We start from the raw sequence: 57671 nt of genomic DNA on the forward strand, positions 1-57671 counted from the left end.
ATTTACCTTCGACTTGGCGAATAGCTACTTCTTGCTCACCCCAGCATCGGTCTACCTGAATGGCGACTGGTTGATTTCCAGGGATAATCAATACACTCGTAGCATTGATGGCGGGGGGAGTTTCTAGTTCTGGGCTATCGTAGCGTGGACAGTTAAACTGTAGGTAATTACCGAGACGAATCAACGGCAGTGTAGCACCTTGCCAGTTAATGACTTCACTACCAGAAGTAGAGATAATGTGTTCCGGTTGGAGTAAAAATAGTTCTGCGACGACATCCGTGGGGAAGGCTAATAGCATCTTGTTGCTTTCGACTAACAAGACTCGCGCCATAGATAAAGTAAACGGTACGGATAGGGTAAAGGTCGTTCCCACACCTGGTTTAGTATCAACTTTAATGTCGCCACGCACTAGTTTCAGATTATTACGCACGACATCCATCCCCACACCACGGCCAGATAAGGCGGTGACTTGCTCGGAGGTGCTGAACCCTGGTTCAAAGATGAGTGATAATAGTTCCTCATCGGTGGCTTGAGTGAGTAAGGCTTCATCTATACCCATAGTCATTGCACGGGAGCGAATTTTGTCTATGGGAATACCCCGCCCATCATCACGCATAGTAATGAGGGTGCGATTATTTTGGTGAGTGGCGATGATTTCAATTAAACCTTGTTCTGGTTTACCGAGGGAGCGACGGGTGGCTGGTTCTTCTATACCATGATCGAAGGCATTTCGCAACAGGTGCATGAGTGGATCATTTAATGCTTCTAAAATGCTGCGTTCGATGAGGGTATCGCCACCTTTAACTTGTAACTGGACATTTTGCCGTATTCGACATTTAAATCGCGGATAGCTCTGGGAAAACGCTCGACTAAATCCGAAATAGGACGCATTCGGATATGGTTGAGTTTAGTTTGGAGTTGTTTGGATGTTTTATTGAGTTTGCGTGCAATTTGGTCGGTGTCGTCTACACTCAGTTGTATGTCGGTGGAGACTTCTTGGACTTGGACAATGGTTTCCATCACCGATTGCGATCGCAAGTGTAACTCAGAATGGGGATGTTCTCCATTTTGGGTTGAGGACTGGCTCACCGAGATAAAATTCCTGGCAGACATTTGTTGATAAGCTGTCCGCAATTCTTGGTTTTCTCGCTCTAATGTCCGCACACGCTGATTTAAATTCCGCACTAATTTGCGTAGTCTTTCCAATTGTGAATTAACGCCATTGCGCTGCACAATTAATTCGCCAAATAAATCATTAATTTGCTCTAATTGTTTGGTGGGAATTCTCACAGAATTCTCTTGTTGATATTCCCTATCTTTATTCACAATTGCAGGCTCATTTTTCGCCTCTATACTAGAAGTTTCTAGTGCAGTTTCTTCGGCAAATAAAGTATTAATGCTAGCAAAATCAACGGCGGCTAATTCATGGTTGATATTGTCATTTTGGTAAACTAAATCGGCTGTGACTAACTCTGTGGCTGGAACATCAAAATCAGATAATTCCGCAGGCTCAGGAGAGATGACAGGCTGAATTTCCGGTGGTTGAGAGAGAGTTGCTAAATCATCGATAGCCAGTGTAGTTGGTAAATTATCCCGTTGATTAGTTAATACCAAAGCTTGCGATCGCCGCCATGATTTTAATGCTAAATGGGCAACTTGGGGAATGCGATCGCCTGTCGCATTTTCTATATGCAATCTAATCGATTCACATAGTTGAGTGAAAGCCGTCAGTTGCAACATTTCCCCTAAACCGCCCAATTCCGCCGCCAGAGTAGCAACTTCTGTTTGTAAATCTAGCTCGTCGGGTGCTGCTAACAAAGATTCTAAACGCTCTAAACATTCATTTACTTCTGTTTCAAACAGCAGGGGAACAATATCTTGTCCTTCATCCGTAGATAAAATAGTCGCTGCATCTTCTGGGGTGGGATCGCCGAGACGACTATGTAATTCATCAAAAACCGGATAGCAAAAAGTTGCTAACCATTGTTCTTCAATAGCGTTTCCTTCTCCTAGTAAAGTCACAATTTGCCGTAACCAATCCACAGCAGCGAGCAGAGAATTTTGCAATTGCGTATCAATTACTAAAGATTTTTTACTAGTTTTTAAAACCTTAAAAGAATCTTCCAAACGATGGGCTAAATCACTCAACACCTTAAAACCCATCATACCTGCCCCCCCTTTAATCGAGTGAGCAGCCCTCAAAGCCCCATTAATTTTCTCAGCATCAATGCGGTGACTAGTGTCAATTTCTAATAACACCCCTTCCAGGGTATTAATATAATCTGTGGCTTCTTCCAGAAATTGCATCTGGATTTCTAATTCTTTATTTTTGGACATAGTAGTTAGTTAATAGTCATTAGTCATTAGTCAACAGTCAACAGTCATTAGAATAAAATCTACCTTGTCTACCAGTCCCCAGTCCCCAGTCCCCAGTCCCCTAACTCACCTTAAACGTCCCCACAGTTTCCTGTAACTGATGGGAAATTGTTACGGTTTGTTGCAGAGATTGGGCGACTAGGTGGGAGGAGTCGCTGGTGCGTTTTGACAACTTGGCGATGTCTTGCATGAGTTTGTTGACGGTTTGTGAGGTTTCTACTTGGGAAACTGTGGCGGAGGAAATTGACTGAATTAGTGAGTCGATTTGCTGTGATACTTCTAAAATCTGACTGAGGCTTTGCTTGGCTTCTTCAACAATTTGTGTACCTGCCACTACTTGGGTAGTACCAATTTCAATGGATTGTACTACTTCGCTGGTTTCTCTTTGGATGTTTTCTACTATATATTCAATTTCTTGGGTAGCTGATGCACTTCTGGCGGCTAGTTCGCCGATTTCTTCAGCAACTACGGCAAAACCTTGTCCTTCTTCTCCGGCGCGTGCGGCTTCAATGCTGGCGTTAATGGCTAGGAGGTTGGTTTGGGTGGCAATTTGGTTAATGATGGAGACTACGCGGGAAATTTGTTGTGAGGCTTCCCCTAAACGTCTGACTTTTCGGGAGGTTTCACCGACGGTTTCCCGTAAAGATAGAATGTTCTGTACGGTTAAATCCATTGCTTGTCCGCTTTTCATGGCGGTGTTGGCTGCATGGGTGGCGACAACGGCGGCTTGTTGCGCGCTATTGGCTACAGCTTGCATGGAATGAGTCATGTTATCTACTGCATCTAGGGTGCGGTTGATTTCCGCCGCTTGGATGAGAGATGCTTCGGCGAGTTGGCGAATTGCGCCTTCATTAGAACCAATGGCTGTATTTAATTGATTTGCAGCTTGCTTAACTTGGGTGACGATATCGCGGAGACTTTCGACAATGGAGTTGAAAAAGTCGGCAACAGTACCGATTTCTCCGGTTGTTACGTCGGCGCGGACTGTTAAATCACCTCTAGCTGCGCCTTCGACGTTACTGAGGAGTTCTAACAGTTGCATTTGTAGTGCTGCTTGTCCTTCGCTGCTCAAGTCGTGGGTGATAATAGTTCTTGGTTTGGCTAAAATCTGTAAATGTTCTCCGACTTGGTTGATATTAGCCGCTAAAACTCCTAATTCATCGGTGGCTTTGACTTCTACGCGGGTGTCAAATTCCCCGCCACTGAGCTTAGTTAAGGCGGCGTTCGCTGTATTAAGATGTTCTAAACTACGCTTGGCTAACCAAGCTGCGATCGCACCTACTAAAGCATCGGTAATTACTGCACCAATTACTATAATCCACAGTAATTGTCTTTGGGGTTGCCACAAAACTGTGGCATCTGTAGTTAATAAAACCTGCCAATTCAGGTTAGGTAAACCTTCTAGTAATGGTGATGGTACAAAACTATAAAGTTTACCGTTGTTAATCAGACTATCAGCTTTTTGACGAGTTAAAAGTGTTGCTAATTCAGGCTTGGCGGTTTTTGCTGGGTTGCCTAATAATTTTTGGTCTGTACTCAGAAAGACTTTGCCTGATGAGTCTAGTAAACTGTAAGTGTAACCATCGGCGACATAATTTTTCATCGCCGTTTCGAGAGATTTGATAGGTAATCGCGCTCTCACCACAGCGATAGTTTCATCGGTGACTGCATCTTTTACTGGTGCAGCTAGGTAAATATTTTTTGTGTCCGGTTGACTAATAACAGGTGTATTTTTTTGGATTGTTGTTTGAAAATAAGTCTGATATTTTTCTGTATCTAATGGTTCACCAGTAGATTGAACAATGACTCTACCTTCTGTATCAAATACAGCGATGCTGTCATAGTTAGGATTCACCTGAATGATTTGATTGAGGAGTGCTTGTTTTTGGGCATCCGTGGTAATGTTTCTTACCTGAACATTCGTTAAGAAGGGTAAATTAGCTAGAGTTTGAATATCTTGATAACGTTCTAGAATGTATCTATTAACTGTGTTAGCTACAGATGCGGCTTCGTCTTGTTGCGTCTTGGTGACTTGCTGCGTGATAGATTTATTTAACACATTATAGGCGATCGCACCGATGGTAACTATAGGTATTGTGCCGATAGCGATCGCTAAAATTACAGCTTTGGTTTTTAAACTCAGATGCTGCACATAATTCACTAAATTATTAACAACATTCCGACTATTTTTTTGATTCTGAGACACACTAGGTAGTTTAACTATACTAGTTGTATTTTGGGGATTCACAATAAATGATTGTTCATTTTCCGAATCTCCACTCTCAGCCATGTTAGTTTTATGAAACATAACGTAATTTTCCTAAATAAGTAAAGAGAACACAAAACAATTTCTCTAGTTGCAGTCACTAATTACTATATAGAACTGATGATTTTATAATCGCTTTTGCATCTAACACTAAAAACACTTCTTCTGGCTGGGCAATACAACCTTGCAAATATGGTACTAAACTAGATGCCACCTGTCCTATAGGAGAACGAATTTCATCAGGCATGAATTTAGCTATACCTTTGATTTCCTGTACCACTAACCCTAAAATCAGTGATTCCACTTTAATCACAATAATATTGTATTGTCGCCATCTATTATCTAAAGATTCTAAATTCAGCATTCTTGGTAAATCAATCGTCCATATAATGCGGCTACGCCAATTCATTAAACCTAAAATACAGGTAGGCATATTAGGCATAGGAGTAATCGCATCCACAGGTAAAACCACTGCCTCTTGTGTGAAATTCATGGATAAAATAGCAGCAGATTGTTGATTTAGCTGAAACTTGAGATAAGTATCTCCGACTTTATTTTGATGATTATTTATGGTCAAAATAGATTTATGGTTATTATTCATTTATTTAATTCACAACTGATTTAATAGTATGCAGCAGATGTTCACGAGTATATGGTTTAGTTATATAGGCATTAGCACCTTGTCTCATCGCCCATAAACGATCAATTGGTTGGTTTTTAGAACTACAAATAATTATAGGCACTTTTGCTGTGACAGGATTTTTCTTTAAAGAGCGACATAATTCAAAACCACTCATTTCGGGCATAACTACATCACTAACAATGACATCTGGCTGATATAATAAAGCCTTTTCCATAGCTTCTTTTGCACTACCAGATTTAATCACGTTATAACCACTCTCTTGAAGATAATGGCTCATCAGTTCTAATTCACTAGGCGAATCTTCCACAATTAAAATTGTCCCAACTAAAGTTAAGTTCACAGTTAAGTCTCCTGTTTAGTCAATAGTCAATAGTCATTACTCATTACTCATTACTCATTACTCATTACTCATTACTCATTACTCATTACTCATTACTCATTACTCATTACTCATTACTCATTACTTCTCTCCCTCGTCTCCCCTAAAAACCTACCCCAAATGCTTAAATACCATCTTCAATAAATCTGATTGATTAAAAGGTTTGGTTAAATAACCTGAAGCTCTCACCATTTTGGCTTTTGCTCTGTCAATAAATCCTGTTCTTCCTGTCACCATAATAATTGGCGTATTTTTGAACGCTGAATGTCTCCGCAGTAAAGAACATAATTCATAACCATCTAAATTAGGCATCTCTACATCTAAAAGAATTAAGTCTGGCTTACTACGGAGAATTTGCATTAAAGCCTTAACAGGATCATTAATAGTAACAACTGCAAAAACGTTTTCATCTAAAAAACTTTTGATAGAATTCAAGACTGTTTGACTATCATCTATACAAGCAATAGTATATAAACTTCTTCTCACTAATCGAGGAGTTTGTACTGATTCTACAGGGTTGGGTTTAATTACTGGTGGCTCATTCTCTGGCTGTGGTTGAGCGTTTGATTGATTATTAGCAGTAGAAATTGGACTACCCGCACTATTCGGTGTAGATGGAATACGTTGACGGGTGCGTAACTGCTTTTGACAATGTTCAACTAATAACCGTAAATCTAAATAACAAAATTTTGGTAATTCTTCCCAAGCCTGTTCAGGATAAAATTCATAGCTTCCCTCTTTTAATACTAGAAATGATTCCAGCACTTCTTTTGCTAATTCTTCTATCAAGATAGCTGATTGTTTAGCGGTAATATAATTTTGATTTACTAACCAACAAATCGCTTGGTAATCAGCATAGTCCAAAGACTGACTTTCATCTTGGGGTTCAAACATCAAGCGCATCTGCACTCGCGTTGCACTGTTGAGATTAGGAACTCTTTGGCTCAACCTCCGCAGATGACTATCTAGACGCTCAAATAGTTTATCTGAGTATGAAGCATAAGTGAGTTTACCTTGCTCTAGATTAATTGTCCAAAAAGCCGTTTCAGAAAATATACGTAGACATCCAGTAGCATGGCGACTGGTTAGCTGTGCTAATAAAGATATAGGATGTAGCTTCTGGATTAATCTGTAGTTACTTATAGGAGTTGTGTTCATTTTGCCTTGATCTTAGCTAAATGTGTTTAGCAGTTTTACCACAATTCCTAGCAAGGATCAGTTAATAGTTGTTTGTAATTTTAAATACAAATTTTTGAACCCAAGATTTGTGGCTAAACTCGATGAAAACCATGTGTCAGCTATTGTGAATGCAGCCAATTGTACAGAAATTAATAGTCAATGAGTAGAATTCAGTCAAAAAAAGGTAAAGCTTCCCAATAGCCATATACCTTATGAGTAACTTTTAATTCATAACCACTGAAATAATAATGCAAAATTAACAGAATTTAACTTACTGTATATCAGTATTAATACTTAAAATTTTTCTAATTACTTCATTTCAGGCTAATTCGGAAAATTGCTTCCGTAAAAACACTGTATTTTACCAGAATCATTACCCAGGATTATAGTTGTTTCCAATATCTGGCTAAATTCTTCTTAAACATGAGTTTCCAACGGAGGTACACCCGCAGGAAGGGCGAAAGCAACAAAGTGAAGCTAGGAATATAGGAAGTTTTAACCTAGAGTTACGAGGCAATTCTTAGACGAAAATCCGAAATAATACTTACGTTAAAATAAAGTTATCGATTCTTTAATTACTGCGATCGCCCTGCAACGTTCTCTAATATCAGTCAGTCGCAACGAAAATGTTTTTACCGAAACAGGGGTTGTAATCTTTAATCCTTGGTCTATTTGATAGATTGCTGTGATTCAGATACCCGACTTTTTGAGAAAGTCGGGTATCTATAGGAATCCGCTTTGAAACTACTTCCCGAACACTGTCCCTAAAGAACGGGCGATGTTTTGCGGCTGCATAGCATCCATCGCAGCTGTTGGTTCATAGCCGCAGTGAACCATACAATCAGCACATTTAGGATTACCACTAGCACGGCCATATTTACTCCAGTCGGTTGATTCGAGTAATTCCTTGAAGGTGTTGTAATATCCTTCATTTAATAAATAACAAGGCTTTTGCCAACCTAAAACGCTGTAACTAGGACTACCCCAAGGTGTGCATTCATAGTCTTTTTCACCGATGAGAAAATCTAGGAATAGGGGGTTGTGGTTGAAATTCCAGTTTTTCTGACCAGATTGATAAGGGGCGAGAATTTCTCTAAATAAGGCGCGGGTTTGTTCGCGTTGGAGGAAATGGTCTTGATCTGGGGCCCATTCGTAGCTGTAACCAGGGGAAATCATCATCCCATCAGTATTGAGGGTTTCTAGGAAATCAAAAAACTCCTGCATTTGTTTGGGGTCACAACCTTCAAAAATTGTGGTATTGGTGGTGACGCGAAATCCTCTGGCTTTAGCGGCTTTGATGGCTTTAACGGCAATATCAAATACGCCTTTACGGTCTACACATTGATCATGCCATTCTCTCAATCCATCTAAATGGACGCTGAAAGTTAAATATTGAGAAGGCTGAAACTTATCGAGGCTTTTTTCTAATAACAAGCCGTTGGTACATAAATAAACATACTTTTTACGTTCTACTAAACCCTTGACAATTTCGTCAATTTGGGGGTGTAGTAGTGGTTCGCCACCAGGAATTGAGACTACAGGCGCGCCGCACTCATCTACAGCCGCAAAGCACTGTTCTGGAGTCAAGTTTTGCTTGAGTATTTCTGTAGGATGTTGAATTTTACCGCAACCAGAACACGCTAAATTACAGCGAAACAGTGGTTCTAGCATCAAAACTAGAGGGAACTTTTTCCGCCCCAAAAGACGTTGAGTTACTAGATACTTACCAATGTCTATAGCTTGTTGTAGATTAATCGCCATTTTTGTTCTTTACTCCTCTCTATATAGATCAAAGCACCATTAGGAACATAAAAGATTTGCTGTAGGTAGAAATCATCAAATATTTAAAGAGTAGAAGTACGGAAAATTAGTATAACGCTTTCAGAATTTTTGGTTAGGAGGGGACAAGGGAAGGGAAGGGGGATAAGGGAGACAAGGTAGACAAGGTAGATTTTATAACCATGCCCAATGCCCCATGCCCTAATTTACATAGCCATTGGCTACAAACCAATCTACAGCGTCTTTAAGGGCGATATTGATGGGGGATTGGGGTAATCCTAATTCTTTAACGGCTTTGTCAGGATTGTAATACATTGTCTGCTGTGACATTCGCACACCATCTAGGGGAACGGAGGGGGTTTTGCCCAGAGGTGCGAGAATCTTTTCGTCAACCCAAGCGACGGTTAGAGGTAGCCAGTTGGGGACTGTGTGTTGGGGTGCGGGAATTTTTGTGATGTCTGCGAGTTGTTCTAGGAGTTGCTTGAGGGTGAGGTTTTGATGGCCTAGAATATAGCGATCGCCTCTTCTCCCCTTTTGCAATGCTAATAAATGTCCCCAAGCGACATCTCGCACATCAATAAAGTTGAGTCCGGTGTTGACGTAGGCTGGCATTTGTCGCCGCAAAAACCGCAAGATAATTTCACCTGTGGGTGTGGGTTTAATATCTAATGCTCCAATGGGGCTGCTAGGGTTGACAATAACGACATCTTGACCATTAGCTACGGCGTTGACGGCGACTTGTTCAGCGAGAAATTTGGATTTTTTGTAATCTCCTACCAACTTTTCCACAGGGCTTTGGTGGGTTTCATCGACAATTTCACCAGATGCACCCACACCAATAGCGGCTACGGAACTTGTATATACAGTGCGTTCAATGCCTGCTTTTTGGGCAGCATTTAACACATTGGCTGTTCCCTCGACGTTGTAACGGTAGAGTAATTCTCGGTCTTTTGCCACAGGGAATAATGGGCGGCGACATGAAATAGATACTTGCAGCCCAGCATCTGTTGCCATAATTCTGGATGATTGAGATCACCCTTGACAATTTCCACGTCTAACCCTTGCAGATTGCTCAAGTTACTATTCGGGCGTACCAGTGCTTTGACTTGGTATCCCTGCTGCAACAATAGGCGCACTACATGAGAGCCAATAAAACCAGTTCCCCCTGTGACAAATACTTGCATTAGTCTTTCACCTGCTTAAATCGAGGAAACCAATCGTCTAAGACGGCGTAGACTACGGGGACGACAATCAAGCTGAGGATACTGGATGTTACCAAACCACCAGCAATGGCTACAGCCATAGGCGATCGCAACTCTGAACCAGCACCAAAGCCCAAGGCAATGGGTAGCATCCCGACAATAGTGGAAACAGTGGTAATCATAATTGGTCTAAGTCTGATTGGCCCTGCTTTCAAAATGGCTTCTGTACGTGCTAATCCGGCTTGGCGTAGCTGATTAATGAAATCTACCAACAAAATAGCGTTTTTGTTCGCTTGTCCTAGCAAGAATACGAAACCAATTAGGGAAATCATCCCGAAGTCACTTTTGGTAAAGAGTAATGCTAGCATCGCTCCCACCACCGCCAAGGGGAGAGAAACGCCGATGACTATCGGATCTACCCAGCTTTTGAACAGTAAAATCAACACAACGATGATACACAAGGTCGATAAAATCAAAGTCGTGGCAAAACTACCAAAAACTTCATTTTGACGGGCAGAATCCCCCCCTAAGTCGGGAGTGACATCATTAGGTAACACTTTTTTGGCTTCCGCCAGAATTTTATCTGTCGCATCACCCAAAGTTAAATCCTGACCTAAGTTGGCACTAATATAAGCTACCCGTTGACTGTTCAAGCGTTCAATTTGAAACACTTGTCCAGTATTGTTGGTTTCGCCTGTAACAGTGACATCTGCAAATCCAGGGAGTTTGGTAATCCGGTCTTTCAGATTCTTAGCTGCTTGATTTAAAGTCTGGAGATCATTACCGCGCAGTGCTAGTTGTAAAGGTTTTTGTCCGCCGGTGTCTACAAATTGAATATCTTCGACACTGGTAGTCACGCCGGGAAGTTTAGGCAAATTTTGCCGTAATTCGTCTTGTAGTTCTGCGGTTTTAATTTTGCGGTCTTCTTTGAGTTTGACATACAGCGTTCCCTTATTTGGTTCACCCTCCCGTGAACCGACGGTAGTAAATACTGTCTCCACATCTGGGTATTTTTTCACCACCGCTTCTAATTTCTTCGCTACTTCTAGAGAGTCGTTGAGGGGGTTGGGTATGGGGACTGGGGATTGGGGACTGGGGACTGGGGATTGGGGATTGGGGACTGGGGATTGGGGATTGGGTGAAACTGTGCCTCGGCTTTGTTGCTGTGCTAACTGCTGCAAAGCCGCTAAATCAGGGATTTTCGGCAAGGGTGCGGTGTAGGTGATGTTGAATTCACCGCGATCTAATTTGGGGATAAATCCTTTAGGAATGAAGGGAACGATCGCCATTCCGCCAGCAAAACTGAGTACGGCTAAACCGATAACTATGGTGCGATGGTTTAACGACCAAGCTAGTAAATTGCGATAAGCTTCGGTAAAATATACCCCAATGTCGATTTCTCTACGTCGAGAAGCTGTTTTTGGTGGTTTTAGCCAGTAAATAGATAAAACTGGTGATAAAGTTCGTGCTACTAAGGTAGAAACAATATAAGCGGCGGAAACTGTAATACCAAAGGGCTTGAAAAATTGTCCTACTACTCCACCCATTAAACCAATCGGTAAGAAAACTGCGATCGCAGTGGCGGTAGTGGCGACGACTGTTAACCCGATTTCATCTGTGGCTGAGTGTGCAGCTTGGCGGGGAGTTTCGCCTTCTTGGATGTGGCGCAGGATGTTTTCTACATCGATGATGGCATCATCCACAACGCTACCGATAATTAACGCTAAAGCTAACAGCGTAATTGTCTCTAAGTTAAAGCCAAATATCGCCATGACAATCATCGTTGCCAGTAATGACGTAGGAATTGCCAAAGCAGAAATCAGGGTGGCGCGCCAATTCCATAAAAATGGGAAAATGACGACGATCGCTAAAACAATGGCTTCTATTAACGCATCTATAGTTGACTGGGTAGCATGGCGGATATATTCCGCTTGAGTAGACGCTAGGGTGAATTTAATATCTTTAAAATCTGTGCGGAGTTTTTGAACTTCCTTTTCAACTCGACTGACTACTTCTAAAGTGTTAGCATCGCCACGCTTGATGACTTGAAATGCTAATGCTTCTTGACTATTAAATCTGACTAAAGTCGCTCCCCCTTGGGGTAAAGCCGCCGAGTTATTTGTGGGGTTGAGGGGAGACGCTGGATTAGGAACGCCTAAAAGAGAGACTTTTAAAACTCCTGGTAATTTAGCGATCGCTGGGATAATTTTATCGTTTGCCAGTTTCGTTAAATCAGTGAGAGTTTTTGTGGAGCTTTCCAGAGCGTAACTCACAGCCGCCGATTCATTTAAATTCAGGGGAATAATTTTATAATTCGCTTCCTGGGGTAAAGTCAGCTGCTTGAGTGCTGTTTCAACATTGCGAGTAGATGTTTCTAGATTTGTTCCTACAGCAAAAGATAAACTGACAGCTGCTTGTCCTGGATAACTAGATGAGCGAATATCCTCTAATCCTTCTGCTTTTAGAGAACTCAACTTTTCTTCTATGGGGATGGCCAGCTTTTTTTCAGTGTCAATAGCCGTTTGCAGGGGCGCAGTAGCATTTACTACTACTACTGGGAAGGTAATATCTGGAAATAGAGCATACTTAAGAGAACTGAAAGCTAGAAAACCAGCTACAGCCACCGCTATCCAGAAACTTACCGTTAGCCATGAATACTCAATGGCTAATCGCGAAATATTAAAACGCTCTCGTGCAGATTTTGAGCCATTAAGCTTTGCCATCTTGGGAAATCATCACGCGGAAGACATAATTATTTGCCATGCTACTACAATAATCGGTTGTTGTTTGTGAGATATTTTTAGGGGTGTGGGGGTGTAGGGGTTTAGGGGTTTAGGGGTGTAGGGGTTTAGGGGTTTAGGGGTTTAGGGGTGAAAGAAAAATGATGCTAACGGTTTTAGTTCCGCAAGGGGCAGAATATGGGGCGGTTTGTCGCGGTTTAAAGCGCGTGACTGGTGAACAGCCGACCGTTAAATCTATACCAGTAGGTGTTCAGGCTGTTGGAGAATATTTACAACAATGGTCACAAACCAAAGACTTTGAGAATCAAGTCAAAGCCGGAATATTAGTTGTCGGTTTATGTGGTAGTTTAACTCAACAGTACAAAGTGGGGGATGTTGTGCTGTATCAAAATTGTCTGTATCAACAACAAACACTGGAATGTAGTCATATAGTTAATTTACATATGCAGTCAATAGTCAATGTAGTTAAATCATGGACAAGCGATCGCGTGATTTGTTCTGCCACCGAAAAACGCTATCTTGGGGAAACAATGGGGGTTGATGTGGTGGATATGGAAGGCTTCGCTGTTCTGGATTTTTTTCATCACATTGGTGTAGAAGTGGCAATGTTAAGAGTAGTGAGCGATGATTGCAATTATGATATCCCCGACATCTCAACAGCAATCAATTCTGATGGTTCTTTAAAACCTTTATCTCTAGCATGGAAATTTATCCGTCAACCCATAGCAGCAAATCGTCTAATTCGGGGTTCTTTGCAAGGATTAAAGGTGCTGGAACAAACCACGGAGTTACTGTTTTCTGAAAAATGAGTAAACACTAAATATTCTCTAGGACTCACATAGTAAATATCATTTTATTTCTGCGAAGTTAAATACACCTCTTGTTTCTTCTTTTCCTGTTCCCCAGTCCCCAGTCCCCAGTCCCCAATCCTCCATGAAATTTGGTAATTGCTAAATTTCAGAATGTTTTCCCGCAATTTTCGCAGCAATTTTTGATCTCTCCAGAAATATAACTGGTAAGTATCAACCTCAAATTTTCCGAATATTTGAGCAGTGTCATACCGCAAGGGGGAAAATATGACTCACAGAAAATGTCCTTTGCACAAACTTTTGCTCATTTGTATTCTCAGTATGTCTATCAGTCCCCTTCAGGTAGCATTAGCAAATTATCAGCCACCCGATGATCAAAAACCGCCAAAAGATTCCTCTGATGCTTTAAAACTAAAACCGTTAATTAATCAAAACATAGATCAGTTTCCCTTACACCCCCACACCCTCTACACCCCTACACCCCTACACCCCTACACCCCCACACCCTTACACCCCTAAACCAATTGTAAATTTGCTGAATAATCATGCCACTATAGAATACAGAGCTTTAAATTCAGCAAAGTAAAGGCTAGAAAACGCTGTGCAGATCACATTTCTAGGGACAAGTTCCGGTGTACCTACAAAATCACGTAATGTTTCTAGTGTCGCCCTCAGATTACCGCAAAGGGCAGAATTTTGGCTATTCGACTGTGGTGAAGGTACTCAACACCAACTTTTGCGGAGTGAACTGAAAACTAGCCAAATCTCTCGCATTTTTGTCACCCATATGCACGGCGACCACATTTTTGGCTTGACGGGACTTTTGGCTAGTTGCGGTTTGGCGGGAAATGTGGAAAGAGTTGATATATATGGGCCACCTGGACTAAATGACTATCTCCAAGCGGCTTCTCGTTACTCCCATACACATTTTTCCTACCCGATTAAAGTTCATACTGTCCGCCCTGGTGTCATCTATGAAGATGAGGAATTTACTGTGACTTGTGGTCTTTTACATCACCGGATTACAGCTTTTGGCTATCGCGTAGCCGAAAAAGACCGCGCCGGACGTTTTGATGTAGAAAAAGCTAAAAGCTTGCAAATCCCCCCAGGTCGGATTTATGGTCAACTCAAACGGGGTGAGACTGTCACCTTAGAAGATGGACGAGTCATCCACGGTACAGAATTATGTGGCCCGACGGAAATAGGGCGTAAAATCGCTTACTGTACAGATACGATTTATTGTGATGGTGCAGTTGAATTGGCACAGGATGCTGATGTATTAATTCATGAAGCTACTTTTGCTCATCAAGACGCAGATATGGCTTTTCAGAGACTACACTCAACAACCACAATGGCAGCACAAACAGCATTAACTGCGGGTGTGCGTAAATTGATCATGACTCACTTTAGTCCACGCTACGCCCCTGGTAATGTCGTGGAGTTGAAAGATTTACTCAAAGAAGCCCGTGCGATTTTTCCAAAAACAGAAATGGCTTATGATTTCATGACTTATGATGTTCCGAGGCGGCGAGAACTGGTTTTCAATAATTAAAGATATGGGAATGGGGCATTGGCAATAGGGCATGGGGCATGGGGCATGGGGCATGGGGCATGGGGCATGGGGTATGGGGCATGGGGCATAGGGCATTAAAGTAAAATCTACCTTGTCTCCCATTCCCAATTCCCAATCCCCAATCCCCAGTCCCCAATCCCCAGTCCCCAGTCCCCAGTCCCCAGTCCCTAACCCTAACCTGCTACCTGATGAATTGGTAACTCAACGACAAATTCTGTACCTTTACTGGGTTCAGATTGACAGTATATCTTGCCTTTGTGTTTATCTGTGACAATTTGATAGCTGATAGAGAGTCCTAATCCTGTACCTTTACCGACGACTTTAGTAGTAAAAAACGGATCGAACAAGCGAGACAGTACCTTTTCATCCATACCTAGTCCATTATCTGCAATCCGAATACTGATCCAGTCTTGATTGAGGCGGGAAGTGGAAATACGGATTTCACTGGGATGAGCTGCGATCGCTTCTGGTTTGTCTTGGGTATGACGTTCTTCTAGGGCATCAATGGCATTAGATAAAAGATTCATAAACACTTGGTTGAGTTGACCAGGATAGCATTCTATCTGGGGTAGATTGTCATAATCTTTGATGACATGAATTACATGATTATCTGATGAGGATTTTAAACGGTGTTGCAAAATCATCAATGTGCTATCAATGCCTTCGTGAATATTGGCTACTTTAAAGTCAGCTTCATCTAGGCGGGAAAAGTTTCGCAATGAGGTGACAATTTCACAAACTCGCTCAGTACCCACCTTCATTGACTGGAATAATTTTGGTAAGTCGTCAAATAAAAACTCTATTTCGGCTTTTTTGAGAAACTCTTGAATTTCTGGTGCAGCATGGGGGTGATAACGTTGATAAAGTTCTACACAGTGCAGTAAATCTTGGGTGTATTGGTTGGCGTGTTCTAAGTTACCGTGGATAAAATTGATGGGATTATTAATTTCATGAGCCACTCCAGCTACTAGTTGTCCCAAGCTAGCCATTTTCTCAGCATGAACAATTTGCATTTGAGCTTTGCGTAGTTCTTTTAAAGTCTGCGCTAGTTGATTGGCTTCTTCACGGGTTTGACCGAGTAAACTAGATTGTTGAAACAAGTTAGCTTGACGCAGTGCAACGCTCATTTGAGCCGCTACTTGGGTGACAAATTCTAATTCGCTGTCGTCCCACTGACGCGCATGGGTGCATTGATGAATACACAACAATCCCCAAAGTTCATCACCTTCTTTTAAGGGGACGACAATCTGGGCTTTGACTTGGAATTTTTCAATGATATCTAAATGGGGTACTTTTGTACCGACACTGTTGACATCAGAGATGACTTGTATTTCTCCTTGACGGTATTGGGGGGCGAACTGATCGCCAAAGCAATAGTCTTGCACCTTGACTGCAAGGGCAGAATTAAACTTAGGTACTACATCTTCGGCGATGAATTCACCACTACAAAAACCGACATGGGGATCAAAACGGAAGATTCCGACTCGATCTGCTGCTAGCGATCGCCTAATTTCTTGAACCATGCTTTTGAAGATGGTGTCTAAATCCAAAGATTCGCGGATTTTGACGACTAAATCAAATAAAATCCGGCGTTGTTCTGCCGATTGATGTAGTTCATCCATACGAGTTTGAATTTGCGTCACCATTTGGGAACTTTGCAGTGCTACTCCTAATTGACTAGCTACCTGTCCTAAAAATTCCACTTCCACATGATCCCACTGACGGGGGGCAGAATGTTGATAAGCCGCCAGCAATCCCCAGAGATTCCGCCCTACGAAAATAGGGGTTAATACATAGGCGCGAATTTTGAACTGTTCTAAAATATCTAGGTGACAACGAGAGTGTCCGGCTTGATAGATGTCGTTAACTGCAAAATTTTCATTGTTGCGGTAGCGTCCGCCTTTAGTTTCTTGTAGGTGGGTGTCTTCCCACACTAGATTTTTACCAAAGGGATTGATGCTATCCCACTGGGCTTCTACCATGCCAAAATTACTGACAAATTCGCCACTCCAGTCGGGATTAAAGCGATAAACGCCGACACGCTCAACTTTTAGTAGTTTACAGACTTCTTGACAAGTGGTTTTCAAAATCAAATCAATATCGAGGGAAGAGCGAATTTTGCCCACTACTTCCGTCAGGGCGCGTTGACGAGCGATCGCATCTTGGAGGGCGATCGCTTGTTGTCTAGACTGTGCAAAGTTATCAGCTTGCTGAATCGCCACGCCTAATTGCGCCCCTACCTGTCCTAAAAACTCAATTTCGTAATTTGCCCATTGGCGGGGGCCAGAATGTTGATAGGCGGCGATTAGTCCCCAGAGTTTTGCGCCGGTGAAGATGGGTGCTAAGACATAAGCCCGAATTTTAAATTGATCTAAAATGTCAATGTGACAGCGCGAATGTCCAGCTTGATAAATATCATTGACGGCAAAACTTTCGTTATTGCGGTAGCGTCCCCCTTGGGTTTCTTTGAGATGGCTATCTTCCCAAACCATATTTTTGCCAAAGGGTTGGATTCTGTCCCATAGGGGTTCTACTATCCCAAATTGACTGACAAATTCACCACTCCAGTCGGGATGAAAACGATACACTGCGGCTCGTTCTAGCTTCAGTAGTTTACACAGTTCTTGACAAGCCGTGTTGAGAATAATGCCCGTATCGACAGAGGAGCGAATATTGCTAACAACTTCTGCTAAAGTCCGTTGACGAGCGATCGCATCTTGTAATTCGGTGGTGCGTTGTTTGGTTTCTTCCAACATTTCTGCTTGCTGCATCCCCACACCCAAATGACTAGCCGCCTGCGCTAAGAATTCCACTTCATGGGGATACCATTGTCTAGAGGCAGAATGTTGATAGGCAGCGAGTAAACCCCAAAGTTTAGCACCAACAAAAATCGGTGCGATCGCATATGCTCGAATCTGAAACTGTTCTAATACTTCAATATGACAACGGACATGACCTGCACTGTAAATATCAGCCACAGCGAATGGTTCATTTTTCCGATAACGTCCCCCTTGAGTTTCTTGCAGATGGGAATCTTGCCAAACTAAGTCCTGGCCAAAAGCAGTCAGTGTATTCCACGGAGATTCTGCAAAACCAAAACGATTGATGAAACTACCACTCCAATCAGCATTAAAGCGATAGATGGCTATGCGCTCAATTTTCAATTGCCGACCAATATCTTGACAAGAAGTCGAGCAAAGAGACTCTAAACTCACAGATGCCCGAATTTTTGCTAAAATCCTCGTCAAAATTTTCTGGTACTGCATTACTAGCTCTAACTGTTGACAACAGTCTTGCTGGTTTGATTGGTGGCCAGTTTCATAATCGTTGATGGTCATAATTACAGAGTATATTAAACACCTTTATTTAGTGTTCCCAGATTTACCCAAACTTATTTCTTTGATTAGAGATCACAATGGAAACTAGAACTTATTGGTGATGACGATATTCAGCAAATATGCTAACAGATCAGCAAGAATGAGTGATAACCAAGCCTTAACCTACGGGAACAGGCAGAAAAACCGATATTCAGTTAGAGGGTGTTTGAAAAGTCTTCGGCTGTGATACTTACATGACTGACGCAAAAATAAACCAATTCTCTATAGAAGTTGCGCCAAATAAATGATGTAGAGACGTTGTATACAACGTCTCTACTACGCCAGGCAGTATAAATTCTTCAGTTCAATTCAGCGACAACTTCGACTTTATTAATTTGCTCTGCTAGCCAAATTGAGAATAACTCTCTAGTAATTTGCAGCCGTCGCTGTTCATCTAATGTGGGAGTAATAATTTCCTCGACAGCAATGATATGTACACCTTGGGGTGTAATGATGGGTTTGAGGATTTGGGGAGGAGTAGCAGCAAAAACCACCGCCGCAATTTCTGGGCGAAAATCTCGCCGATAACGAATTCCTTGATATCCACCTGCACGCCGAATTTCTGGGCTTTGGATGTATTGACGAGCAATTTCTTGAAAGCTAATTTCACTTTCTTTTAAAGCATAAAATAACTCTAAAGCTAAATCTTCATCATCTAAGATAACTTCATAAGTTACAGCCCCAGCATAATCAATTTTATGAGCATAAAAAAAAGGTTCAATCTTATCAGCAAATAAATGATTAGCTAATTTAGCAGAGAGTAAATTAGTTTTCGCCATATCTTCAAAGTCATCTAAAGAAAGATAATGTTTATTCAGCCAATTCCAAGTATCTTCTGCTTTGAATAATTGATAAGTAAAACGCAGACTATCAGCAGCTTGTTGCAACTCTTCTATAGAAACTTCAATCCCCGCTTGGGCAGCAGCCTCCGTAATAATTCTGGCAGTAGCGATCGCTTCTAGAAAATTCGGAATTTGGCAAGATAATTTCAGATGATAAACAATATCTGCAACAGATAACTTGATCAGCTTCGACATGATACATTCTCCCTGATAATTATTGGTGGTGATTATTGATTGGGAAATGGGGCATGGGGCATGGGGCATAGGGCATGGGGAATTGAGGTAAAATATTCCTTGTCTCCCTTGTCTCCCTCGTCTTCTTTGTCCACCTTGTCCCCGATTCCCGATTCCCAATCCCCAGTCCCCTAAAGTTCCAATCCGCCTTTTTGCAACTTCTTGAAAGGATCTAAGACAAAATCAATTACCCGACGTTGACGGATAATGACTTCGGCTGAGGCTGTTTGTCCTGGAGTGAGGAAGATACGTTTGTTACCAGCTTGGATATAAGGTTGGTCGATGATGATATCCATTTCGTAGGTTTCTGTATTACCTTGGCTGGTGGTTTGAATTTTGGAGTCGGGAGAAATCCAACTGACGCGCCCTTGAATGATGCCGTAATCTTGGAAGGGATAGGCATCAAACTTGATTTTAACTGGCATTCCCACCTTCAAGAAGCCGCTTTGTTGGCTAGGCATTTGCGCTTTCAGGATTAAAGGTGTATTTTGGGGTGCTATTTGAGCAACTATCTGGCCTGACTCAACTACGGGGCCTGGTTTATCTATGGGTAGATCAAAAATTGTGCCATCAATGGGCGATCGCACTACTCTTTGTTGTAGTTGTAGTTTTAAGGATGCAATCTTACTCTTACTTTGGGCAATGTCTGATTGCAAGTTAGTAATTTGTCCTTGCAAATCTTTTAGCTGTTCTTGGCTTTTTAATACTGCTAATTTACCAGCTTGGACAACGCTTTGATAACTACTGAGTTGTTCTTGCAGACGCAGTTGTGCTTGGCCAATTTCGGCTTGAATTTGACTAATGGTGGCTTGATAACGACTCTGTTCTTCTCTCAAACGCAACTGTGCTTGCATTATCTCTGCATCAGCTTGCAGCAAAGAGCGTTGACTATCTTCAGCAGAGTTTTCTAATTCCACAATCTTAATTTGTGGAATTGCACCCTGTCTTAACAGATAACGATACCGTCCCACCTCCCCTAAATCTCGCCGCAAACGCCTTTGCGCTAACTGCTGAATAATTTGAGTTGATTGAATTCTCTGTCTAGCTTGTTCTACTAGAGCTTGTTTTTCCAGTTTTTGTAAATTATAGGTACTTTGTTTAGCATCTAAATTCTGTTGGGCTTGATTCACCTGTGCCATTTTCTCCAAGGCTTGGGCTTGATTTTGCTGTTCTTGGATATTAATGGCTAGTATCAGTTGATTTTTGAGTAATTCCTGCTGTGCTTGGCGATTAGTGAATCCTTCTAATTGGGTTTCGGCTTGTTCGAGTTCTTTTTGTAAAACATCAGCATCTAATTCTAATAACACTTGCCCAGCTTTCACCGTCGCCCCTTCTGTCACATTGACAGTTTTCACTCTCCCAGGGACGACGATACCTAACTTTTGGGTTGCGCCTTTGGGTTCTAAACGTCCTCTGGCTGTGCCGGTTTCATCAACTTTACTCAGAGAAGCCCAAGGTAGAACAATCACCGCAAAGCTAATTAAGAGATACAGCATGGAACGAGTCCAACGCTTGGGTACAGCATCGAGTAATTCCTCAGTACCGTAAAACCAATCATTAGTCTCGTTGATATCTGATGTTTGCTCATTGAAGACATAATGCAGTTCATCCGCCTGTGGTGTGACTACTACGGATGATGAGTTGTGGGATATGTGTGGCATAAATTACTTTGAGGGAGTGGAGGCTGAGAATTGGGAATTGGGAATCGGGAATTGGGAATCGGAAAAATCTTTCCCGATGCCCCATGCCCCATGCCCCATACCCAATAACCGATGCCCATTTTTTGCAGATTTCCCAGTGATACCCAAGGCAACTAACTAGTTACAAATTAGTTGCCAGTTGTTGTTGATTTAGGTAAAAGTAATGGCCTTTTCGTGTGATTAGTTGATCGTGAGTACCGCTTTCGACTAGTAAACCACGATCTAAAACTAGAATTAAGTCTGCGTGACGCACGGTGGACAGGCGGTGGGCAATAATGATGCTGGTGCGTCCTTGGAGGATGGTTTTGAGGTTGTTTTGAATCAGGCGTTCGGATTCGGAATCGAGATGGCTGGTGGCTTCATCTAACAGTAAGAGTCTAGGATCGCCTACTAAAGCACGGGCTATGGCTAGGCGTTGGCGTTGTCCGCCAGATAACATTCCGCCACCTTCACCAATTTCGGCTTCGTAACCCATTGGCAATCTTTGAATGAAGTCATCAGCCCCAGCTAATCGCGCCGCCGTCATGACTTGTTCTAAACTGGTTTCAGGGTGAGCAACGCTGATATTTTCGCGGATTGTACCGCCAAATAAAAAGGTGTCTTGGTCTACTACACCGATTTGAGAACGGAGCGATCGCAGGGCTATACTAGTCACATCGTGGCCATCAATTAAAATTTTGCCATCTGTCGGGAGGTATAGACCCAATATGAGTTTAAATAATGTGGTTTTCCCTGAACCACTGCGCCCGACTACAGCCACGGTTTGTTCTGGTTGAATTTCAAAGGTGAGATTTTCTAAGATATTAATATCACTCTCTGGATGGTAGCGGAAGGTGACATTTTCAAACCGGATATGACCCCGTAGCTTGGTTAAAATTTGTCGGGGATGGTGGTGTAAGTCTTCTTCGGGTTCGGCTTGCAAAACATCGTTGATACGTTCGGTGGAAATCGTCACTTCTTGTAACTGATTCCACAACACTACTAGGCGTTGAAAGGGTCGAATAATGTTACCCAACAACATATTAAAGGCTACTAACTGACCGATGGTCAGTTGATTTTGAATTACCAACCATGCCCCTAACCACAGTAAGCCAGTTGTGACTACAGTTTCAATCCCAGAACTAAAAATCTGCAATTGATTACTGATAATCTGCCCAGCAAAGGTTTTCTTAATCACATGATTGAGTAATTCTTCCCAACGCCAGCGCACCGTCTGTTCAATGGCCATTGAACGAATTGAACGAATTCCCGTCAAGGATTGAATTAAGTAACTGTTCTCGTTGGCGGTAGCACTAAAAACTTCTCGGCTAATGCGACGCAAAAATGGTGTGGCGACAAGTGCTAATAAGACAAACGGCGGGACAATGGCTAAACTGACTAATGCCATTGCCGCACTGTACCAAAACATCAGCCCCACGTAAACAAACACCGTCAGTAAATCCAAGATGATTGATAGGGCTTCCCCAGTCAAAAAACGCTGGATTTTTTGGTTTTCTTGGACGCGGGAGACGATATCGCCGACATAACGCGATTCAAAAAACGCTAACGGTAAACGGAAGGTATGTTTAATAAAACCTACCAGCAGGGATACGCTAATACGGTTGGCTGTATGGTCTAGTAAATATTGTCTGAGTCCATTGACGGCGACACGAAATAAGCCAAAAATCACCAAACCTAAACCGACGGCGTTTAATGTGAGCGTGCTACCCTGAACAATGACCCTATCTAATAATAATTGGGTAAATAAGGGTGTAATCAGTCCCAACAACTGAATTAACACCGAAGCCGCAAACACCTCTAGTAGTACCCGTGAGTGAGGTCTGACTAACTCAAACATTTGCCAGAATGGGGTACTTGCTTCTTCCGCTTGTTGGAGTTGGTTAGTAGGTTGCAATAACAACGCGTAACCAGTCCAACTGGCTTTAAATTCGGTAGTGCTGAGGGTGCGTTGTCCGATGGCGGGATCGCAGACAATAACGTGTTTTTTAGTGATGGCGTAAACTACGATGTAGTGCTTATTTTCCCAGTGGGCGATCGCAGGTAAGGTTTGTTGTGCTAATTTATCCAAACTAGCTTTAACTGGACGGGTAGTAAAACCAAGGGCTTCGGCGGCGGCTGTTAAACTTTTGAGGGATGCACCGCTACGTCTGACGTTAGCTAAATCTCGGATGCGATTGACACTGAAATTTTTACCCCAGTAGCGGCTAATCATCACTAAACAAGCCGCGCCGCAGTCTGTCGCGCTTTGTTGTTCAAATAAGGGATAGCGTTGAGTAATGCGTCCCCACCAATGTCCGACTTTCACTTTAGGGCTGGGAAAATAGGCGCGTCGAGACTTGGCTTTCTTTTCTGAGGGGGGTTGTAGAGACGCGACAGAACGCGTTTCTACAACCGGGGATGGGGAGGGGTTACTTTCAATACTAGCACTAGATTCTCGAAATTCTCCCAACTGCGGCCAATATTCTAGAGCTATTTGCCAATGGTTATTTGTGAGAGTATAGATAACTGCTGATTGTGTAACTTGCCAATTACCTACATTCCCAGATGTGGTAATTGTTCCTGGGGTAAATCTGCGTCCTTGTGCATCTGTTAATTCTCCTCGCTGCAATACCCATAGTTTCACATCTTGCAAAATTGACTGAGAAAGTGAACCACTAGCTAAAGTATGACGATCAAATAAAAATAACGCTCTTAAAGCATCATCCACAGAACCGTTTTCTGGTAATAGGGAATTTTGGCTACAAAAAACCAATAAATCCCAAGTTTCGGCTTGTTTTTTCAGGCGATCGCCAATGCTAAGATGTTCACTAATCAGTGGTTGTAAAGTTGATTGTGGCAGATAGGCTAGTTTTAAATTCACAGAAGCCCTAGCCACATAAGGACTAAATTCTTGTTCAGGAAATAAAGTCAATTGACCAAAAGATGAGCCTGTAGAGAGTGTGGTGATTAAGTTCAACGAACTATCAAGTAATCTCACCTTTCCCCCAAGGATAATATATATTCCCGCCGCATCTGTCCCAGCTTGCCAAAACTGTTTAGCTATCGGCGGTGCAATTATTTCTAATCTTTGGATGCAGTCTGTTATTTCCTTTTCTGACAGCGACTCACCCAAGGTTTGGGTGAGTTGTTGGGCTAAATATTGTTGAGAAAAACCTGACGACATGAAATTAAAATTCAAAATTAGGAATTATTCTTACCCAGTCCCCAGTCCCCAATCCCCAATCCCTTCTTTATCCTCTAGCTTCTATCCCCACATTAAATGACCAATTAATATGAGGTTCCGACTGAGTTGATAAGTCAGAAATTGAAATATTATTGTCCTGAATTGATTCATTCTCTAGAGGGAGTTTATTCTTGGGTTTAGTCGAAAGTCCCATTTGTTTTAGGAGGCGATTGATATGGCGATCGCTAATACTAATTCCCAATTCTGAGGCTAAATGTTTGCTTAACCATTGGGCTGTCCAATTGGTGAAAGCGTAGCCATAATCACGGGGACTATTACTAACTAATTCTTTTAATCTGTCCATATATTGATTGTTGACAATTTTTGGTCTACCAATGGGACGCTCATTCCATTTGTGTGCTAAACCTGCTTCTGCTATCCCAATCCAGTAGCGCGCCATTTCTTGAGAACAACCAAGTTTTTCACAAATTTGACTTTGTGATGTTCCCATATCTGCCAGTAGAATGATTTCAATACGTTTACGATATTCTGGCTGTAAATTAGTTTGTAAATTTTTGAGCAAGGCTTTACGTTGAAAGGGAGTTAAAAACTTGCTCTCGTGCAAGTCATAGTGTTCAATAAGTTGTTCTTGACGAAAATAGTCAGACATAATTACTACCAGGTCATGTCTCATGTAGATTTAGGCAAAATCATTAATTTTCATCAAAAAAATTGGTTGAAATCTGAAAAATCTACCTCAAGTCTGATGATGATTTTGCTATTAGGATGTTGTTAAAACCTGGAATGTAGGTGAAGATTCACGTAGTGAATATTGAAGTTAATCAGACTGTAATTACAAATCAGAGAGATATCTAGCGATATGGCAATACTAGTAAAGGAATCGTCACTAATTCAACAGTTAAGAGTCAAATTTTTAATTCACCTGGCAATAGTTAACTCAAAAGTGACAGTCTCTCAGTTTAGTCATTTAACCTACTGCTACTTTTTTAGAAATTTTCTGGCAACTAGTCAATAGTTTTTATCCAAAAAAAGTTAAATTCATAATAATTTCATAATATCTTTACGATAAATTTATTATCAACTGACGACTCATTAGAATGTTGTCTACTGATTAAATTTATTCTGATACAAATCATGATTTAGTTATAATCACGGTTGAAAAATCATTGTCTTAAGTCTAGATATTCGAGTGGTGAGTGCTGAGTGCTGAGTAATGAGTAATGAGTAATGAGTGCTGAGTAATGAGTAATAAGTAATGAGTCAAAAGTAAATTCTGCACTCAGCACGCTGGTTATCTCGACACTCCTCTATTAATCCCCCACTTGTCAAAATTAATTGGTGAACTAATAGATATATAGCGTTTTATAGTCTGCTGAGGTACAAATTTATCCGCGTACCCTGCGGGTAGGCTTACGCCATCGTAAGAGAAGCAAACTATATCTGTGTTAATCTGCGTTGAATTATTTTCGTTTGTACTTCACTAGGGTAATAAAGACTATATTTCTGCATTTAGCTGTGGATGATTAACTGAGTATAAAAGTTAGTCAATATAGAGCAGTCAAGATTCTTTTGGTTGTTCTGTCTCTTCATAGAGATGGGAATGTAAGTAAAGGTATCTGAAGTAAATTAATTTTGCTTTATTTTTGATTCAATTCCTAGCAAAAATTTTAAAAACCATCGATTTTATAGGGAAATTATGGATAAAAAATGTAAGATTTATGTTCGTTTTACAGTCGAATAACAATTGAATTCAATAGAAAAATCGGCAATTATATTCACAGGAAGAGACAAGCAAAAGTCAACTCCCAAACACAACAAATTCATAACGAGGTAATAGTTCAATGGCTGAAATTAAAATCAACAAACTCACCACCGCTAACCAAACAGAAATGGTTGACCTCAAAAAAGAAGCTGAACAAGGTAACTCTGAAGCTATTCACGCTTTCATCAGCTTGCGTGGTGGATGTGCTTGTAAATGGCAAGTACAAGAATTCTAGTTTGATAAAACAAAATACTTGATAGTTATTTCTAGAATAACATCAAGTAGCTGTTTTAATTAACTTAATTTATGCGCCACAGTAGCACTAGTCAATATTTTGATAGTGTTACTGTGGTCTTCAACCATGAAATTTGTAATTACTTGCCTAAAAGTTTATGTCTTTGCTAGATAATTCATTTACTACTTGGGTTAATCGCCCATATTTCGACTTAGGAAAGTATAACGCAGGTGCATTACATATTCAAGCGATAGAGTTCAGCTATAATAACCTCATCGCAGATTTAAATTGCTCGGAAAAATCGATATTAATCAACCCAGTTACTATTATTCATCCAATTTCATTTCGGGAATCTTTAATTCGCGAATCTGGTTTATTTCAATACCAGATAAACAACCCGTTAGAATTAGCTGATGAGTTAAGAAATGAGCGATGGCAGAATTTGTGTAACTACTTAATTCATTATCAAGAACTCTCACTTACTACTCAGCTAAGAGTTTTATATCTCCTATCAAATTTATGTTTACATCATGCTGTGCTAGAATATTCACCAAAGTTTTCTAATACTGATATTGCTGATTGTTTAAACCGTGCCAAAATAGCTTATTGTCGGGCGATGTCTGCTTTAATGGCTAGGTCTGACGGTGGTAGTATGGAGAATCTCCAGGAACTTCAGAACATTGCTAATCATACACCACCAGGGAGCAAAATTCGCTTGAATGCGGCTATAGAGTTAGTAGCTTTATCTGCTAAGACATTCGGTGATTTAAACGCTACTCAATTTTGGAGTTCCCTAGCAACACAGGAACTAAAAAATCTTACATCTTCTTTGGATGATTTTAGCTATAAACAAATTACTAGCATCTACTATCGTGCAGTTGTGTTTGTACCTTTGTTGCAAAAAGATAGGGAAGCCGTAGTGCGTGAAATGGATTTATGTGAATCTTTAGCCGAGAGTTTGATTCACGAATATAAGAATGAAAGAGAGCAAATTACCGCACATGAAAATTTAATTACTGTGCTTGAAAGTCGTACTAAAGAAGCATTATGGTTAGGTGATATCGATTTAGCTGAAGCCAGAGCTAAAAAGATAGTGGAAATGGAACCATTCTATTCTCGATATCGTCTACAATTGGGGGAAATTTTCATCAAACAGGGTAAAGTTGCAGAAGCTGCTCAAATGTATCGTTCAGCTGCTAGGCTAGGGCCACCAGGAACTGCGATCGCTTGGTTTATGGCTGGTCAATGTCACGAAAAACTAGGTGATTTAGACATAGCTTGTGATTGTTATTTAGCTTCTATTCAGATGGATTCACTGGCTATTTCTGCGGTGGAAAGACTATATAATTTAGCTCCACGTTTGGGTAATTCTGCTTTGCTAAATTGGAGTAATATTCGTCTATCCGAATTAAGAGAACAGCAAAAAGCTATAGCTAGTCAACCCAGAACTTCTTACATCCCAGAAGCATCTTCTGCATTGAAAAAAGCGGGAGAACCTGTGATGATTTAGCAGATATCCAGATCCCCGACTTCTCAAAGAAGTTGGGGATCTAGCAACCCCCCAAAATTAACTTTCATCAAGCTGAAGATTACATTCAACTTGTTGGCTTTGTAAATTTAACCATTCATAATATAAATGTGCAGCTATTTCTTGATGTAATTTATCATCTAGTTGTCTTTGCACAATCTCCTCAACAAAAATTAAATGCACACCTTTAGCCGTCACAATTGGCTTTAAGATTTGCGGTGGTTGAGACGCAAAAACAGCAGTAGAAACTTCCGGCGAGAGATTTTGACGATTAACTAAACTTAAATATCCACATTTGCGACGTAATTCCGTATTTTGAATATATCTGTAAGCCACATCAAAATAACTCATCTCACCTGCTTTAATTGCATAAAAGAGTTCCCAGCCTAAATCTTCATCATCTAAGATAACCTCATACATCACCGCACCTAGATAATCTGATTGATGTGCATAAAAGTATGGTTCAACTTTATCTGCGAATAAGTGAACAGCTAACTTCCCAGATAATAAACTTGTGTAGACAATATCTTCAAAATCATCTAGAGATAAATGATGTGTTGTTAACCATTGCCAAGTTTCTTCCGAGTTTAACAGATGATTCACTAAGCGCATTTGATCTGCGGCTTTTTGTAGTTCTTCTGGTTCAATTTTAATTGCTGCTTGCTTCGCAGTATTTTCAATTATTTGGCGTGTGATAATCTGTTGAGTTATTTCAGGTATTTGACATGACAATTTAACTTGTCTCAGGATATCTTTGTTAGTGATAGTGATAGGGTATGACATGATATTTTGATATGGTGTGGTAGGTCAATAGTCAGTAGTCAACAGTCAATAGTCAAAAAATTTATCACAGCTTTAAACCGCCTGTTTGCAGTTGCTTAAATGGGTCGAGGATAAAATCAATCACTCGGCGTTGGCGTACAATTACCTCAGATGTAGCTGTATCACCTGGACGCAAAGGAATGCACTTATTCCCACTTTTAATACAGTGCTGTTTTAAAGAGATTTCTAAGTTATAAACAGCAACTTTACCAGTAGGAGTGTCAATTTCTGTAGTAGAAGGAGAAATATTAGCTAGTTCTCCTTCTACTACACCGTAATCCTGAAAAGGATAAGCATCAAATTTGAGTTTTACTGGTAAATTTTTCCGCAGAAAGCCGCTTTGTGTAGTAGCGATTTGTGCGCGCACAATTAGTGATGCACCAACAGGCGCGATTTCTGCAATCATAGTTCCTGGTTGGACTACAGCACCAACTTGAGAAAAGGGAAATTGAAAGATATTCCCACTTTCTGGTGCTTTTAATTCCCGTTGCGCTAACTGAATATTTAAGGATTCTATTTGTCTTTGAGTTTGAGTAATTTCTGCATCTAGAGTGGTAATTTCTGTTTGCAGATTCTTTTGTTGTTCTTCAATTCGCAATAAGGCTAACTTAGCAGAACGATTTAAAGTTTGGTAGCTGCGTTGTTGTTCATTGAGACGTAACTGTGCTTGAGTAATATCAGCCTTTCCTTGCTTGACAACTCGTTCATAACTACTCTGTTGTTCTGTGAAACGTAACTTGGCTTGTTGAATATCTGCTTGACTTTGTTCGTATAACTGTTGTTTTTCTTTGGCTAATTCTTGCTTTTCAACGAAATTAATTTCTGGGATGACTCCCTCTTGATATAGTTTACGATATCTGGCTTCTTCTTTTTGCGCGATCGCCAAACTACTTGCCATTAATTTACTCGCTGTTTTACTATGTTCAAAATTCTGTCTAGCCTGATTTAATTGAGCTAGTTTTTCTGATGTTTGCAAATCATAGGTATTTCTTAAAGCTAGTAAATTTTGTCTAGCTTGGTCAATTTGTGCTTGCTTTTCTAAAGCTTGGGATTGATTTTGTTGTTCTTGCGTTGTCAAGGCGACTACTAACTGATTTTTAGTGGAATTTAATTGCGATCGCCTGTTTAATTGTCCTTCTAATTTATCCTGTATTTGCCGTAATTCTGTTTTAGTTAAATCTGCATCTAACATTAATAAACTCTGTCCAGCCTTAACTTGATCACCTTCCCTCACTCGAATTTCTGTAACTTTACCAGATACAGCACTATCTAATCTAATTGTCTTACCTTGAGGCTCAATTCTACCTCTGGCTGTACCTGTCTCATCTACTTTAGATAACATTGACCAAGGTAAAACCAAAGAAACAACCAAGATTAAAAAATACAGTAATCCTCTCGTCCAAACTTGAGGTAAGCTATCCAATAATTCTTTAGTAGCGATAGACCAATCTGTATTTGTTGGACTGGTTATTTCGGATATCAACTCATCTTGATTATTATCTTGAATTTTTCTGCCATTTATTACATCTGTCATATTTTACCTCACATTTTTATTCCGCACCTAATTGTTGTTGATTGAGATAGAAATAATGACCACGCTTCGCCATTAATTCCTCATGTGTACCACTCTCAATTAACAACCCTTTATCTAACACCAAAATCAAATCTGCTCTCTTGATAGTAGAAAGACGATGAGCAATAATTAAAGCTGTTCTTCCTTGCAAAATTTGCTTTAAATTATGCTGAATTATTCTTTCTGATTCAGTATCAAGATGAGAAGTAGCTTCATCTAAAATCAACAGGCGAGGATTACCTAATAAAGCTCTAGCAATGGCGATTCTTTGCCTTTGTCCTCCAGATAATAACCCTCCACCTTCCCCGATTTCGGTTTCATAACCCATCGGTAACTTTGTAATAAATTCATCCGCACCGGCTAATTTAGCAGCTTCTCTAATGTCCGATAAACTAGCATTTGGATTTCCTAAAGCAATGTTCTCTCGAATTGTATTCCCGAACAAAAAAGTATCTTGATCAACTACTCCTACTTGCTGACGTAAAGAATGTAGAGAAATAGTGTTAATATCATATCCATCAATCAAGATTCTGCCCTCGGTAGGTGGATATAAACCTAAAGCGAGTTTAGAAATTGTAGTTTTACCAGAACCGCTACGTCCTACTAAGGCGACTATTTGTCCAGATTTAACTTTAAAGTTGAGATTTTCCAGAATATTGACTTCATTATCTGGGTGATAGCGAAATGTAACATTTTCAAAGCAAATATTCCCTTGGATTTGGGGAATTGATTGACGATTTGTTAGTTGTAAATCTTCCTCAGCTTCAGCATCTAAAACATCGTTAATACGTTCTACGGAAATGATGACCTCTTGTAATTGATGCCAGAGTACAGTTAATCGCTGGAAAGGTTTAATAATATTACCTAAGAGCATATTAAAAGCTACTAATTGACCAATGGATAATTGATTGGCAATTACTAAACTAGCTCCATACCATAATAAGGCTGTCGATACCATTGCTTCAATAGTATTACTAAAAATTTGCAGGCGATTACTAATTACTTGTCCAGCAAAATTTTTCTTGACCTCTTTTTGTAATAACTCTTCCCAATGCCAACGGACTGTTTGTTCTACGGATGTAGATTTAATTGTGCGGATACCTGTTAAAATTTCAATGAGATAACTACTTTCTTTGGCAATAGCATCAAATATTTCTCTAGAAATTCTTTGTAAAAAGGGTGTAGCAATCAACGCCAATAAGAAAAATGGCGGCACAATCACTAATGATAATAATGCCATTTGCCAACTGTACCAAAACATCAACCCTAGATAGACAAATACAGTCAATAAATCTAGGATGATGGATAATGCTTCACCAGAAAGTAGGCGTTGAATTTTATTGTTCTCCTGTAACCGAGAGATAATATCCCCGACATAACGAGTTTCAAAATAACTCAAAGGTAGGCGTAAAGTGTGACGAATAAATGCTACTACCAACGCGACATTTATCTTATTGGCTGTGTGGTCAATTAAATATTGCCGTAATCCCATCATGGCTACACGGAAGAGGCTAAACATCATCAACCCTAACCCCACAGCCAACAAGGTCACATAAGAACTCTGTTGTACTACACTGTCTAAAATTAATTGTGTAAATAGGGGTGTGATTAGTCCAAATATTTGGATAAAGACGGAAGCAATAAATACTTCCAACATCACCACAGAATGAGGTTTAATTAATTCAAAGAATTGCCAAAAAGGCGTGGTATTTTCTTGTGCATCTTTGAATAAAGCGGTTGGTTCTAGTAATAGTGCATATCCAGTCCAGTCCGCTTGGAATTCTTGATGAGAGAGAGTCAGCTGACCGATCGCAGGATCAGCAATAATCACTTGTTTGGTGGTAATCTCGTATACAACGATATAATGTTTTCCTTGCCAATGGGCGATCGCAGGTAACTTTTGTTGTGCTAACTGCTCAAAATTAGCTTTCACCGGACGAGTATTCAACCCCAGACTTTCTGCTGCTACTGTCAACCCACGCAGAGATGAACCATTGCGGTCAATATTAGCCAATTCTCGCAAAAGGTTCACACTAAATTGCTTTCCCCAATAGCGTGCAATCATGACTAAACAAGCTGCACCGCAATCAGATGAACTCTGTTGAGCAAAAAAAGGATAGCGTCGAGTGACTTTTTGCCACAAATGACTAACTTTTTGGCTAGGGTTAGGAAAATAGGCTTTGCTAATCTTTTTATCCTGTTTTATCTGTGTTGTAGAGTCAGAGAAAACAGGAATTTGTTCTGGCTTTTCTGAAATAGGAGTGTGAGATTTAGTCAGTAAAGAATTGAGGGTTTGCGCTTGTAACCATAAATGTTCACGAATTTGGGGATATTTAGTTATCAAGGGTGATAAAACTTCACCAGATATAAAACAAAGTTGTAAATTTGCACTAGCTCTAGCTGCATAGGGTATAAATTTGGCATCGGGAAACAAAGTAAAACAGCCAAAATACCCTCCAGTTTCTAATGTTGTGATTAATTCGCCAGTTTCATCTAATAACCTGACCTTACCACCAAGCAGAATATAAATACCTGGTTCTACATCAATTCCTTGCCAAAATTTCCCAATTTTCGGTTCTAGATATTTAAATTTTCGTTGAATATCTCGAAATTCTGTTTCAGTCAGCGAATAGCCAAGCGTATTTTGCAAAAGTTCCCTAGAAACTTCTGCTGTGGATGAATCATGCACCATAATTTTATGAATTTGTCTTGATTTTCAAAAAATGAATCGGCAATCTTTCACTCTCATTTAACAAGGTTTCACTATTGAGATTACCGATAGAAATCTGGGAATTGGTAGATATTTGGGGTGGAGTTTCTGGGGTGATAACAGGTTTAGATTTTGTCGATAAACCCATTGTTTTGAGTAAGCGTTTAATGTGACAATCACTTAACTGAAAGCCAAATTCTTTAGCTAAATGCTTACTTAACCAGTTTGCTGTCCACCGTCGAAAACCATAACCATAATTACGGGGACTATCACTAACTAGTGTTTTAAACGCTCTAAATATTCCTCATTGACGGCTTTCGGACGGCCAATTGGGGAAGTTTGCCATTGGTGTGCCATTCCACTCCGAGCAATATGTATCCAATGTCTGGCTGTAGCAGGACAGCATCCCAAGGTACGACAGATGTTTGTTTGTGATTTACCTTCATCTGCCAACAATATAATTTGAATACGTTGGCGATATAACTCAGGTAAATCTTCTGTCAAATTTTTCAGTAATAATTTGCGTTGAAAAGGTGTCAATAATTGACCATTGGGAAGATTTGCATCTTTGATTTCCGCTTCCATGATATTTTATAGCTTGGGTAGAGAATCAAATTAGATTGTGAAAATTATTCTGAGAAATTGGGGAAAATTGGAGATGTTAAGAAGGTACAACTTCAAAAGCGATCGCCATTGCTGCTAGTTTTTGAGTATCGATTCCCCGCACACCTGATGGTAAAGTGACTTCTTGACCTCTCAAAGCACTACGAGTTCCTGTATCTAGGTCATCTAATAACTTATTGGTCACATCTAAAATTTGGTCAGGTTTTGTAGAAATGGGTTGACGAGTATTACTAACCCCTGCCAGACTAGCGATTTTTTGTAATGCTTGGAGAGATGTTCTTAAAGGTGAGGTACTGGCAATAATTAAAGCCTCAGAAACCCCTAGAGGTTCAGCAGCAGTTAAGACAAATTCATCATCAAACTGGGGAATTAGTTGTGTTTGATTGGCTTCGATTAAAGCCGCATCTTCTGACGCTGACCAATTATTAGGAAAGATAACTGTCATCGTTCCTTCTGCATCAATGACTAAAATGCTCAGATAAAGAGGTTGAGACTCATTATTTTGAATTTTAAAAGCAATTTTAGTACCTAAAGATAGTTGACTTAATCCAGATTCCGAGACTTTTACAGATGCAGCAGATGTAGAGGAATTAGACTTTTTATTAGTCCCCCGTACCGGAAAAGTTTCTGCTAATAATTCATTACTATCAGCAATATTCATCGAGACAGTTACATTCAACCGGGACGAATTGGTGTTACCTAGAATTTGCTTGACCACCCGTGCAGCTAACAGAGATTGTAACTTGGGTTGTAACCTTTTGACTGCATCTGTTACAGATTCACCTACTTCACCAAAAGACTTAGGAATAATTTGGTCTTGGCTGGGTAAAAATAAACCAAAACTACCAACTTTCGGCAGGTTAGATATTTTTAATTTCTGGAGTTGTTGCAATTTATTTGCTGTCATCTGCCCAAAAATATATTGCACCTCCTGTTTCCCTAAAGCTGTCGGTTCAATGCGTTTAATTGCTTGCATAGCTTGGATAGCTTGTTGGGCAGTTTTTTGATTAAGAGATTCATCAATACCGATTTTTAAAGTGGGATTGTTGGGAATACTGCGAATCCGTTCTTGTAATAAAGTGCCTGGTTGTAAATTTTGAATTGCACCATTGCGTGTATTTACTAACGTACCTTTTCCTTCCAATCCTTGGCGCGAATCTAACTTTAACCATCCAACTTCATTACCTTGAGCATCCACAACTGAAAAGAGGGGATTATTAGTAAAAGCTTCTAAACTTTGTGAATCAATGCCACCCAACCATAACTGAGCCTGATTATTATTAACTTGAGTAATTACAGCCTCTGCCGGTATAGCTTGAAAAGGGAAAAAATAGAGGGGTGGATGAGGATTTTGGGGATTGAGATTAGACTCAATTTCTGGGTCTTGATAGTAGCCTTCCCGACTAGCTAAGATTTTTGTACTGCGACCCACATTAGCGATCGCTCTATTGATCGGTTCCTTGCCAACTTGTTGCCAAATATACTGCGTTAATAGGTAAGTAAACGCTCCTGCATGGAAATCTCCAAAGGGTAAATCAGCTGCTAATTGTTCCCGTCTAGCACTAGCAATTACCACCCCTTTAGCCACAGTTTGTCTACGTTTTTGGATAAATTCTTGTCGTGACATTCCTAACTTATCCCACCACTGAGCCTGATATAGTAATTCTTCGAGACTGGGTTTTAATAACTCTCCATCATCAACAGCACGGACACGCAAATTACCCCGTTTACCCCCACCAGAATGACAACAATCTAACACCACTGTGACATTCTCGGTTTTCAATGCAGACATAAGTAAAAATAATGTATGCCCCATAATGTGGTTGACAAAGCCGCCTTGGAATGGATAGCCTTCTGGCAATCGACCATCCACGGGAACTAAAGCACTGTTGAGTCCATCCGGTGCATCGCCATCTCTGTCATACAGACGCGAACCATGTCCAGAAAAGTGAAATACCACCACATCACCAGGACGAGCCTGATTAATCAGATGTTGTTCAAATTTGCTGAGAATACCTTCACGGGTGGCTTGTTGGTTAGTCACAGTCATCACATCTTCAGCTTTAAAACCAAAGCGGTGAATGAGTAACTCTTGCTGCAACCTCACATCAGTAACGCAACCAGATAGAGGTTTTAAACCTGTGCTTTGAGGATATTGATTAATTCCCACTAATAAAGCTAGTTTACGTCCTGTATTTTGAGCCAGAACTTTACCCAAATTATGACCCTGCTGCATAATATCCAACTGACTCAAACCCAAAGTTGCGAGGGTGGAAGCAGAGAATTGCAGAAATTGGCGGCGTTTGATGTAAGACATAGAATTTTACGTATATCTTGGCTGAAGTCGCTTCAAAGGATTGTATTTCTGAGTCGTGTGAGGTTATGCAAAATATTACAAAGAACAGTTGTATAAATATATTTGTAGTATCTACTCAGCTTCGCCAATGAGAGTAAAAGCTGCCCAATCAACGGGGTTTGGGTTTGTTTTCATCGTCGTCAACATCGCCTGACGCAGTGCTTGGGCTTTGTTAGGGTTTTTTTGTAGATTTTGATAAAATTGCGTCATTAATCGGGCTGTAGGCGCGTCTGGCACTGCCCACAGCGATACTAAAACACTAGGGACACCCGCACTAATTAACGAACGAGATAACCCAATCACCCCATCCCCAGAAATGCGTCCCCTGCCGGTATCGCAAGCACTCAGCACCACTAATTCCGCATTCAGTTTTAAATCAAGAATTTCCGAAGCTGTTAATAAGCCATCATCTTGACCCGATGGAGTTAAAGCGATCGCACTATTTAACCCTTGAATATCATCAAATATGCCGTGGGTGGCTAAATGCACAAATCGCGCTTGGGGTAAACGCTTCACCACATTTGATTCTGTGGCTTTGTTGCCAATTAGAGGTTCGGTTTTGAGTAATTTGCTAATTGCTATGGCTTCAATTTCTGCACCAGGTAAAGGCGTTAATTGTTGCGGAGTTTCACCAATTTTAGGTGTGAAAAAGGGCATGGTGGGATTACCAACAATCAGCGTATCTTTCCCCTGGATGGGTTTTGTGCCTAAACGTTGTCTTTGTTTGTGGGTGGATTCTAACACCTGAATTGACGGGGATGTGAGAATAGTATGTTTTTGGATGAGATATTTGCCTCGTTCATCTTGTAGTGCGGGGAAGGGGACAAGGAATAACTCATTTTGAGGGATGAAAATGACTTTTTCGCTGTCTTGTTTGGGGAGAACATCAGCGATGGGTTGAATCAGTAGTTGATGTAGTCGGCTCAATCTTTGCTTGGTTTTGGGTGCATCAGGTTTTGGACTGACACTAAGACCACCGCGTCCCCTCACACCAATAGACTGACGACTCATACTCACAAGTTTTTCTAAATTTGTGTTTTCTTTTTGCCACAGGGGTTTGAGGTCGGCTTTGCGAAAGGTAACTTCACCTGTGGGTTTAATAACCCAAATGTAGAGTTCTGAGTCTTTGGTTTGTTGTTTACCCTGAATTTTGAACTCATTATAAATAATTGAATATTCAACCAGCGTGGCGTTTTGCTGTTTGGCAATTTGTTGTAGCAGTGATAATGTAGGTTCTAGATTTTCCAGGGTATTTTTACCAGACAAGCGTGAATTTAACAAATCTACCAATGCTCTACTACGTCCTTGCTCAGAAATCTCTAGTGCTGCATTGGTTTTATTCTGAGCAATTAAGACTTGTTGCAATGTACGGTAGGTGCGAGCTTGTTCTTCAAAGATTGAAACTTTGTAGACATCATTGCTTCCTAAGTTTCCTCTGATGGATTTCCACACATCAATACCAGCACGCAGGATTTTTTCTGCTTCTGGAAGTTTGCCAGATTTTTGGAGAGCTACTCCCAAATTATTCAGAGCCGTACCCTCCCCGTTACGGTCTTTGATTTCCCGTGTGATCGCCAATCTCTGTTGGTGGTAGTCAATAGCTTTGCTGTAGTCTCCCAGAGCATCGTAAACAATTCCCAGATTCCCCAGAGATTGTCCCTCCCCAAGACGGTCTTTAATTTCACGTGCGATCGCCAAGCTCTGCTGATGGTAGTCAATAGCTTTGCTGTAGTCTCCCAAGGCATAGTAAGCAAGTCCCAGATTCCCCAGAGCTTGTCCCTCCCCGTTACGGTCTTTGATTTCCCTTGCGATCGCCAAGCTCTGTTGGTGGTAGTCAATGGCTTTGCTGTAGTCTCCCAGGGCATAGTAAGCAATTCCCAGATTCCCCAGAGCCTTACCCTCCCCAAGACGGTCTTTGATTTCCCGTGCGATCGCCAATCTCTGTTGGTGGTAGTCAATGGCTTTGCTGTAGTCTCCCAGGGCATAGTAAGCAAGTCCCAGATTCCCCAGAGATTGTCCCTCCCCAAGACGGTCTTTGATTTCCCTTGCGATCGCCAATCTCTGCTGCTGGTAGTCAATGGCTTTGCTGTAGTCTCCCAGAGCATCGTAAACAATTCCCAGATTCCCCAGAGCCTTACCCTCCCCGTTACGGTCTTTGATTTCCCGTGCGATCGCCAATCTCTGTTGGTGGTAGTCAATGGCTTTGCCGTAGTCTCCCAGGGCATTGTAAGCAAGTCCCAGATTCCCCAGAGCTTGTCCCTCCCCAAGACGGTCTTTGATTTCCCGTGCGATCGCCAATCTCTGCTGCTGGTAGTCAATGGCTTTGCTGTAGTTTCCCAGGGCATAGTAAGCAATTCCCAGATTCCCCAGAGCCGCACCTTCCCCGTTACGGTCTTTAATTTCCTGTGCGATCGCCAAGCTCTGTTGGTGGTAGTCAATAGCTTTGCTGTAGTCTCCCAGGGCATCGTAAGCAATTCCCAGATTTCCCAGAGATTGTCCTTCCCCAAGACGGTCTTTGATTTCCCGTGCGATCACCAATCTCTGTTGGTGATAGTCAATGGCTTTGCTGTAGTCTCCCAGGGCATAGTAAGCAATTCCCAGATTCCCCAGAGATTGTCCCTCCCCAAGACGGTCTTTGATTTCCCGTGCGATCACCAAGCTCTGTTGGTGGTAGTCAATAGCTTTGCTGTAGTCTCCCAGGGCATAGTAAGCAATTCCCAGATTCCCCAGAGCCGCACCTTCCCCGTTACGGTCTTTAATTTCCTGTGCGATCACCAAGCTCTGTTGGTGGTAGTCAATAGCTTTGCTGTAGTCTCCCAGGGCATAGTAAGCAAGTCCCAGATTCCCCAGAGTCGCACCCTCCCCAAGACGGGTTTTGATTTCTCTGTAAATAATTAATACCTGTTGCCAAGACTGTAACGCCGCTTCAAATTGACTGGTTTGATATTGCTCAATACCTTGCTGAAACAATCTATCTGCTTCAGCTTTGCGGTCTTGTGGTGTTTGCGCCAATACTTGCGGTGTTGAGAATAATATCGGTAAATTTGCGATCGCTCCTGAGATAACCAAAATTAGAGTGATAGCCGTTAAATAAGGTTTTGGAGAACGCATAACAGTTAAGGGGGGAAATTTAACAACATATATCTCTAGGCGATCGCTGGATATGCAAAATTCGGCAAGTGGTTGATAAATCAAATAGGATTGCTATATGACAGTTAATCGGTGATGTCTCATGAATATTGTCACACCAAAGCGATTCACGATTGATGAATATCATCGGCTGATTGAACTGGGATTTCTCCAGGAGGGTGAGTCTCTTCGAGACGGCAAAGCCGAACGTATTGAGTTGATTCGGGGAGAACTAATTCAGACGGTAGCCAAAGGCACATCTCATACATTCTGCAAAACTCGACTTTGTAGACAACTGGATCGATTATTAGGCGATCGCGCCGTGATTCGTGGACAAGATCCGATTACTTTACCAAATCACAGTGAACCTGAACCAGATGTGGCGATCGCACGCGGCAAAGATTAAGATTATCTTCCCCATCATCCCTATCCCGAAGATATTTTATTAGTGATTGAAATTTCCGACTCAACCCTAAATTACGACCAAACAACAAAGTTAGAAGTCTATGCAGAAGCCGGAATCTCTGATTATTGGATTGTTAATTTAAATGTTCGCCAACTTGAGTGTTACAGCCAACCCTATCAAAACGCCCAAGGTGAATTTAATTACCTCAGCAAGCAGATATTTTTACCCCATCACTCAGTAGTCATTCCTGGATTTGCAGATGTCTTATTAGATTTGAGCCGAATTTTCCCACAACTGTAGAGTGTGAGTCGGGTGAAACAAAGTAAAACCCAACAAAACCAAGAACTTTGAATGTTGGTTGACTACGCCTAATATATATTCAGCATTTATACTTAATACCAATTTTGGATTTTGGATTTTGGATTGAAAACCTAGATTCTCAAACTATTCCTGAATCTTTAAAGAATATTACCTATAGGAATCCCCTTTTCTCCCTGACCCTTTTCTTCTCCGGTGACAGTCTGTCTTTTGACATTGGTATGAGTCTCAATTAATAATAAAAACATCATCTTTGATTCAAGTAATTCCTATTAATAGATCAAGTTGCATATTACCTGCTTACGAGGGATACAAGAGTATTTGTATCCCTTTTCTAATCATCAAACAAATCCAGTAAAATTTACCATTTGGCCTATTCACGCAACAACGCCATTTTTAATTGGTATTACCGTTGTTTTTTCACCGCTTGCACTGCGGCTTCAGCATTCACCAAACCTCTACCGAAAAAGTATTGTTGACCTTTAACAGCAGAGGAAACTGCGCCTTTGCGTCTCTGGGAACGGTATAATCTAGCATCCCCATCGGATATATTTAGCCCTTGATAGCTGGCTGTAGATGTGAGGATGTTGACTAAGCGTTGTCTACTCAGACGCTTTTGGGGGTCTTCTCCTTTCATTAACGCCACAACTCCGGCTACGGTTGGTGCGGAGAAGGATGTCCCTTGTACCCACCAATATTTACCACGGGGATCTACCACCGCAGACCAACGAGAGGTAGGGTTGGGTATTCCTTGCCAAAAGGGTTCTAGCCAAGTTCCGCCAGTGGTGGGAATACCGCCGAGTAATCCGGGTGTACTCAATTCTCCTCCTGGTGCGACTACATCTAAGCCTTTGCCGTAGTTACTATAGGAGGCGCGATCGCCTAAAATATTGGTTGCTCCTACAGACAATACTCCTGGATAAGCCGCAGGATAGGCTACTTGGCTGGAGTTAGCATTACCAGCCGCCGCCACAATTACCAGTTTAGGATAGTTGCGGAGAACTTCCGCGATCGCTTCTTCTTCTCCAGCACTAGGAAGTGTACTACCCAAGCTGAGATTGATAATATCAGCACCGCGATCGGCTGCATAACCAATGGCTTCTATATAGTTAGAAGGGATATAACTCCCATTCAATCCAAACAACCGCACAGGTAAAATTTTCGCATTCGGCGCAACACCTACTAGTCCTTGATTATCCTTGGGTTGAGCCGCAATCACACCACTTACCCAAGTCCCATGAAATTCTCCGCCAACTTTATCTGTGCGAAAAACGTAACGTAATACCTGAGCGATTTGTGTTAAAGAATAATTGGGGTAAGTTTGTTTAATCTCCAATGCTTCCAAGGGATACTGCTGGACTAGTTCTGCATCGGAGAGTTTGAAAGTATCTTGAAATCTGATTCTGAGAATAGCTAGTTCAGTACGGCTGATACGGGTATCATCATCACCGATTTCGCAGGGTTCAAGACTATTCCCACCACTGGAAAAATCCCAGCCGTGAATTTCATTTGGGCATTTATCCGCAGATTTGACAGTATAAAGACTATCAGCCAAATCAGGATGATCCCATTGAATTAAGCTATCAATCACAGCCACAACGACACCGCGTCCGCCGTTGCTGAGTTTCCAAGCTTCGGTAACACGTACATCTGTACGAGAAACTGTAGATTTATTAGCTACATTGGCTTGTTGTAAACAATCTTGCAATCCCTCCCAACTAGATAGGGGTTGTAATAAGCATTGTTTGAGAGGTGAACTATTAAGATGCCATGCTAGTCCGATTAAGGGGGACTGGGGATTAGTGACTGGGGATTGGGGTGTACTCTTATTCCCAGTTCCCAGTCTCCAATCCCCAATCCCTTGCAGATTGGCGACTTGTTTTGTCGCAGCTTCGAGATTCTGCTCAGTGACAGATTGGATAAAGTTGGGGGATACGGATGTGATCCCCTTGACGTTGGTTAATTGGTTGGCAACGTTGAGAATTTTTGTACCAGTCGCCTCAGTGGATTTAACGAGATAGCGATCGCGATAAAAGCGCAGGGGACGCACAATAGCTAGTTTGTTTTGCTGTAAAATCGCTTGTCTTTGGCTTTGGGAGAGTTTGGGGTCAAAGCTGACGATAATTTCATTGGGAAGAACGATGACTTCCTTAGTGGTTTGACGACTGAGAACTGGGAAGGTGTTCTCTACATACGCTTGCTTTTGAATGCGCTGTTCAATATTAATTGGGGTATCTTTCGGTAAACTCACTAGGGCGTAGTCTTCACCTAAAGGACTCACACGAGGGGGTGTAGTGCTGCGACTTCCAAGTTGTAAGTCTTGCTGGAGTTGGAGATACAAAGGAGGTGCGCTAATATCACGGGTACGACCCTTTTTAAAGGAAACCGCGATCGCATCTTGACGCTGATTTAATGGGATACGTTGCCCTTTATACAGGTAAAATAAATCACCACTTTCTGAAGATTGAGCAACGGCTGTTTTTTGTGGTGCAAGAGAGAATACACCCAAGCTAGAGTAAATAAAACCAGTGATTAAGAGACTAGATGTAATGCGGTTCATGGTGTGATTGTCTTTGTAAAAATAATTGTTAGGACGTAATATCTCCCTGCATAGCGAGGTTATGTAAAAATTTCCCTAGAACGCAGATGCTTGTGTTCAGATTCAAAATGTCAAACCAATTCGCAATTACCAGTACCCGCCATCGTGGGAAGCAAGCTACGCAATTCGCAATTACAATCAGTCGGGGCTTGAAATCCATTAATTAACAATTATCCAATTAGATAGTCGTGCATTTTAATTGCGAATTGCGAATTGCGAATTGACAATTGTTTTGGTTACTTTGATTCCCCAATTAAGGTGAAAGCAGCCCAATTTCTAGGTTGGGGATATTTTTGCATCGTGGTCAGCATGGCTTGACGTAAAGCGGTGGCTTTATCTTGTTGTTGGAGATTCTTATAAAACTCTGTCATCAAAAAAGATGTGGAATTATCATCAACAGCCCACAAGGAAACAATAACGCTGGGTGTACCTGCACTAATTAAAGAACGAGATAAACCGATGACACCATCCCCAGTGATGCGTCCGCGTCCGGTGTCGCAAGCACTTAACACTACTAAATCTGCATTCAACTTCAGATTGAGGATTTCTTCCGCCGTCAACAGACCGTTGTCAGTGCTGGAGGGTGCAAGAGCGATCGCACTGCCCAAGCCTCGGTTATCATCAAGTAAGCCGTGAGTAGCTAAATGAATGATTCGAGCCTGTGTCATTTTGTTGACAATTGTGGTTTTGGTGGCTTCATCACCGACTAATGCTTGAGTATTGAACTTAGCAGCGATTTCTCGCGCTTCTTTTTCCGCCCAAGGTAAGGATGTGAGTTTTTCTGCTGGCTTTCCTGGTTCTAAAATTACCTTGGGCATGGTGGGATTACCTACTATTAATACCTCTCCATTTCCCACACCTAATTTTTGTTGACGCGTGAAATCTAATACTTGAATTGCTGGGGCGGTGAGAATAGTATGTTTTTGGATGAGATATAGCCATAATATAAGTGAGAAAAATTAAATATTTTTTCATAAAAAATATCTTATTCATAATTACTAAAACTCCATTAATTGATTTTCTATGTATGAAATTTAGTAACTAAGATTCACCAATTAAAGTAAATGCTGCCCAATCTATTGGATTAGGGTGTTTTTTCATCGTTATCAGCATGGCATTTCTTAACGCCACAGCCTTATCAGAATTTTTTTCCCACTGGCGATAAAATTCCGTCATTAATTCTGATGTAGGTGCATCAGGAACAGCCCATAATGAGACAATTACACTCGATGCACCAGCCGTAATCAAAGCACGAGATAATCCAATTACCCCATCACCAGTAATTTTTCCTCTACCTGTATCACACGCACTTAAAACTACTAACTCAGCGTTGATTTTTAAATCTAGAATTTCTTTTGGGGTAAGTAAACCGTCGTCATTATTAGTAGGAGTAAGAGCTATAGCAGTAGGAATGTTTTGACTAGGATCATCTAATAATCCATGTGTCGCTAAATGAATAATTCTAGCAGTTGACAATCTTTGTTTCAATGCTGCTGTGGTTGCATCTTTACCAGTGATAGCTTTAACATTGAATAAATTAGCAATATTTAATGCTTCTCTCTGTGCGCCTGGAAGCGGTTTAAGTTGAATAGGTGGATTTCCGACTTTGGGCATGATAGGATTACCCATCACTAACACGTTTTTACCTGTGACTTTTTGTCGTTGTTGACGAGTTAAATCGAGAACCTGAATTGCTGGTGCAGTGAGAATTGTGTGTTTTTCAATTAAGTATTTCCCATTTTTATCTTGCAGTGCTGCAAAGGAAACTAGAAATAATGAATTATGGGGGATAAAAATAACTTTTTCTTCTGGGTTAGTGGGGAGATAAGATGCTATGGGTGTAATTAATATCTCATGTAATTTTTGTAAAGTGGCTTGAGAATTAGGTGCAGTTTTTCTTTCGATTCTAATATTTCTACCACCACTACCTATAGATAGTCTACTATCGTTGACTAAATCTTCTAATGATATATTTAGTGCATCGAGATTCACTTGCTTAAAACTAATTTCACCATTGGGTTTAATTACCCAAATATAAATTTCTGTAATATTTAGTTGCTGATTATTATCTTGATGATTCTGAATGCCAGAATCGGGTACTGTATATTGTACGATTGTGGCTTTTTGCTCTTGAGCTATTTCTTGAATGTCTGTAATTGCTGGTGGTAATATATTTAAGTAATCAAAATTGATTGTCAACTCATTTTGTGTTGTTACTCTTGATGTAAGTAAATTGATAAAAGCTCTAGCTCTACTCCTTTCTGCAACTGCTAAGGCTTCTTGAAATTTATTTTGTCTAATTAAGGTTTTTTGTAACAGATTATAGACAGAAATTTGCGTTTCAAAAATGCTAATTTGATTAGGATCAGATAGATTATTACGAATTGATTCAAAAATATCTATTGCTCCATATAAAGCTATAGTAGCCTGGGGTAGTTCATTGATATTCAAGTTAGTTAGAGCTATCTGTCTCAAAACGTTGGCTTCTTGTAATTTATCACCAGCTTGTTTGGCAAATTCTCCAGATTGCTGATAATACTTCAATGCCACATCATATTGTTTTTGTTGTTCATAAAATACTCCCGCAGCTATAAAGATATATGGTTTAAATTGCAGAGTATCAGTTGTTTGAATCAAGGCTAAGGCTTTTTGAAAATATTCCTCAGCTAGTTTATATTCCTCTAAGTTAGAATAGGCTTCACCAGTTTGAGCTAATGCAAAAGCTATCAAGTCTGGACTACCTAAAATTTGTGCCTGTTCTAATTTTTTTAGTGCATTATTTAATTTTTGGCGGGCTTTAGCTATTTCTGAAGGTGATTTATGAGATTTTGTTGGTGAGATATTCTGTTCAGAAATGTTGTTAGCAGCTTGACAAAATTGTTTAGCTTTTTCATCTTGCCCGATAAATGTGTAGACTGTACATCTTTGGAGATTAATCATCTGCATACCGCGAGTAATACTTATCTCGCTAATTTGTTTTTGCGGGTTAATAATTTTCTGGGAATCATTACGTGCAGTTTGCCAAACATCAAATGCTTGTTGATATGTCTTTAATGCTTTTTCATACCGATTTGTATAGGCATAAATATTACCAATATTTGCTAATATCCACCCTTGGTCTATATCTAATCTAAGTTTTTGTAAGGGGGAGTAAAATTTTTCTGTTGTGATGATTTCCAAGGTTTTTTGATAATATTTTAGTGCCTGTTCTTGTTTACTCCATCTAAGATATAAATTACCTAATTTGTTGTGTACTTCTCTTAATTGAGACTGCCAGTTTTGATTAGACTGTAAAATTTGCAAAGCTTCTTGAAATGTGGCTTCGGCTTGAGGGTATTGACTTTGAAATTGATATATATCACCTATACCTAATAATACTTTTGCCTGCTTAGGGCGATCGCCTATTTTTTGAGCAATTTTCAGAGCCTGTTGATAATCTTCTAAAGATTTAGTTAATAACTGCTCTCCAGTCGGATCTTTATCATAGAGTTTAGCTACACCCAAAGCGTAATAAAGATTTCCCAGAGAAATTAAAATACTGGTTTTGAGTTTATCTTGGTGGCGTTTATCGTCAGGAGAACCATTAGCTTTTTCTAAAACAATCAAAGCTTGTTCAGTGAAATCAAGACCTTTGGTAGTATCATTAATAATATAAATTGCTCCCAAACATTTGAGAGCAAGTGCTTCTGTTTCATAGTGCTGATTTTTTCGTGCTACCGCTAATGCTTGCTCACAGTCTTCAATAGCAGTTTGGGAATTGCCTAACTGAAATTTAGTCAAACCTAAATTACTTAAAGCCCTCACTTCTAAGCTAAAATCATTATTTTCTCGCGCAATTTTCAAAGCTTGTTGATAGTAATTAATGGACTGATTATATTCATCTAACCCATCAGAATAAATATTGCCCAGATAATTCAGTGCTTTACCTTCCCCCTGTTTGTCTTTAACTTTCCGATAAATAGATAAAGCTTGCTGAACAGTTTTTAAAGCTGCTTGGGGTTGATTATTTTCGCTGAGTTCCTCACTTTGTTGGAGTAGTTTATCGGCTTCAATTTTGCGGCTATCTTGGTTTTGTGCTAATACCTGTGATGCAAATAACGGTTTTAACTCCCATCCAGCAACGTCAAATGTCAGACACAGTACCAAAGATAATATTGTGAAACTTCGCCAACGGTAGATCATCAAAACCTCCAACCAGCTACTATCGCTACAGCAAACCAATGAGGGTAAAACTAGCCCAATGGCTCGGATTTGGGTATTTTTTCTTAGTTTCTAGCATCGCATGACGCAAGGCTGCTGCTTTGTCTGGGTTTTTACTGAGTTGTTGATAAAACGCTGTCATCAAAAAAGCCGTCTCCCGATCTGATACAGTCCATAAAGAGCCAATGACGCTGGAAACCCCAGCCGCAAAGAATGAACGAGATAAGCCGATGACACCATCAGCAGTGATTTTACCTAATGCTGTATCACCTGCACTCAGCACCACTAAATCGGCTTGGAGGTTTAAGTTTAGAATTTCTTCAGATGTGAGCCAACCGTTGTCTTGTGATGATGATGCAAAAGTTAACCCACACAGGCTTTTTGAGGAATCACTGCATCCGTTTTGGGTAGCTAAATGAATAATTTTGGCTTGAGACATTTTTGCGACTACGGCGGTTTCTGTGGCTGCATCACCTATGAGTGCTTGGGTGTTAAATATATCAGCAATGTTTTTTGCTTCTTGTTCTGCACCAGGCATAGCATCTAAAGCAACATCAGGCATAGTAGGATTACCGACAATCAGCACATTTTCTGGAAGTGTTTTGCGTAAAGTCTGACGTTGATAGAGTAAGTCTATTGCTTGAATTGAGGGTGCAGTAGCAATGGTATGTTTATCAATTAAATATTGACCTTTGCTATCTTGCAAGGCGGCGAAAGGTACGAGAAATAATTCTCCTTGGGGAATAAAAATAATATGTGCGTCTGCTTTTTCGGGTAATAATTCGGCGATGGGTGCAATTAATAATTGATGGAGTTTTTGTAGTTTTCTTTGAGAGTTAATAGTGTGTGTGGGAGTTACTTTGATAATACCTTTTGTGTAATCACTAGTTACACCGAGAGATTGACGACTGCTATTAATTAATTGTGATAGAGATGTATTTTCTTGTTGGAAAAAAGGTTTTAATTCAATACTGCGAAAGGCAACTTCACCTGTAGGCTTGATCAACCAAATATAAATTTCTGATGCTTGAGTTTGCTTTTTACCTGCAATGGTAACTGCGTCATTAATGATAGTGTATTGTACCAGTGTAGCATTTTGTTGTTTTGCCACTTGTTTAATTTGCTGGGTACTGATTGGGTTAATTGCTTGTTTAGACAAAAGATTGATTAATGAACGGTTGCGGCTGCGTTCAGAAATTTCTAAAGCTGCTGGATAGTTGTTTTGTAAAATGAGTTGTCTTTGTAATGTTTGGGTTGGTAAATCTGTAGATTGTGCAGCAACTTTGGTGAATAAACAGATATTTGTAATCAGAATACAGCTAGTTGATTTGATGTAATTGATATTGATGTATTTTTTTGACATATTATGATGCACAGACACAGAAAGTTGCTTGAGTTATTTTTCACATTGATAGCGATGGAAATCACTGACGTTATTTGAGGTTAGTCGCTTCTTATCGACTTTCACAGATTTCAATAAAAATTTGTATTGTTAACTGTTGACGTTTATATTTTAAACTGTCAACAGTTAACGTAATAGTTAAAAATTATGCTATAATTTAGCTAGCTTCTATCTCTTTAATGGCACTATCAGCTTTTTGCGCTAAATCTAATTTGCCCTCTTTTTTAAATAGTACAGATGCCTGACGAAAATCTGCGATCGCTGCTTTTTTATCTCTTAAATAATAGTTGCTAATACCTCGAAAATAGTAGGCTAAACCAATATTAGAATTAATGGCTAAAGCTGCATCAAAATCTGCATTGGCAGCCTGATATTGCTCTATATATATCTTGGCAACACCTCTGCCAACGTAAGCATAAATATTATTGGGGTCAGCTTCTAAAACTTGGGTAAATTTTTCGATGGCTGCTTGATAGTTTTTCCCTTCAAGTAAATCAATACCTCGTTGTAAGTCAGCGTAAACTTCAGACTCTGTAGATTGTGCAGTTACTTGAGATGTAGGGATTTGCTGATGATTCAATAAGTTTTTAGCTTCAGCTTTGGGTGTAAAAGCTAATGTTGTGCATACAATTATACTTGCTGCTAATTTTAAGCTGTTCATAGCAATTTCTCCTTAAATATTCAAATTCAATAGGACTATTAACTTGCTTTCATAGGAATATATTTCTGGAGATTTGGAGGTTATGCAAAAATTTACTGAGAAATCAAAAAACCCCAAATTCTTAAACAAATTCGGGGCTTTGAGGCTGTCTCAGTCAAAAAGAGGAAAAGGGGCAGGGGGCAGAGGGAACTAAAAATACAAACCGAACTACGTTCCGCTTCTCTACGAGACGCTGCGCGTAGCTTCTCCAGATGGGTACGCTAAAACCCGCAATTGGAGTGATTTTTCTCCCTGCCCCCTTGCTCCCTGCTCCCCTACTTTTTCATAGTCCCTTACAACCCCATGACTTGACGATAATGCGCCTCAATTTGCGCTACAGTTGGCGACTGACGTTGAGTAGTCCATTGGCTGCGGTTAAATAGTTCTTGTCGTAGTTCATCAACGTTAATCGTTGTCACCTTTCCATCAGCAATAATTTGCTTACCATTCACCCACGCACTATCTACAACATTGCTGGGACGACCTAAAACTAATAACCCAATGGGGTCGGTTCGTGGTAGTAATGATAAATTGGTGAGGTCATAGAGTACCAAATCGGCTTGTTTGCCTACGGTGAGAGATCCCAGTTGATCTGCCATATTTAACCCCTTTGCACCGCCTAAAGCAGCCATTTCTACGGCTTTTCGGGGTGTAATCCAATGGCGATAATCAAAATCTGTAACGTTGTGTAAAATAGAGCCGATTTTGATGGCTTCTAATAAGTCTTGGGAGTCGTTACTAGAAGCACCATCACAACCAAAAGTGACGTTTACCCCAGCTTGGCAATATTTTAAAATGGGGGCGATGCCGCTACCTAAGCGTAAATTACTCAAGGGGTTGTGAACTACTGTTGATTGGGTTTCTGCAAGGATAGCGATATCTGCATCATCTAACCAAACACAATGGGCTAAGGAAGTGCGATCGCTCAAGTAACCAATTTGTTTAAGATGGGTAACAGCACTACAACCGTATTTTTCTTGGGCGAGTTTGGCTTGGGCTTGAGTTTCGAGTAAATGAGAGTGACGACAAATATTATAGCGATCGCTTAACTCAATACATCCCTCAAATAACCCATCTGTACATAATTGTATCCCCGTAGGTGCAACTAAAATATTTATCCCTGCTTCTGGATGGTGAAACTGTTTAATTGCTGTTTCAATCATTTCTAGCGTTGCGGCTGTACTACGGAAAAACGGTTCATGGGTTTGTGTAGATTCTCCATTAGGTATTCCCGCAGTTAAAGATTCATCTTGAATTAAAGGCGCGACAAAAGCCCGAATTCCCACTTCTTGATAAGCACGCACCGCACAGGCGATGGTTTCTAATTCTTGTCCGGGAATTAACACCAGATGATCTACAACACTTGTACCGCCAGATAACAAGGTTTCTACGGCTGTTCCTAAAGCACTCAAATAAACTTGCTCAGTATCCAGGGGCGCGAAATCATATAATTCCGCTAACCATAATTCTAGGGGCAAAGCTGACATAATGCCCCGTTGCCACATTTCTGAGGAATGGGTGTGAGCATTAAAAAAACCGGGTAGCAACAGTTTATTGCTACCATCAATTACTGTACCGATGATATTTAAGTTGGGAGCGATCGCCGCAATTTTCCCTTCTATAATATGTACATCGGTGGTGGTGTAACTTTCCTCAGCCGCTATCAATACATTTTGGATAGTAAAATTCATCACCTATATTTCCAGTGAACAGCCAACAAATTTAGAACACAGTCAACCGATATCTACCACTTTGATTAGGCGTTTTGGAAGTTACCACTACATAGTAAGTACCATCCGCCGGTAACTTAGCTCGATCAATTAAAGCACTATATTTACCTTCTCGGTCATTATCTGAAGATACTACCCTTCCCTGAGCATCTAATAAAACTATAAACGGAGAAAATTCTTCTAAAACGCTATCTACACGAATACTGACAAGTTGACCTTTTTTCCCTTCCAATTTGGTGACATTGTAGGGACTACCATTTTTCAGAGTCGGACTACTAGCAGTCAATTCAGTAAAGTCATCTTCAATGTAGCTAGCGCGATCATTTCTCAAAGCTATAGTATAACGTCCTATATCTCCAGGATTTTGGCTAGTAACTGCTATCGTGTAAACGCCTTTTTTCGGTAATTTGGCAAATATGGAAGCATCCCTAATGCTTTTACTATTGTCTGAACTACTCCGGCGCAAGATGACATTATTATCGGGATCAAACAAAAACATATAAGGTCTTAAACTCAGGTTATTGCTGCGCCGTTGATCTACACTACCTGTCAGTCTGAGTTGAATTACCTGATTTTCTTGACCCTCAAATCTATAAAAATGCACATATCTACCTTCAGACAGAAAATCACCAGGAGATAGAATCCCAAAAGGAATATTGACAAAATCAATATCTCTATAAGTCGGTTGTCTCGATGTAGAATTAGTGGCAATTACTCGTTGACGATTCCGAGAATTACGTCTGTTATTGGTAGTGTTAGTATTCCTATTATTGACATTTGTGTTATTGTTGGCAGCTTGATTGTTAACATTAGCTCGGTTGTTGGAGCTAGTATTAGCATCTCTAGTGTTAGCTATCGTCGGATTGGCTGGAGGGTTAGGTGCGATCGGTGGTTTAATGGGTGCTTGATTGGCTGGAGTTGTAGTAGTTTCAGGGACTTGAATCTCATTAATCCCTTCTTTTAAAGTTGGATCATCTATTGGTAGTGACGCAGTCACAAATTTCTCTCTGTTTTCTGCCAAAACTTCCCCATGAATTGGCTGAATCAGACTGGAGATGAGCAAACTAGAACTCATGCCATAAATGAAAAACAATTTGAATTTTGCAATTTTCTTTTGATTATGTAGCTTTCTCATTAGTCACTCCTCACATTTGGCACAAAAATTTATTTATCGAAAATCTCCAGATATTTCTAGTCAAAATTTTATTTTCTTTAACGATATAAATTTATTTTTGTCTCTTCTAATAAAAGCATAAATTCTTCACTCATAAAATAGATTTTTTGTCAAGTTCAATAAGGTAGAAATGTATTAAATTTGAGTTTTCATACTGACTCTATAATTATTGGATTCATCAAAGTCTTGAATCTTGTTTATACATTATCATAACTATGAGTACCTAAAATCACAGCCAATTAATTTGCAGCAATTTCTCAATCTAAATGCAAAATCAGGGAACTTTTATATCTAAAATATGTCTTTTGTATGATGCTCTGCTGTTTAAATCCAGATTGTCCCAGTCCTTTAAATGGTAAAGGTACGAAATACTGCCACGCTTGCGGTACACCCATCACACCTTTACTGAGAAACCGCTATCGGATTATCAATCTCCTATCTGATGAAGGTGGATTTAGCAGAACCTATTTAGCAGAGGATGTAGATAAACTCAATGTTCAATGTGTCGTCAAGCAATTTGCTCCGCGAGTACAGGGGACTTGGGCATTAAAAAAGGCGATTGAGTTATTTCAAGACGAAGCAGTTCGATTGCAACAGCTAGGAGAACATCCCCAAATTCCCCAGCTTTTTGCCTATTTTGAGCAAGATAATAACTTATATTTAGTGCAGGAATTTATCGCAGGTAAAAACTTATCTCAGGAATTAAATCAGCGTTCTCCTTATCAGGAACATGAAATTTACGACTTATTAGTTGATTTATTACCTATTCTCAAATTTATCCATGAAAAGCAAGTAATTCATCGAGATATTAAGCCACAAAATATTATTCGTCGTCAACAAGATGGGCGATTAGTATTAATTGATTTTGGTGCTTCTAAGCAACTAAACGCCACAGTTAAAGCTCAAAAGGGGACAAATATTGGCTCACAAGGATATACTCCCATAGAGCAGATGCAGGGGGAAGCCTATCCGAGCAGTGATTTATATAGTTTAGGAATGACTGCCTTTTATATGCTCAGTGGAGTTTCTCCTTCCCAATTGTGGATACAATATGGCTATGGTTGGGTAACATCTTGGCGAAAACACTTATCAAACCCTATAAGTGAGCAATTTGCTCAAGTGCTAGAGAGATTGTTAAAGGTAGATTTCCATGAACGTTATCAGTCTGCGGATGCAGTGCTAGCAGACTTAAACCGATTACCATCACCAACATTAATTCCAACTGTCTTCACAACAAAACTACAATCAACTCAATTAACACTCATAAAATTCATCGCTAGTCAAACCAGAAAAACTACATTATTGACTGCTGTGATTTGCTCATTAGTAATCGGTGCGGGAATATTATATTTCCAATCTCGTTTTAGTTCAAAAGATATTCCCTCTCAACCCAAAGTTAATCTCAATTTACCTGTTAATCAGTATCTAATTAAGACCATCCCAGCGCATTCTGAGCAAATTAATAGTATTGCTATTAGTGCTGATGGCACAACACTCGCTACTGGTAGCAGTGACCATACTATTAAAGTATGGAATTGGCCACAGGAAAAAGTCATCCATACCCTCAAGGGACATTCTGATTTTGTGTGGTCTGTGGCTATGAGTCCCGATGGTAAACTTTTGGCTAGTGGTAGTCGAGATCAAACTATAAGATTATGGAATATACAAACAGGTAAACAAATTGCTACCTTGGGCAAAGCAAATTTAAAAGTGACCAGTCTGGCTATGAGTAGTGATGGTAAAATCTTAGCCACTGCACAAGGTAACACCATCAAACTTTGGAATTTACAAACCCAAAAAGAAATTGCTACTTTGAGGGGTCACACTAATATAGTTAACTCTGTAACCTTCAGTCCCGATAATCAAACTCTTGTGAGTGGTAGTTGGGATAAAACAATTAAAGTGTGGAATCTCAATCAACGTCGCCTAAGTAAAACATTCACAGGACACACCAAAGAAATCATTGCTGTAGTGTGCAGTCCTAATGGGGAAATTATCGCTAGTAGTGGAGTTGATCAGACAATTAGATTGTGGAACTTGAAAACAGGAAAAGCGATCGCAACTTTAAAAGGACACACAGCTGCTATAGTTTCCCTAGATTTTACACCTGATGGTCAAACCCTAGCTAGCGGTAGTTATGACGGTACTGTTAAACTGTGGAATTTGTCAACAAATCAAGTCGCTAACACCTTCAAACAAGATGTCACTAGAGTCACTGCAATTAAATTTCATCCCAGTGGAAATACTCTGATAAGTGGTCGTACTGACTATATTGATATTTGGCGTACTAATCAATAAAAATCAGCAAATCTTCCCACCTGTGACCGAAAATTAAGGGACTTTCAACTTAAAAAATATCCTATCACTATGTAGGCAAGGGAGCAGGGGAGATACAGAAAATATGGCGTTGCTGATTGAGAATATGAATTGTCTCACGCATTCGCCCTTGGCGTTCCCGAAGGGTAGGCGCAAAGGCGCGAAGGAACAAAGGAAAAGAAAGGTATTGCTGGCATTTCATACTTTGATTCAGCAACGCCGAAAATATTAACCCCAAATCTAAAATTGCTATTAAAGGGTGTGCAAAGGTACTCTTGTCGTATTGTCGATTCTGATATCGTGCTGTTAACCACACCAAATTTTCACGTAGGTTCATGACTCGAATTAATGGATTTATCGGTCGTCGTAATTTCTTGTGGTTAGCAGGTGGTAGCGGTTTAGGAGTAGTAGCTACTACTGTGGGTGGTAGTCTAATTAAAGATACGCAAGAAACTACCATTGCTGATGTTAATTCAGCTAACCCAAACCCAGCCAATCCGCAACAAGCATTAACACGATTACTAGCTGGTAATCAAAGATTTGTAGAACGTAAACCCCAATATCCCAATCAATCACGAAAACGTTTGCAAGCTGTTACCCAAGGTCAATATCCTTTTGCAACTATATTGGGTTGTGCAGATTCCAGAGTTCCAACGGAAATTATTTTTGATCAAGGACTGGGGGATTTATTCGTGGTGCGAGTCGCTGGTAATGTAGCCAGTGAAACGGCTATTGGTAGTTTAGAATACGCTGCATCGGCACTAGGTTCACAGTTAATTGTAGTATTGGGTCATAAAAAATGTGGTGCTGTCGCCGCAGCCATCAAAGACGAACCCCTTCCCGGTAAGATTGGCGATGTGATTGAAGATATTAAACCAGCCTTAGCCGCAGTAAATCCCAAATCTGAGAAAAACCAAGAAGCTGGAGTTATTGCTAATATTCAATACCAGGCTGAAAAATTACTGAAAAAGTCGTTGATATTAGCCAAATTGGTACGTTTAGGTAAAATCAAAATTGTCGGTGCTATTTACGATATTGACACAGGTAAGGTGTCTATCATCAGGGAATAGGGAATGGGGAATAGGGAATAGGCTATATAGTATTTTGTTAGCTGAAGCACTCAATTTCATTCCAAGCGATCTCGCTGCTGCTGACGTGCTTGGAGTTTGAGCAGAATTTCGGCGTGCATCTCACGAGTAATGGGGTAAAAATAGGTGAGGATTAAACCTATAATGAGAGCGATCGCAGGTATTGGGCCGATAGAAACACGAATCACCTCTAACACAGCATTTGGTTGTACTGGGATAGGAATATTTGTTGTGGGTTTAATATAGCCGGCTGTACCTAACCTTTGTAAAACGATATTCACCGCCAAGCCTAAACAAATTTTTTGGATAAAGACAATGAAACTATAAAAAATACCTTCCCTTCTTTGTCCGGTTTTGAGTTCGTCTAATTCAATTACATCAGGTAACATTGACCAAGGTACAAGGTAAGCTGTAGACACCCCAAAACCTGCCATGATGGCAAAAATATACATCAGGGTGACTTGACCAGGCTGTAAAAAAAATAACCCACCTTGGGCGATAATCCATATACTCACACCCATGTAATATACAACTTGTTTACCAACCCGCTTACTGATCGCACTCCAGACAAACAGCATTGACATTGCAGTACCTTGGACTGCCAACAATACTAAATTAAAATGCCAAGATGGTAATCGCATCCAACTGACAACAAAGTAAGGAATAATACTAGCCGTCAACTGCACACTCAACCAGGAACACAAATAAATCCCGACGACAAACAAGAAAGGACGATTAGTAAAAACAATTTGGAGTTGCTTCAATAAGGGAATTGATACCGTCTGTTCCATTTGGGGATGTAACTTAGCCATTGCTTTAGCACGGTTTTTTGTTCCCCAAACACACCAATACAAAGGAAACACCGAAACAACTGCACAAATAGCACCCAAGACTATGTATTGTAGTTGTTTATTTTGCGGAATGATTAAGGAAATCACCAACGCCAGCAAAACAGCAAAAATGCTTCCACCGATAGAAAAGAAAAAGCGAAAACTGTTGAGGCTAGTACGTTCGTCGTAGTCTTGTGTCAGTTCGGCGGTGAGGGCTGTATATGGTAATTGACAATAGTATAGAAAGCATTAAACAAAATTGAAACGATAGTATAAAACCAAAACAAGCCCCACTCGTTTACACTTTCATTACTACTAAACTGAGGGACAACCCAGTTTAAAAAAAAGAAAATTCCAAAAGGAACTGCACCCCAAATCATCCAAGGATATCGCCTCCCCTGACTACTCTGAGTGCGATCGCTTAATACCCCCACCATTGGATCATTAATAGCATCCCATACTTTGCCGATGAGTTGGGTGAGTCCAGCTAACTCTGGTTTTAAACCCGCTACATCTGTTAAAAAAGGTGACAAATAAGAAATTCCTATCATCGCTGTGATAGCTGTTCCCAAATCCCCAGCACCGAAAGCGATTTTAGTTTTCAAGTCGAGTTTTTCACTGACTTGATGCTTTTGGGAATAGTCATCAGCAGTAGAATCGTTCATAATGTCTTGCACTCATACTAAAATATGAAATTTGCGATCGCTTTGTTTAGCGTCAGCATCGCTTTTAGTATCACCTATAAAATACCTACCTTATGCCAGACCTTTACGTTTCTTGGTCAGAGTATCACTATAAAATTGAGCAACTAGCGGCTCGTATTTATGACTCTGGTTGGGAATTTAATCAAATACTTTGTTTAGCCAGGGGCGGACTGCGTGTTGGTGATATCCTTTCTCGTATATATCAGCAGCCTTTGGCAATTTTAGCAACATCGTCTTACAGTGGTGCAGGCAAACAAGCTAGAGGTAAGTTAATTTTCTCCCGTCATTTAACCATGACCACGGAAACATTAGGTTCACGCATTCTAGTAGTTGACGATTTGGTAGACTCAGGAATTACACTCAAAGAAACTATCCCGTGGCTATACGAAAACACTACTACACCCATCGAGGAAATTCGTACCGCCGTCATTTGGTACAAAGCTTGCTCTATCTTTGCACCTAACTACTACATTGATTATTTACCTGATAATCCCTGGATTCGCCAACCTTTTGAACATTACGAAAATATCAGTCCCGCAGATTTGGCGGCAAAAGTGATGTGAATTGGGCATTGGGCATTGGGCATTGGGCATTGGGCATTGGGCATTGGGCATTGGGCATTGGACATTAGTATAAAATCTATCCCCTTATACCCTTATACCCTTACACCCCTATACCCCTACACCCCTATTTCTCCTGGAAAGTCCAAACGCCTTCATCCCATTCGGTTGTTGTAGGTGGTGATTGTAACCAATGTTGACAACGTAAAAGATGTAACATGGCGGCTTTATCTTGATTATCAAAGGCTAAAACTTTGGCAAATTCGGCTCTAGCAGTAGTGAATTCTTGTTGGAGATAATATTCCCGACCTTTGTGATAATGTTCGATCACTTGTAGCTTTTCACTGTTGATAGGGTCGGAACGTAAACCAACTAATTCATAGATAGCTACTGGTTCGTTTCTCCCTTTAACGCGAATATAATCTAATTCCCGCGCCCAGATTTTTTCTTGACAGGGTTTAAAGGTATTATCACTGAGAATAATGTCACAGCCGTATTGTTTGCTAACACTTTCTAAACGTGAACCTAAGTTGACACCATCCCCAATGGCCGTGAATTCCATCCGCTTACTAGAACCGATGTTACCACTAATGACGGTATCGGAGTTAATCCCAATGCCAA

The 57671-nt window shown here is 40.5% G+C and carries 37 protein-coding genes and 5 pseudogenes (1 of these 42 running past the window's edge); 10 read left to right on the forward strand and 32 right to left on the reverse strand.

Annotation, left to right across the window (positions count from 1 at the left end; translation table 11 throughout):
• From CV014_RS12130 to CV014_RS12165, 8 genes and pseudogenes are all read right to left on the reverse strand, one after another.
• Positions 1-2337 (reverse strand): annotated as a pseudogene (locus CV014_RS12130) (chemotaxis protein CheA); the annotation flags it as partial.
• Positions 2338-2437: 100 nt separating this feature from the next.
• Complete coding sequence (locus CV014_RS12135; protein ID WP_236142262.1) at positions 2438-4684, reverse strand: methyl-accepting chemotaxis protein; 2247 nt, start codon at positions 4682-4684, stop codon at positions 2438-2440.
• Positions 4685-4742: 58 nt separating this feature from the next.
• Positions 4743-5243: a chemotaxis protein CheW gene (locus tag CV014_RS12140; RefSeq protein ID WP_236142263.1), complete on the reverse strand. Its 501-nt coding sequence runs from the start codon at positions 5241-5243 to the stop codon at positions 4743-4745.
• A gap of 4 nt (positions 5244-5247) precedes the next feature.
• The gene (locus CV014_RS12145) at positions 5248-5625 is read right to left on the reverse strand and encodes a response regulator (RefSeq protein WP_236142264.1); all 378 of its coding nucleotides are present in this window, start codon (positions 5623-5625) and stop codon (positions 5248-5250) included.
• Positions 5626-5775: 150 nt separating this feature from the next.
• Positions 5776-6822 carry a response regulator gene (locus CV014_RS12150; protein WP_236142265.1) on the reverse strand — a complete coding sequence of 349 codons (1047 nt, stop codon included), beginning with the start codon at positions 6820-6822 and terminating at the stop codon, positions 5776-5778.
• Positions 6823-7587: 765 nt separating this feature from the next.
• The gene (hpnH, locus tag CV014_RS12155) at positions 7588-8604 is read right to left on the reverse strand and encodes an adenosyl-hopene transferase HpnH (RefSeq protein ID WP_236142266.1); all 1017 of its coding nucleotides are present in this window, start codon (positions 8602-8604) and stop codon (positions 7588-7590) included.
• Between the two features lie 219 nt (positions 8605-8823).
• Positions 8824-9806: pseudogene (gene hpnA, locus CV014_RS12160) on the reverse strand (hopanoid-associated sugar epimerase).
• A complete protein-coding gene (locus CV014_RS12165; protein WP_236142267.1) occupies positions 9806-12547 on the reverse strand; it encodes an efflux RND transporter permease subunit in 2742 nt (913 codons plus the stop codon). Before CV014_RS12165 ends, hpnA begins: the two are co-directional and overlap by 1 nt.
• A gap of 158 nt (positions 12548-12705) precedes the next feature.
• On the opposite strand from CV014_RS12165, the gene CV014_RS12170 reads away from it, so the two are divergent.
• Positions 12706-13374 (forward strand): phosphorylase family protein, encoded by a 669-nt coding sequence (locus CV014_RS12170; protein ID WP_236142268.1) that lies wholly within the window; start codon positions 12706-12708, stop codon positions 13372-13374.
• A 44-nt stretch (positions 13375-13418) separates the two neighbouring features.
• Here the strand turns inward: CV014_RS12170 and CV014_RS30010 are convergent, their stop codons facing one another.
• Positions 13419-13553: a hypothetical protein gene (locus CV014_RS30010; RefSeq protein WP_268964648.1), complete on the reverse strand. Its 135-nt coding sequence runs from the start codon at positions 13551-13553 to the stop codon at positions 13419-13421.
• Between the two features lie 142 nt (positions 13554-13695).
• Here CV014_RS30010 and CV014_RS12175 point away from each other — a divergent pair, with 142 nt between their 5' ends.
• Together CV014_RS12175 and CV014_RS12180 are read left to right on the forward strand one after the other, a co-directional pair.
• Positions 13696-13893 carry a hypothetical protein gene (locus CV014_RS12175; RefSeq protein WP_236142269.1) on the forward strand — a complete coding sequence of 66 codons (198 nt, stop codon included), beginning with the start codon at positions 13696-13698 and terminating at the stop codon, positions 13891-13893.
• Positions 13894-13975: 82 nt separating this feature from the next.
• Positions 13976-14926, forward strand: coding sequence for a ribonuclease Z (locus tag CV014_RS12180; protein WP_236142270.1), 951 nt, complete (start codon positions 13976-13978; stop codon positions 14924-14926).
• On the opposite strand, the gene CV014_RS12185 is transcribed toward CV014_RS12180, so the two are convergent.
• The 4 genes from CV014_RS12185 to CV014_RS12200 form a co-directional block, all read right to left on the reverse strand.
• Positions 14916-15083 (reverse strand): hypothetical protein, encoded by a 168-nt coding sequence (locus CV014_RS12185; RefSeq protein WP_236142271.1) that lies wholly within the window; start codon positions 15081-15083, stop codon positions 14916-14918. The genes CV014_RS12180 and CV014_RS12185 overlap by 11 nt on opposite strands.
• Before the next feature lie 37 nt (positions 15084-15120).
• Positions 15121-18285 carry a GAF domain-containing sensor histidine kinase gene (locus CV014_RS12190; protein WP_236142272.1) on the reverse strand — a complete coding sequence of 1055 codons (3165 nt, stop codon included), beginning with the start codon at positions 18283-18285 and terminating at the stop codon, positions 15121-15123.
• Positions 18286-18623: 338 nt separating this feature from the next.
• A complete protein-coding gene (locus CV014_RS12195; protein WP_236142295.1) occupies positions 18624-19361 on the reverse strand; it encodes a peptidylprolyl isomerase in 738 nt (245 codons plus the stop codon).
• A 170-nt stretch (positions 19362-19531) separates the two neighbouring features.
• Positions 19532-21061 carry an HlyD family efflux transporter periplasmic adaptor subunit gene (locus CV014_RS12200; protein ID WP_236142273.1) on the reverse strand — a complete coding sequence of 510 codons (1530 nt, stop codon included), beginning with the start codon at positions 21059-21061 and terminating at the stop codon, positions 19532-19534.
• Here CV014_RS12200 and CV014_RS12205 point away from each other — a divergent pair.
• Positions 21051-21221: a hypothetical protein gene (locus CV014_RS12205; RefSeq protein WP_236142274.1), complete on the forward strand. Its 171-nt coding sequence runs from the start codon at positions 21051-21053 to the stop codon at positions 21219-21221. The genes CV014_RS12200 and CV014_RS12205 overlap by 11 nt on opposite strands.
• On the opposite strand, the gene CV014_RS12210 is transcribed toward CV014_RS12205, so the two are convergent.
• The 3 genes from CV014_RS12210 to CV014_RS30015 all read right to left on the reverse strand — a co-directional run bounded on the left by CV014_RS12210 (position 21222) and on the right by CV014_RS30015 (position 25570).
• The gene (locus tag CV014_RS12210; protein ID WP_236142275.1) at positions 21222-24263 is read right to left on the reverse strand and encodes a peptidase domain-containing ABC transporter; all 3042 of its coding nucleotides are present in this window, start codon (positions 24261-24263) and stop codon (positions 21222-21224) included.
• Between the two features lie 67 nt (positions 24264-24330).
• Positions 24331-24933 carry a helix-turn-helix domain-containing protein gene (locus CV014_RS12215; protein ID WP_236142276.1) on the reverse strand — a complete coding sequence of 201 codons (603 nt, stop codon included), beginning with the start codon at positions 24931-24933 and terminating at the stop codon, positions 24331-24333.
• A gap of 514 nt (positions 24934-25447) precedes the next feature.
• Complete coding sequence (locus tag CV014_RS30015) at positions 25448-25570, reverse strand: hypothetical protein (RefSeq protein ID WP_268964649.1); 123 nt, start codon at positions 25568-25570, stop codon at positions 25448-25450.
• 555 nt (positions 25571-26125) lie between these two features.
• Here CV014_RS30015 and CV014_RS12220 point away from each other — a divergent pair.
• Together CV014_RS12220 and CV014_RS12225 are read left to right on the forward strand one after the other, a co-directional pair.
• Positions 26126-26281 (forward strand): hypothetical protein, encoded by a 156-nt coding sequence (locus CV014_RS12220; RefSeq protein ID WP_236142277.1) that lies wholly within the window; start codon positions 26126-26128, stop codon positions 26279-26281.
• A gap of 157 nt (positions 26282-26438) precedes the next feature.
• A complete protein-coding gene (locus tag CV014_RS12225; protein WP_236142278.1) occupies positions 26439-27791 on the forward strand; it encodes a tetratricopeptide repeat protein in 1353 nt (450 codons plus the stop codon).
• Between the two features lie 57 nt (positions 27792-27848).
• On the opposite strand, the gene CV014_RS12230 is transcribed toward CV014_RS12225, so the two are convergent.
• The 6 genes from CV014_RS12230 to CV014_RS12255 all read right to left on the reverse strand — a co-directional run bounded on the left by CV014_RS12230 (position 27849) and on the right by CV014_RS12255 (position 39005).
• A complete protein-coding gene (locus CV014_RS12230) occupies positions 27849-28592 on the reverse strand; it encodes a peptidylprolyl isomerase (RefSeq protein ID WP_236142279.1) in 744 nt (247 codons plus the stop codon).
• 64 nt (positions 28593-28656) lie between these two features.
• Positions 28657-30165 (reverse strand): HlyD family efflux transporter periplasmic adaptor subunit, encoded by a 1509-nt coding sequence (locus tag CV014_RS12235; protein ID WP_236142280.1) that lies wholly within the window; start codon positions 30163-30165, stop codon positions 28657-28659.
• A gap of 16 nt (positions 30166-30181) precedes the next feature.
• Positions 30182-32896 carry a peptidase domain-containing ABC transporter gene (locus CV014_RS12240; RefSeq protein WP_236142281.1) on the reverse strand — a complete coding sequence of 905 codons (2715 nt, stop codon included), beginning with the start codon at positions 32894-32896 and terminating at the stop codon, positions 30182-30184.
• Between the two features lie 294 nt (positions 32897-33190).
• Positions 33191-33499, reverse strand: a complete 309-nt coding sequence (locus CV014_RS30395) for a helix-turn-helix domain-containing protein (RefSeq protein ID WP_329608381.1) — start codon at positions 33497-33499, stop codon at positions 33191-33193.
• A 76-nt stretch (positions 33500-33575) separates the two neighbouring features.
• Positions 33576-35855: a caspase family protein gene (locus CV014_RS12250; RefSeq protein WP_236142282.1), complete on the reverse strand. Its 2280-nt coding sequence runs from the start codon at positions 35853-35855 to the stop codon at positions 33576-33578.
• Between the two features lie 111 nt (positions 35856-35966).
• Entirely contained in the window at positions 35967-39005 is a 3039-nt protein-coding gene (locus tag CV014_RS12255; RefSeq protein ID WP_329608383.1) for a CHAT domain-containing tetratricopeptide repeat protein, read from the reverse strand.
• A 121-nt stretch (positions 39006-39126) separates the two neighbouring features.
• Between CV014_RS12255 and CV014_RS12260 the strand changes: the two are divergent.
• Positions 39127-39729, forward strand: a pseudogene (locus CV014_RS12260) (Uma2 family endonuclease).
• A 424-nt stretch (positions 39730-40153) separates the two neighbouring features.
• On the opposite strand, the gene CV014_RS12265 reads toward CV014_RS12260, so the two are convergent.
• The 7 genes and pseudogenes from CV014_RS12265 to CV014_RS12295 form a co-directional block, all read right to left on the reverse strand.
• A complete protein-coding gene (locus CV014_RS12265) occupies positions 40154-42307 on the reverse strand; it encodes a S8 family serine peptidase (protein WP_236142284.1) in 2154 nt (717 codons plus the stop codon).
• A 275-nt stretch (positions 42308-42582) separates the two neighbouring features.
• A pseudogene (locus CV014_RS12270) lies at positions 42583-43281 on the reverse strand (CHAT domain-containing protein); the annotation flags it as partial.
• 106 nt (positions 43282-43387) lie between these two features.
• Entirely contained in the window at positions 43388-46528 is a 3141-nt protein-coding gene (locus CV014_RS12275) for a CHAT domain-containing protein (RefSeq protein WP_236142296.1), read from the reverse strand.
• Positions 46529-46553: 25 nt separating this feature from the next.
• Positions 46554-47909, reverse strand: a complete 1356-nt coding sequence (locus CV014_RS12280) for a CHAT domain-containing protein (RefSeq protein WP_236142285.1) — start codon at positions 47907-47909, stop codon at positions 46554-46556.
• A gap of 196 nt (positions 47910-48105) precedes the next feature.
• Positions 48106-48609 carry a tetratricopeptide repeat protein gene (locus tag CV014_RS12285; RefSeq protein WP_236142286.1) on the reverse strand — a complete coding sequence of 168 codons (504 nt, stop codon included), beginning with the start codon at positions 48607-48609 and terminating at the stop codon, positions 48106-48108.
• 332 nt (positions 48610-48941) lie between these two features.
• Positions 48942-50339 (reverse strand): amidohydrolase, encoded by a 1398-nt coding sequence (locus CV014_RS12290; protein ID WP_236142287.1) that lies wholly within the window; start codon positions 50337-50339, stop codon positions 48942-48944.
• 31 nt (positions 50340-50370) lie between these two features.
• A complete protein-coding gene (locus CV014_RS12295; RefSeq protein ID WP_236142288.1) occupies positions 50371-51513 on the reverse strand; it encodes a PPC domain-containing protein in 1143 nt (380 codons plus the stop codon).
• 348 nt (positions 51514-51861) lie between these two features.
• On the opposite strand from CV014_RS12295, the gene CV014_RS12300 reads away from it, so the two are divergent.
• The gene (locus CV014_RS12300; protein WP_329608382.1) at positions 51862-53850 is read left to right on the forward strand and encodes a serine/threonine-protein kinase; all 1989 of its coding nucleotides are present in this window, start codon (positions 51862-51864) and stop codon (positions 53848-53850) included.
• A gap of 67 nt (positions 53851-53917) precedes the next feature.
• Here CV014_RS12300 and CV014_RS12305 read toward each other — a convergent pair whose 3' ends face one another.
• A complete protein-coding gene (locus CV014_RS12305; RefSeq protein ID WP_236142289.1) occupies positions 53918-54205 on the reverse strand; it encodes a hypothetical protein in 288 nt (95 codons plus the stop codon).
• Between CV014_RS12305 and CV014_RS12310 the strand changes: the two genes are divergently transcribed.
• Positions 54204-54938 carry a carbonic anhydrase gene (locus CV014_RS12310; RefSeq protein ID WP_236142290.1) on the forward strand — a complete coding sequence of 245 codons (735 nt, stop codon included), beginning with the start codon at positions 54204-54206 and terminating at the stop codon, positions 54936-54938. The two genes, CV014_RS12305 and CV014_RS12310, sit on opposite strands and share 2 nt — an antisense overlap.
• 56 nt (positions 54939-54994) lie before the next feature.
• Here the strand turns inward: CV014_RS12310 and CV014_RS12315 are convergent.
• Positions 54995-56451, reverse strand: a pseudogene (locus CV014_RS12315) (MFS transporter).
• 92 nt (positions 56452-56543) lie between these two features.
• Here CV014_RS12315 and CV014_RS12320 point away from each other — a divergent pair.
• The gene (locus CV014_RS12320) at positions 56544-57053 is read left to right on the forward strand and encodes a phosphoribosyltransferase (RefSeq protein WP_236142291.1); all 510 of its coding nucleotides are present in this window, start codon (positions 56544-56546) and stop codon (positions 57051-57053) included.
• Between the two features lie 124 nt (positions 57054-57177).
• Here CV014_RS12320 and CV014_RS12325 read toward each other — a convergent pair whose 3' ends face one another.
• Positions 57178-57671, reverse strand: partial view of a GAF domain-containing protein gene (locus CV014_RS12325; RefSeq protein WP_236142292.1) — the end only. It continues 2098 nt past the right edge of the window; the window shows 494 of its 2592 coding nt (coding positions 2099-2592); its start codon lies beyond the right edge, outside the window; its stop codon occupies positions 57178-57180.

It is taken from the genome of Nostoc sp. CMAA1605 (assembly GCF_021596505.1).
GTDB lineage: Bacteria > Cyanobacteriota > Cyanobacteriia > Cyanobacteriales > Nostocaceae > Trichormus.

Bases quoted from the DNA above. Each gene is read 5' to 3' on its own strand.
- CV014_RS12205 (WP_236142274.1), top strand. From the start codon at position 21,051: ATGTGTGGCATAAATTACTTTGAGGGAGTGGAGGCTGAGAATTGGGAA.
- CV014_RS30395 (WP_329608381.1), bottom strand. From the start codon at position 33,499: ATGGAAGCGGAAATCAAAGATGCAAATCTTCCCAATGGTCAATTATTG.
- CV014_RS12275 (WP_236142296.1), bottom strand. From the start codon at position 46,528: ATGATCTACCGTTGGCGAAGTTTCACAATATTATCTTTGGTACTGTGT.
- CV014_RS12190 (WP_236142272.1), bottom strand. From the start codon at position 18,285: ATGACCATCAACGATTATGAAACTGGCCACCAATCAAACCAGCAAGAC.
- CV014_RS12295 (WP_236142288.1), bottom strand. From the start codon at position 51,513: ATGAGAAAGCTACATAATCAAAAGAAAATTGCAAAATTCAAATTGTTT.
- CV014_RS12265 (WP_236142284.1), bottom strand. From the start codon at position 42,307: ATGAACCGCATTACATCTAGTCTCTTAATCACTGGTTTTATTTACTCT.
- CV014_RS12320 (WP_236142291.1), top strand. From the start codon at position 56,544: ATGCCAGACCTTTACGTTTCTTGGTCAGAGTATCACTATAAAATTGAG.
- CV014_RS12290 (WP_236142287.1), bottom strand. From the start codon at position 50,339: ATGAATTTTACTATCCAAAATGTATTGATAGCGGCTGAGGAAAGTTAC.
- CV014_RS12310 (WP_236142290.1), top strand. From the start codon at position 54,204: ATGACTCGAATTAATGGATTTATCGGTCGTCGTAATTTCTTGTGGTTA.
- CV014_RS12195 (WP_236142295.1), bottom strand. From the start codon at position 19,361: ATGTCGAAGCTGATCAAGTTATCTGTTGCAGATATTGTTTATCATCTG.
- CV014_RS12235 (WP_236142280.1), bottom strand. From the start codon at position 30,165: ATGACAGATGTAATAAATGGCAGAAAAATTCAAGATAATAATCAAGAT.
- CV014_RS12255 (WP_329608383.1), bottom strand. From the start codon at position 39,005: ATGCGTTCTCCAAAACCTTATTTAACGGCTATCACTCTAATTTTGGTT.
- CV014_RS12305 (WP_236142289.1), bottom strand. From the start codon at position 54,205: ATGAACCTACGTGAAAATTTGGTGTGGTTAACAGCACGATATCAGAAT.
- CV014_RS12150 (WP_236142265.1), bottom strand. From the start codon at position 6,822: ATGAACACAACTCCTATAAGTAACTACAGATTAATCCAGAAGCTACAT.
- hpnH (WP_236142266.1), bottom strand. From the start codon at position 8,604: ATGGCGATTAATCTACAACAAGCTATAGACATTGGTAAGTATCTAGTA.
- CV014_RS12220 (WP_236142277.1), top strand. From the start codon at position 26,126: ATGGCTGAAATTAAAATCAACAAACTCACCACCGCTAACCAAACAGAA.
- CV014_RS12200 (WP_236142273.1), bottom strand. From the start codon at position 21,061: ATGCCACACATATCCCACAACTCATCATCCGTAGTAGTCACACCACAG.
- CV014_RS12135 (WP_236142262.1), bottom strand. From the start codon at position 4,684: ATGTTTCATAAAACTAACATGGCTGAGAGTGGAGATTCGGAAAATGAA.
- CV014_RS12225 (WP_236142278.1), top strand. From the start codon at position 26,439: ATGTCTTTGCTAGATAATTCATTTACTACTTGGGTTAATCGCCCATAT.
- CV014_RS12230 (WP_236142279.1), bottom strand. From the start codon at position 28,592: ATGTCATACCCTATCACTATCACTAACAAAGATATCCTGAGACAAGTT.
- CV014_RS12300 (WP_329608382.1), top strand. From the start codon at position 51,862: ATGATGCTCTGCTGTTTAAATCCAGATTGTCCCAGTCCTTTAAATGGT.
- CV014_RS12140 (WP_236142263.1), bottom strand. From the start codon at position 5,243: ATGAATAATAACCATAAATCTATTTTGACCATAAATAATCATCAAAAT.
- CV014_RS12165 (WP_236142267.1), bottom strand. From the start codon at position 12,547: ATGGCAAAGCTTAATGGCTCAAAATCTGCACGAGAGCGTTTTAATATT.
- CV014_RS12280 (WP_236142285.1), bottom strand. From the start codon at position 47,909: ATGTCAAAAAAATACATCAATATCAATTACATCAAATCAACTAGCTGT.
- CV014_RS12215 (WP_236142276.1), bottom strand. From the start codon at position 24,933: ATGTCTGACTATTTTCGTCAAGAACAACTTATTGAACACTATGACTTG.
- CV014_RS12170 (WP_236142268.1), top strand. From the start codon at position 12,706: ATGATGCTAACGGTTTTAGTTCCGCAAGGGGCAGAATATGGGGCGGTT.
- CV014_RS12210 (WP_236142275.1), bottom strand. From the start codon at position 24,263: ATGTCGTCAGGTTTTTCTCAACAATATTTAGCCCAACAACTCACCCAA.
- CV014_RS12175 (WP_236142269.1), top strand. From the start codon at position 13,696: ATGTCTATCAGTCCCCTTCAGGTAGCATTAGCAAATTATCAGCCACCC.
- CV014_RS12250 (WP_236142282.1), bottom strand. From the start codon at position 35,855: ATGTCTTACATCAAACGCCGCCAATTTCTGCAATTCTCTGCTTCCACC.
- CV014_RS12240 (WP_236142281.1), bottom strand. From the start codon at position 32,896: ATGGTGCATGATTCATCCACAGCAGAAGTTTCTAGGGAACTTTTGCAA.
- CV014_RS12285 (WP_236142286.1), bottom strand. From the start codon at position 48,609: ATGAACAGCTTAAAATTAGCAGCAAGTATAATTGTATGCACAACATTA.